Origin of the sequence: Barrientosiimonas endolithica (assembly GCF_030296655.1) — a bacterium.
GTDB lineage: Bacteria > Actinomycetota > Actinomycetes > Actinomycetales > Dermatophilaceae > Barrientosiimonas > Barrientosiimonas humi.
On the sequence record NZ_AP027735.1, the window covers coordinates 3,617,266 to 3,672,365 of the forward strand.

General features: G+C 72.9%; 56 protein-coding genes and 5 pseudogenes (2 of these 61 only partly in view). 28 read left to right on the forward strand and 33 right to left on the reverse strand.

The annotated features are described in order from the left end of the window. Positions 1-322: the 3' portion of a nucleobase:cation symporter-2 family protein gene (locus tag QUE40_RS18295; RefSeq protein WP_142007308.1), read on the forward strand. It extends 1,160 nt beyond the left edge of the window; only the last 322 of its 1,482 coding nucleotides appear in the window; its start codon lies beyond the left edge, outside the window; its stop codon occupies positions 320-322. Positions 323-763: 441 nt separating this feature from the next. Here the strand turns inward: QUE40_RS18295 and thiE are convergent, their stop codons facing one another. Beyond that, positions 764-1,408 (reverse strand): thiamine phosphate synthase, encoded by a 645-nt coding sequence (gene thiE / locus QUE40_RS18300; protein ID WP_289231888.1) that lies wholly within the window; start codon positions 1,406-1,408, stop codon positions 764-766. A 78-nt stretch (positions 1,409-1,486) separates the two neighbouring features. On the opposite strand from thiE, the pseudogene QUE40_RS18305 reads away from it, so the two are divergent. The 5 genes and pseudogenes from QUE40_RS18305 to QUE40_RS18325 all read left to right on the forward strand — a co-directional run bounded on the left by QUE40_RS18305 (position 1,487) and on the right by QUE40_RS18325 (position 4,672). Further along, positions 1,487-2,517, forward strand: a pseudogene (locus QUE40_RS18305) (FAD-dependent oxidoreductase). A 23-nt stretch (positions 2,518-2,540) separates the two neighbouring features. After that, positions 2,541-2,780, forward strand: a complete 240-nt coding sequence (gene thiS, locus QUE40_RS18310) for a sulfur carrier protein ThiS (protein WP_289231889.1) — start codon at positions 2,541-2,543, stop codon at positions 2,778-2,780. 52 nt (positions 2,781-2,832) lie between these two features. Beyond that, entirely contained in the window at positions 2,833-3,552 is a 720-nt protein-coding gene (locus tag QUE40_RS18315; protein ID WP_236022414.1) for a thiazole synthase, read from the forward strand. Further along, positions 3,549-4,562: a HesA/MoeB/ThiF family protein gene (locus QUE40_RS18320; RefSeq protein WP_289231890.1), complete on the forward strand. Its 1,014-nt coding sequence runs from the start codon at positions 3,549-3,551 to the stop codon at positions 4,560-4,562. The genes QUE40_RS18315 and QUE40_RS18320 overlap by 4 nt, the downstream gene beginning before the upstream one ends. Next, complete coding sequence (locus QUE40_RS18325) at positions 4,475-4,672, forward strand: rhodanese-like domain-containing protein (protein WP_289233127.1); 198 nt, start codon at positions 4,475-4,477, stop codon at positions 4,670-4,672. Before QUE40_RS18320 ends, QUE40_RS18325 begins: the two co-directional genes overlap by 88 nt. Before the next feature lie 292 nt (positions 4,673-4,964). Here the strand turns inward: QUE40_RS18325 and QUE40_RS18330 are convergent. The 3 genes and pseudogenes from QUE40_RS18330 to QUE40_RS18340 form a co-directional block, all read right to left on the reverse strand. After that, a pseudogene (locus tag QUE40_RS18330) lies at positions 4,965-5,368 on the reverse strand (RidA family protein). Between the two features lie 64 nt (positions 5,369-5,432). After that, complete coding sequence (locus QUE40_RS18335) at positions 5,433-6,185, reverse strand: IclR family transcriptional regulator (RefSeq protein WP_289231891.1); 753 nt, start codon at positions 6,183-6,185, stop codon at positions 5,433-5,435. A 13-nt stretch (positions 6,186-6,198) separates the two neighbouring features. After that, positions 6,199-7,209 (reverse strand): sugar kinase, encoded by a 1,011-nt coding sequence (locus tag QUE40_RS18340; protein WP_289231892.1) that lies wholly within the window; start codon positions 7,207-7,209, stop codon positions 6,199-6,201. A gap of 173 nt (positions 7,210-7,382) precedes the next feature. Between QUE40_RS18340 and QUE40_RS18345 the strand changes: the two genes are divergently transcribed. The 5 genes and pseudogenes from QUE40_RS18345 to QUE40_RS18365 all read left to right on the forward strand — a co-directional run bounded on the left by QUE40_RS18345 (position 7,383) and on the right by QUE40_RS18365 (position 12,369). Further along, entirely contained in the window at positions 7,383-8,660 is a 1,278-nt protein-coding gene (locus QUE40_RS18345) for a type III PLP-dependent enzyme domain-containing protein (RefSeq protein WP_289231893.1), read from the forward strand. A gap of 10 nt (positions 8,661-8,670) precedes the next feature. Continuing rightward, a complete protein-coding gene (locus tag QUE40_RS18350) occupies positions 8,671-10,293 on the forward strand; it encodes an N-acyl-D-amino-acid deacylase family protein (RefSeq protein ID WP_289231894.1) in 1,623 nt (540 codons plus the stop codon). Then, positions 10,293-10,433, forward strand: a complete 141-nt coding sequence (locus tag QUE40_RS18355; RefSeq protein ID WP_289231895.1) for a hypothetical protein — start codon at positions 10,293-10,295, stop codon at positions 10,431-10,433. The genes QUE40_RS18350 and QUE40_RS18355 overlap by 1 nt, the downstream gene beginning before the upstream one ends. Further along, positions 10,424-10,930: a bifunctional 4-hydroxy-2-oxoglutarate aldolase/2-dehydro-3-deoxy-phosphogluconate aldolase gene (locus QUE40_RS18360; RefSeq protein ID WP_289231896.1), complete on the forward strand. Its 507-nt coding sequence runs from the start codon at positions 10,424-10,426 to the stop codon at positions 10,928-10,930. Before QUE40_RS18355 ends, QUE40_RS18360 begins: the two co-directional genes overlap by 10 nt. Before the next feature lie 133 nt (positions 10,931-11,063). Continuing rightward, positions 11,064-12,369, forward strand: a pseudogene (locus tag QUE40_RS18365) (GntP family permease). A 217-nt stretch (positions 12,370-12,586) separates the two neighbouring features. On the opposite strand, the gene QUE40_RS18370 reads toward QUE40_RS18365, so the two are convergent. The 7 genes from QUE40_RS18370 to QUE40_RS18400 all read right to left on the reverse strand — a co-directional run bounded on the left by QUE40_RS18370 (position 12,587) and on the right by QUE40_RS18400 (position 17,308). Beyond that, on the reverse strand, positions 12,587-13,030 hold the full coding sequence (locus tag QUE40_RS18370; RefSeq protein ID WP_289231897.1) for a DUF6801 domain-containing protein: 444 nt from the start codon (positions 13,028-13,030) through the stop codon (positions 12,587-12,589). Positions 13,031-13,307: 277 nt separating this feature from the next. Beyond that, positions 13,308-13,916, reverse strand: a complete 609-nt coding sequence (locus QUE40_RS18375; RefSeq protein ID WP_289231898.1) for a hypothetical protein — start codon at positions 13,914-13,916, stop codon at positions 13,308-13,310. 92 nt (positions 13,917-14,008) lie between these two features. Continuing rightward, positions 14,009-15,064, reverse strand: a complete 1,056-nt coding sequence (locus QUE40_RS18380) for a DUF6801 domain-containing protein (RefSeq protein ID WP_289231899.1) — start codon at positions 15,062-15,064, stop codon at positions 14,009-14,011. 186 nt (positions 15,065-15,250) lie between these two features. Further along, positions 15,251-15,436, reverse strand: coding sequence for a hypothetical protein (locus tag QUE40_RS18385; RefSeq protein WP_289231900.1), 186 nt, complete (start codon positions 15,434-15,436; stop codon positions 15,251-15,253). A gap of 299 nt (positions 15,437-15,735) precedes the next feature. Continuing rightward, positions 15,736-16,200: an SRPBCC family protein gene (locus tag QUE40_RS18390; RefSeq protein ID WP_289231901.1), complete on the reverse strand. Its 465-nt coding sequence runs from the start codon at positions 16,198-16,200 to the stop codon at positions 15,736-15,738. Beyond that, entirely contained in the window at positions 16,197-17,111 is a 915-nt protein-coding gene (locus QUE40_RS18395; RefSeq protein WP_289231902.1) for a diacylglycerol/lipid kinase family protein, read from the reverse strand. The genes QUE40_RS18390 and QUE40_RS18395 overlap by 4 nt, the downstream gene beginning before the upstream one ends. Before the next feature lie 11 nt (positions 17,112-17,122). Further along, positions 17,123-17,308 (reverse strand): hypothetical protein, encoded by a 186-nt coding sequence (locus tag QUE40_RS18400; protein WP_142007648.1) that lies wholly within the window; start codon positions 17,306-17,308, stop codon positions 17,123-17,125. A gap of 71 nt (positions 17,309-17,379) precedes the next feature. Here QUE40_RS18400 and serS point away from each other — a divergent pair, with 71 nt between their 5' ends. The 6 genes from serS to QUE40_RS18425 all read left to right on the forward strand — a co-directional run bounded on the left by serS (position 17,380) and on the right by QUE40_RS18425 (position 22,206). Beyond that, the gene (gene serS / locus QUE40_RS18405; RefSeq protein WP_289231903.1) at positions 17,380-18,687 is read left to right on the forward strand and encodes a serine--tRNA ligase; all 1,308 of its coding nucleotides are present in this window, start codon (positions 17,380-17,382) and stop codon (positions 18,685-18,687) included. A 362-nt stretch (positions 18,688-19,049) separates the two neighbouring features. Further along, complete coding sequence (locus QUE40_RS18410) at positions 19,050-19,844, forward strand: hypothetical protein (protein ID WP_289231904.1); 795 nt, start codon at positions 19,050-19,052, stop codon at positions 19,842-19,844. 24 nt (positions 19,845-19,868) lie between these two features. After that, positions 19,869-20,312 carry an HAD family hydrolase gene (locus tag QUE40_RS19565; protein WP_350227013.1) on the forward strand — a complete coding sequence of 148 codons (444 nt, stop codon included), beginning with the start codon at positions 19,869-19,871 and terminating at the stop codon, positions 20,310-20,312. Then, positions 20,252-20,674 (forward strand): HAD family hydrolase, encoded by a 423-nt coding sequence (locus QUE40_RS19570; RefSeq protein ID WP_350227181.1) that lies wholly within the window; start codon positions 20,252-20,254, stop codon positions 20,672-20,674. The genes QUE40_RS19565 and QUE40_RS19570 overlap by 61 nt, the downstream gene beginning before the upstream one ends. Next, complete coding sequence (locus QUE40_RS18420) at positions 20,671-21,507, forward strand: TrmH family RNA methyltransferase (protein ID WP_289231905.1); 837 nt, start codon at positions 20,671-20,673, stop codon at positions 21,505-21,507. Before QUE40_RS19570 ends, QUE40_RS18420 begins: the two co-directional genes overlap by 4 nt. A gap of 42 nt (positions 21,508-21,549) precedes the next feature. Beyond that, positions 21,550-22,206 (forward strand): VOC family protein, encoded by a 657-nt coding sequence (locus tag QUE40_RS18425; RefSeq protein ID WP_289231906.1) that lies wholly within the window; start codon positions 21,550-21,552, stop codon positions 22,204-22,206. A gap of 155 nt (positions 22,207-22,361) precedes the next feature. Here QUE40_RS18425 and QUE40_RS18430 read toward each other — a convergent pair whose 3' ends face one another. Next, positions 22,362-22,580 carry a heavy-metal-associated domain-containing protein gene (locus QUE40_RS18430; protein WP_289231907.1) on the reverse strand — a complete coding sequence of 73 codons (219 nt, stop codon included), beginning with the start codon at positions 22,578-22,580 and terminating at the stop codon, positions 22,362-22,364. 203 nt (positions 22,581-22,783) lie between these two features. Between QUE40_RS18430 and QUE40_RS18435 the strand changes: the two genes are divergently transcribed. Then, a complete protein-coding gene (locus QUE40_RS18435; protein WP_289231908.1) occupies positions 22,784-24,235 on the forward strand; it encodes a SigE family RNA polymerase sigma factor in 1,452 nt (483 codons plus the stop codon). Here the strand turns inward: QUE40_RS18435 and purB are convergent, their stop codons facing one another. Further along, positions 24,236-25,675 carry an adenylosuccinate lyase gene (gene purB, locus QUE40_RS18440; protein WP_142007655.1) on the reverse strand — a complete coding sequence of 480 codons (1,440 nt, stop codon included), beginning with the start codon at positions 25,673-25,675 and terminating at the stop codon, positions 24,236-24,238. Between the two features lie 42 nt (positions 25,676-25,717). Next, positions 25,718-26,494, reverse strand: a complete 777-nt coding sequence (locus QUE40_RS18445; protein ID WP_289231909.1) for a VOC family protein — start codon at positions 26,492-26,494, stop codon at positions 25,718-25,720. Positions 26,495-26,613: 119 nt separating this feature from the next. On the opposite strand from QUE40_RS18445, the gene QUE40_RS18450 reads away from it, so the two are divergent. Beyond that, a complete protein-coding gene (locus tag QUE40_RS18450) occupies positions 26,614-26,910 on the forward strand; it encodes a hypothetical protein (protein ID WP_289231910.1) in 297 nt (98 codons plus the stop codon). Further along, on the forward strand, positions 26,856-27,131 hold the full coding sequence (locus tag QUE40_RS18455; protein ID WP_289231911.1) for a hypothetical protein: 276 nt from the start codon (positions 26,856-26,858) through the stop codon (positions 27,129-27,131). The genes QUE40_RS18450 and QUE40_RS18455 overlap by 55 nt, the downstream gene beginning before the upstream one ends. Here the strand turns inward: QUE40_RS18455 and QUE40_RS18460 are convergent. The 12 genes from QUE40_RS18460 to QUE40_RS18515 form a co-directional block, all read right to left on the reverse strand. Beyond that, entirely contained in the window at positions 27,124-27,621 is a 498-nt protein-coding gene (locus tag QUE40_RS18460) for an arsenate-mycothiol transferase ArsC (RefSeq protein WP_170206948.1), read from the reverse strand. The two genes, QUE40_RS18455 and QUE40_RS18460, sit on opposite strands and share 8 nt — an antisense overlap. Positions 27,622-27,706: 85 nt before the next feature. Next, positions 27,707-28,375: a DUF4282 domain-containing protein gene (locus QUE40_RS18465; RefSeq protein WP_289231912.1), complete on the reverse strand. Its 669-nt coding sequence runs from the start codon at positions 28,373-28,375 to the stop codon at positions 27,707-27,709. Between the two features lie 47 nt (positions 28,376-28,422). Further along, positions 28,423-29,247, reverse strand: coding sequence for a M56 family metallopeptidase (locus QUE40_RS18470; RefSeq protein ID WP_289231913.1), 825 nt, complete (start codon positions 29,245-29,247; stop codon positions 28,423-28,425). Positions 29,248-29,840: 593 nt separating this feature from the next. Further along, entirely contained in the window at positions 29,841-30,449 is a 609-nt protein-coding gene (locus tag QUE40_RS18475; RefSeq protein ID WP_289231914.1) for a response regulator transcription factor, read from the reverse strand. Positions 30,450-30,459: 10 nt separating this feature from the next. Continuing rightward, positions 30,460-31,563: a sensor histidine kinase gene (locus tag QUE40_RS18480; RefSeq protein WP_289231915.1), complete on the reverse strand. Its 1,104-nt coding sequence runs from the start codon at positions 31,561-31,563 to the stop codon at positions 30,460-30,462. 59 nt (positions 31,564-31,622) lie between these two features. After that, positions 31,623-32,387 (reverse strand): ABC transporter permease, encoded by a 765-nt coding sequence (locus QUE40_RS18485; protein ID WP_289231916.1) that lies wholly within the window; start codon positions 32,385-32,387, stop codon positions 31,623-31,625. Next, positions 32,384-33,385, reverse strand: coding sequence for an ABC transporter ATP-binding protein (locus QUE40_RS18490; protein ID WP_289231917.1), 1,002 nt, complete (start codon positions 33,383-33,385; stop codon positions 32,384-32,386). The genes QUE40_RS18485 and QUE40_RS18490 overlap by 4 nt, the downstream gene beginning before the upstream one ends. Before the next feature lie 204 nt (positions 33,386-33,589). After that, positions 33,590-33,961: a BlaI/MecI/CopY family transcriptional regulator gene (locus tag QUE40_RS18495; RefSeq protein ID WP_142007664.1), complete on the reverse strand. Its 372-nt coding sequence runs from the start codon at positions 33,959-33,961 to the stop codon at positions 33,590-33,592. Beyond that, complete coding sequence (cydC, locus tag QUE40_RS18500) at positions 33,958-35,592, reverse strand: thiol reductant ABC exporter subunit CydC (protein ID WP_289231918.1); 1,635 nt, start codon at positions 35,590-35,592, stop codon at positions 33,958-33,960. Before cydC ends, QUE40_RS18495 begins: the two co-directional genes overlap by 4 nt. Beyond that, positions 35,517-37,571 (reverse strand): ABC transporter ATP-binding protein/permease, encoded by a 2,055-nt coding sequence (locus tag QUE40_RS18505; protein ID WP_289231919.1) that lies wholly within the window; start codon positions 37,569-37,571, stop codon positions 35,517-35,519. Before QUE40_RS18505 ends, cydC begins: the two co-directional genes overlap by 76 nt. Then, entirely contained in the window at positions 37,571-38,620 is a 1,050-nt protein-coding gene (cydB, locus tag QUE40_RS18510) for a cytochrome d ubiquinol oxidase subunit II (RefSeq protein WP_289231920.1), read from the reverse strand. Before cydB ends, QUE40_RS18505 begins: the two co-directional genes overlap by 1 nt. Before the next feature lie 23 nt (positions 38,621-38,643). After that, entirely contained in the window at positions 38,644-40,083 is a 1,440-nt protein-coding gene (locus tag QUE40_RS18515) for a cytochrome ubiquinol oxidase subunit I (RefSeq protein ID WP_289231921.1), read from the reverse strand. Positions 40,084-40,287: 204 nt separating this feature from the next. On the opposite strand from QUE40_RS18515, the gene argS reads away from it, so the two are divergent. The 3 genes and pseudogenes from argS to QUE40_RS18530 all read left to right on the forward strand — a co-directional run bounded on the left by argS (position 40,288) and on the right by QUE40_RS18530 (position 42,988). After that, complete coding sequence (gene argS, locus QUE40_RS18520) at positions 40,288-42,081, forward strand: arginine--tRNA ligase (RefSeq protein WP_289231922.1); 1,794 nt, start codon at positions 40,288-40,290, stop codon at positions 42,079-42,081. Between the two features lie 626 nt (positions 42,082-42,707). Beyond that, positions 42,708-42,764: pseudogene (locus QUE40_RS18525) on the forward strand (GIY-YIG nuclease family protein); the annotation flags it as partial. 65 nt (positions 42,765-42,829) lie between these two features. Then, positions 42,830-42,988: a hypothetical protein gene (locus tag QUE40_RS18530; protein ID WP_289233141.1), complete on the forward strand. Its 159-nt coding sequence runs from the start codon at positions 42,830-42,832 to the stop codon at positions 42,986-42,988. A 135-nt stretch (positions 42,989-43,123) separates the two neighbouring features. Here the strand turns inward: QUE40_RS18530 and galE are convergent, their stop codons facing one another. Continuing rightward, positions 43,124-44,146, reverse strand: coding sequence for a UDP-glucose 4-epimerase GalE (gene galE, locus QUE40_RS18535; protein ID WP_142007669.1), 1,023 nt, complete (start codon positions 44,144-44,146; stop codon positions 43,124-43,126). 121 nt (positions 44,147-44,267) lie between these two features. Between galE and QUE40_RS18540 the strand changes: the two genes are divergently transcribed. Beyond that, on the forward strand, positions 44,268-44,852 hold the full coding sequence (locus QUE40_RS18540) for a hypothetical protein (RefSeq protein ID WP_289231923.1): 585 nt from the start codon (positions 44,268-44,270) through the stop codon (positions 44,850-44,852). A gap of 42 nt (positions 44,853-44,894) precedes the next feature. Further along, the gene (locus QUE40_RS18545; RefSeq protein WP_170206949.1) at positions 44,895-45,440 is read left to right on the forward strand and encodes a DivIVA domain-containing protein; all 546 of its coding nucleotides are present in this window, start codon (positions 44,895-44,897) and stop codon (positions 45,438-45,440) included. Here QUE40_RS18545 and QUE40_RS18550 read toward each other — a convergent pair. The 5 genes from QUE40_RS18550 to QUE40_RS18570 all read right to left on the reverse strand — a co-directional run bounded on the left by QUE40_RS18550 (position 45,419) and on the right by QUE40_RS18570 (position 52,080). Then, positions 45,419-46,987, reverse strand: coding sequence for a hypothetical protein (locus QUE40_RS18550; RefSeq protein ID WP_289231924.1), 1,569 nt, complete (start codon positions 46,985-46,987; stop codon positions 45,419-45,421). The two genes, QUE40_RS18545 and QUE40_RS18550, sit on opposite strands and share 22 nt — an antisense overlap. A gap of 179 nt (positions 46,988-47,166) precedes the next feature. After that, positions 47,167-48,915: an alpha/beta hydrolase gene (locus QUE40_RS18555; protein ID WP_289231925.1), complete on the reverse strand. Its 1,749-nt coding sequence runs from the start codon at positions 48,913-48,915 to the stop codon at positions 47,167-47,169. 140 nt (positions 48,916-49,055) lie between these two features. Next, positions 49,056-50,372, reverse strand: coding sequence for a phenylacetate--CoA ligase PaaK (gene paaK, locus QUE40_RS18560; protein WP_289231926.1), 1,317 nt, complete (start codon positions 50,370-50,372; stop codon positions 49,056-49,058). Positions 50,373-50,374: 2 nt separating this feature from the next. Next, positions 50,375-50,803 carry a hotdog fold thioesterase gene (locus tag QUE40_RS18565; RefSeq protein ID WP_289231927.1) on the reverse strand — a complete coding sequence of 143 codons (429 nt, stop codon included), beginning with the start codon at positions 50,801-50,803 and terminating at the stop codon, positions 50,375-50,377. Continuing rightward, the gene (locus tag QUE40_RS18570) at positions 50,800-52,080 is read right to left on the reverse strand and encodes a 3-hydroxyacyl-CoA dehydrogenase NAD-binding domain-containing protein (RefSeq protein ID WP_289231928.1); all 1,281 of its coding nucleotides are present in this window, start codon (positions 52,078-52,080) and stop codon (positions 50,800-50,802) included. The genes QUE40_RS18565 and QUE40_RS18570 overlap by 4 nt, the downstream gene beginning before the upstream one ends. A 225-nt stretch (positions 52,081-52,305) precedes the next feature. On the opposite strand from QUE40_RS18570, the pseudogene QUE40_RS18575 reads away from it, so the two are divergent. Together QUE40_RS18575 and QUE40_RS18580 are read left to right on the forward strand one after the other, a co-directional pair. Further along, positions 52,306-52,506 (forward strand): annotated as a pseudogene (locus tag QUE40_RS18575) (orotate phosphoribosyltransferase); the annotation flags it as partial. A 172-nt stretch (positions 52,507-52,678) separates the two neighbouring features. After that, positions 52,679-53,326, forward strand: a complete 648-nt coding sequence (locus tag QUE40_RS18580) for an HAD family hydrolase (RefSeq protein WP_289231929.1) — start codon at positions 52,679-52,681, stop codon at positions 53,324-53,326. Positions 53,327-53,457: 131 nt separating this feature from the next. Here QUE40_RS18580 and QUE40_RS18585 read toward each other — a convergent pair whose 3' ends face one another. Next, on the reverse strand, positions 53,458-54,231 hold the full coding sequence (locus QUE40_RS18585; RefSeq protein ID WP_142007679.1) for an SDR family oxidoreductase: 774 nt from the start codon (positions 54,229-54,231) through the stop codon (positions 53,458-53,460). 121 nt (positions 54,232-54,352) lie between these two features. Between QUE40_RS18585 and QUE40_RS18590 the strand changes: the two genes are divergently transcribed. Continuing rightward, a protein-coding gene (locus tag QUE40_RS18590) for an NUDIX hydrolase (RefSeq protein WP_289231930.1) crosses the window boundary here: on the forward strand, positions 54,353-55,100 show its 5' portion. It continues 302 nt past the right edge of the window; only the first 748 of its 1,050 coding nucleotides appear in the window; it begins with the start codon at positions 54,353-54,355; its stop codon lies off the right edge, out of view.

Below are 55,100 nucleotides of genomic sequence, written 5' to 3' on the forward strand. Positions count from 1 at the left end.
CATCGTCATCGTCGCCACCTCGATCGCCTTCGGCATGGCGCCGATCGTGCAGCCGGAGGTGTGGGAGCACTTCCCGGCCTGGTGGCAGACGATCTTCGACTCCGGCATCACCTCGGCCGCGATCATGGCGGTGCTGCTGAACATCGTGTTCAACATCATCGGCCGCGAGACCGACGAGGGTCCGGTGTTCTCCCACGGTGGCGCCCCCGGCGCGATCAGCGACGAGGACGAAGAGCGCCTCGACCCGCGCGGCGAGCGCCGCGACCGCGGCCAGGCCGACCGCAGCGACCTGCCGAGCGGCCGGCGCCGCCGGGAGGACTAGCCCGGCGAAGGCGTACGTCGTCGGGGCGGGGCGACGACGGCGGCCCACAAAGTACGACGGCGGCACAGATCTTTTCTGTGCCGCCGTCCTGGTTACTGTGCCGCCCTCGACGATGCCGGGCGGGTGAGCCTGCGAGCCCGGCCGGAGGAGGAGAGGCGGCCGAACGGTATTCCTGTGCCGCCCTCGACGATGCCGGGCGAGTGAGCCTGCGAGCCCGGCCGGAGGAGGAGAGGCGGCCAACGGGCGTTCCTGTGCCGCCGTCGACGATGGCTCCTGGGGGTGGGCCGGGCAGCCGGGCGCGGGCGTACGATCGGTCGCACCACACGGGAGCCCGAGCACGGGCTGAGATCAGGCTGACGCTGCCGAGACCGTCGAACCTGTCCGGGTCATGCCGGCGTAGGAAGTAGGGGTCCGATGAGCATCGTCCCGGGCGCGCCCGCGTCAGGGCAGAGCGGGCAGCCGGTCGCGCAGCCGGCGCGCCGCCTCGGCCGGGTCGTCGGCCTCGGTGATCGCGCGCACCACGACGACCCGGCTGGCGCCTGCCGCGACGACCGCGTCGACGGTGTCGTGGTCGATCCCGCCGATCGCGAACCACGGGCGGCTCGCCCCACTGACCCGGTCGGCCTCGGCAGCGGCGCGCACGAGCTCCAGGCCGGCGGGCGTACGTCCGGGCTTGGTGGGCGTCGCCCACACCGGTCCCACGCAGAAGTAGCCCAGACCGGCCTCGGCGCGGGCGGCGGCCAGCTGCGCCGGGTCGTGGGTGGACAGGCCGAGCGCGACGGCGTCACCGACGATGCGGCGCGCCTGCGGGCGCGGGAGGTCACCCTGGCCGAGGTGCAGCACGGGCGCGGCGGAGACCGCGGCGACGTCGGCCCGGTCGTTGACCGCCCACAGCCGGCCGTGCCGCTCGGCGGCCGCGCGCAGGGTGGCGAGCAGCTCGAGCTCCTCGGCCGCCTCGATGGTCTTGTCGCGCAGCTGGACGATGTCGACCCCGCCGGCGTAGGCCGCGTCGACGAAGGCGGCGAAGTCCCCGCGGTCGCGGCGGGCGTCGGTGCAGACGTACAGCTGGGCGCGGGAGAGGTGCACCCGGCGAGCGTAGGCGCGCGGTGCGACGTGGTCGTCGTCGGCGGGGGCGTGGTCGGGCTCGCGATCGCGTGGGAGCTGGTGCGTTCGGGTCGGGACGTGCGCCTGGTCGACCCCGAGCCGGCGTCCGGGGCGACCCACGCCGCGGCCGGGATGATCGCGCCGATCAGTGAGCAGCGGCTCACCGAGCCGGCGCTGCACGCGGCGGCCGAGGCGTCGGCGGCGGCCTACCCCGCCTTCCTCGGCGCGGTGCCGGGTGGCGGTGGGTGCGGGTTCGAGAGCGTCGACACGTTGCTCCTCGCGGTCGACGACGCCGACCGGCGAGCGCTCGACGACATCGCCGCCCGGCACCCGGGGAGGTGGAGCAGGTGAGCCTGCGCGAGGCGCGCCGGCTCGAACCGCTGCTCGGTCCGCGGGTGGTCGCCGCGAGGCGCGTGCAGGAGCACCGGGTCGACCCGCGGGCGCTCGCGGCCGCGCTGCAGGGCGCGCTCGCGGATCGCGTGGTCCGGGCCCGGGTGGTCGGTCTGCTGCCCGCTGACGCTGACGCCGACGCCGTCACCGGGGTGCGGCTCGCGGACGGCACGACGATCTGCGCAGACGAGGTCGTGGTCGCGAGCGGTCTCGGGGCGGCCGACCTGCCGGGGATGCCGTTCGCCCCGCCACTGCGGCCCGTGCACGGCGACATCCTGCGACTCGAGGCACCCGCCGGGCTCCGGCCGTTCCTGACCCGCACCGTGCGCGCGCACGTGCGCGGCTCCAGGGTCTACCTCGTGCCGCGCCTCGACGGCACGGTCGTGATCGGCGCGACGCAGCGCGAGCACGGCGGCGCCGGGGTGTCGGCGGGCGGGGTCTACGAGCTGCTGCGCGACGCCGTGGCCGTGATCCCTGCCGTGGCCGAGCTGACCCTGCTCGAGACCACGGCCCGCCCGCGCCCGGTCACCCCGGACAACGCCCCGCTGCTCGGCCGCGCGGCGCCCGGACTGCTCGTCGCGACCGGCTTCGGCCGGCACGGCGTGATGCTCGCACCGCTGGCCGCCCAGGCGGTCGCCCAGCTGGCCGAGGGCCGTACGCCATCCCTCGCCGACCCGTTCCGTCCCGATCGCTTCTCCTGAAGACCCCGCCCCTTGGAGGTTCCATGATCGACATCCAGCTCAACGGCGCCCCGACGCGCGTGGAGGAGGGCGCGGCCGTCGTCGACCTGGTGGCCGACCTCACCGGTCGCGACATCCGGCCCGACGGCACCGCGGCCGACGGTGTCGCCCTCGGCCTCGCGGTCGCCGTGAACACCGCGGTCGTCCCGCGCAGTCGCTGGAGCGAGGCGCGGCTGGCCGCGGGCGACGAGGTCGAGGTGCTCACGGCGGTGCAGGGTGGCTGAGCAGCTCGACCCGTTCGAGGTCGCCGGGGCCACCTTCTCCTCCCGGCTCATCATGGGCACCGGCGGGGCGGAGAGCCTCGCCGACCTGGACGCCGCGCTCGCGGCCTCCGGCACCGAGCTCACCACGGTGGCCGTACGCCGGTTCGCGCCCGGCGACGGAGCGGGGCTCTATCCGTTGATCGCCGGGCGCGGCATCCGGCTGCTGCCCAACACGGCCGGCTGCTTCACCGCGCGGGAGGCGGTGCTCACCGCCGAGCTCGCCCGCGAGGCGTTCGAGACCGACTGGGTCAAGCTCGAGGTGATCGCCGACGAGGACACCCTGCTGCCCGACGGCGCCGAGCTGATGGACGCGACCGAGCAGCTGGTGCAGCGTGGGTTCTCGGTGTTCGCGTACACCAACGACGATCCTGCGCTCGCGCTGCGGCTGGAGCACCTGGGGGCGGCGGCGGTCATGCCGCTCGGGGCGCCGATCGGCACCGGCCTCGGCATCCTCAACCCGCACAACATCGAGCTGATCGTCGCCCGCGCGTCGGTGCCGGTCGTGCTCGACGCGGGCATCGGCACGGCGTCGGACGCCGCGCTCGCGATGGAGCTCGGCTGCGACGCGGTGCTGCTGGCCACGGCGATCACCCGCGCCGACGACCCGGCCGGGATGGCCGCGGCGTTCCGGCACGCCGTGATCGGCGGACGCCTCGCTGCGCGCTCGGGCCGGATCCCGCGGCGCGAGCACGCCCTCGCCTCCTCGCCGATGACCGGAAGGCCGGACCTGTGAGCGCCCCACTCGTCGAACCGACCGGCCTGCTGGACGACGCCGCCCGCGACCGCTACGCCCGCCAGCTCGCCCTGCCCGGCATCGGCGAGACGGGGCAGCGCCGGCTCGCCGCGGCGCGGGTGCTCGTGGTCGGCGCCGGCGGGCTCGGTACGCCTGCCCTGGCCGCCCTCGCCGCGGCCGGGGTCGGCACGATCGGCGTCGTCGACGACGACGTGGTCGAGACGACGAACCTGCACCGCCAGCTGCTGCACGGCACGTCCGACGTCGGTCGCCCGAAGACGACGTCAGCGCGCGAGGCGATGCTGGAGATCAACCCGACCGTCACGGTGCGCGAGCACCGCGAGCGGCTGACGAGCGCGAACGCGGACCGGGTGCTCGCGGACTACGACGTGGTGGTCGACGGCTCCGACAACTTCGCGACCCGGTACCTCGTCGCCGACGCCGCCGAGCGTCGCGGCATCCCGACCGTCTGGGGTGCGGTGCTCGGCTTCACCGGCCAGGTGAGCGTGTTCTGGCCGCCGCACGGACCGGCCTATCGCGACCTGCACCCCGACGTCCCCGAGGGTGCGGCGACCTGCCAGACCGGTGGCGTGCTCGGGATGGTGTGCCACGCCGTCGGCGCGGTGCTGGCGGCGGAGACGGTCAAGCTCGTCACCGGCGCCGGCACCCTCTGCTCGGACGGCTGCTGCTGTTCGACGCGCTCGCGGCCACCTGGCGCACGCTCACCATCACGGCGGACCCCGGGCGCCAGTCGTCCGCGGCGGTCCCGGTGCGCGCAGCGGGCGACCGGACCAGCAACCGCGGCAGTACGCCCGCCTCGCCCCGCCCGGGCGTCGTCACCCCGGGCGCGCTCGGCAGGGAGCTCGCCGCAGGCCGTGGCCCGGTCGTCATCGACGTGCGCGAGCCGGACGAGACCGACGGCATCGTCCCCGGCTCGCTGCGGATCCCTCAGGGGCGCATCGCCTCCGCGGCGCAGATCGACGCGCTCGACGTCGCCGAACCGGTGGTGACCGTCTGCGCGTCGGGTGCGCGCGCGGCCCAGGTCGCGGCGCTGCTCGCCGATCGCGGCTTCCGCGACGTGCGCTCGCTCGCGGGCGCGGTCACCGCGGTCCGCCCCTGACCAGGGGCAGCCGTCGGGAGAGCTGGCGAGGGCGTACGGCACCCGGCGGAGCCGACGACGGCGGCCCACAAACCACGACGGCGGCACAGATCTTTTCTGTGCCGCCGTCGTGGTTACTGTGCCGCCCTCGACGATGCCGGGCGGGTGAGCCTGCGAGCCCGGCCGGAGGAGGAGAGGCGGCCGAAGGATGCTCCCTTGCCGCCGTCGACGATGCCGGGGCCGGGGCCTGCGTAAGGACCGCCCCTGGTCAGAAGGGGAGGGGGACCAGGGGCGGGGCACGGGGGTCAGGGCTTCAGTCGGTGGCGGCCAGGGCGTCGATCTCGACGAGCATGACCTCGTGCGGGAGGCCGACGAAAACCGTGGTGCGGCACGGGAGCGTGGCGCCGCTGGGCACGTGCTGCTCGATGAACTCGCCGTAGGCCTCGTTCATCGCGGCGAAGTCCTCGCGCTTGGTGAGGTAGACCCGGAACATCAGCACGTCGGCGACGGACGCTCCGCCCGCCTCCAGGATCGCCTGCACGTTCTGCAGGGTGCGCAGCGTCTGCGCGCGCACGTCACCCTCGGCGATGTAGGTGTTGGTGGCCGGGTCCATCGGGCCCTGGCCGGAGACCTGCAGCAGGTTGCCGCGCCGCACCCCTGGCTGAACGTGTGGGCGGGGGCGGGGGCGGCGTCGGTCTGCACGCGGGTGGCGGTCATCGGTGGTCGGCTCCTTCGCTGTCGTGGCCGGACGGTCCGGCCTGGTCGGGGTGGGTCGGTTGGTTCAGGACTCGGGTGGTCGGTATCCGCAGTCGACCGAGATCGCGGTGCAGGTCGCGCGCAGCGGGTCGAGCAGCCCGAGCAGCTCCTCGTACGGCAGCACCACGTCGGGCACCGACACCGAGACCGCGCCGAGCACCCGCCCGGACTGGCCGCGCACCGGCATCGCGATGCAGTTGATCGAGGGCTCGTTCTCCTCGCGGTCGGTCGCCCAACCGCGCTCGCGCACCTCGCGCACCTCGCGGAGGAAAACCCCGGGGTCGGTGATGGTGTTGGGCGTCCGGCGTACGAAATCGATCCGGTCGACCTCGCGCTCCAGCTGGTCGTCGGGCAGGTCGGCCAGGATCACCTTGGCGACTCCGGTGGAGTTCAGGTTGGCCGCCGTGCCCACCCGGGAGAACATCCGGATCTGGTCGCGCGACTCCAGCTTCTCGATGTAGACGACGTTGGAGCCCTCGCGCTCGGCGAGGTGGGTGGTGCGACCGTACTCCCGGTTGAACGAGGTCAGGTGCGGCGAGGCGATGACGCGCAGCGTGCGCTGGTCGGCGGCCGCCGCAGCGAGCTCGAGCAGCCGCGCGCCGAGGTGGTAGCGGTGCTGCTCGTCGCGATAGGTGAAGTGCTCCTCGGTCAGCGGCCGCAGCAGCCGCAGCACGGTCGTCTTGTGCACGCCCAGCTGCCCGGCGAGGTCGTCGAGGCTGGCCGGCTCGTCACCGAGCAGGGTGAGGATGTGCAGCGCACGCTGCAGGCTCTGGCTCATCGCACGCTCCTTGTCAGCCGACCGGCTCGAGCACGTCGGCGCCGGTGAAACGTATCCCGGCCCACTGCTCGCGGTCGGCGCCCAGCAACCGGCGTACGACGTCGTCGCGGGCGCGGGCGAAGTCGCCGTGCACGGTGAGGGTCGCGGCGGCGCCGATGTGCCCGCGGCGCAGGCAGGTCTGCAGGTGTTCGCCCGCGAGCCAGCCGTGGAGGAAGCCGGCGGCGAACGAGTCACCGGCGCCCACCGCCTCCACCACCTCGACGCGCAGCGCGGGCACCTCGGTCTGCGTCCCGTCGCGGCCGACGGCGACGGCGCGGCGGTCGGCGTCCTTGATCACGAGCAGCTCCGGCTCGGGCAGCAGCGCCCGCAGCCGCGCCGGGTCGCTCTCGCCGAGCACCCGCTCGGCCTCGTCGGCGCCGACGAGCACCAGGTCGGCCAGACCCGCTAGCCGTACGACCTCGGACGGGTCGCCGCTCGGCCACAGCTTCTCGCGCCAGTTGACGTCGAAGCTCACCTGCCCCGCGACGCCGCGGCGCTCGCCGACGAGCGCGTCCATCAGCGCGGCGCACTGCGGGGACAGGGCCGGGGTGATGCCGGAGCAGTGCACGAGGCGGGCGCCGCCGAGGAGGTCGCGCACGGCGGGGTCGACGAGCAGCTCCGGGCCGGCGGCGGAGAAGGCGGAGCCGGCCCGGCGGTAGTCGGCCACGGTGGACGGCTCCCCCGACGCGTCCGGGGTGACGACCTTGGTGAAGCGGCCCGTGGGTCGCTGCGGGTCGACACCCAACGCCGAGACATCGACCCCGGCCTGATCCAGCGCGGTCACGACGTCGCGGCCGGCCGCGTCTGCGCCGACCCGACCGATGTAGCCCACTGGAACTCCCGACCCGGCGAGCCCCACGGCGACATTGGCCTCGGCCCCGCTCAGGCCGGCCTCACCGGGGGCGGGCACGAGGTCGAGGCGCTCGGGCGCGACCAGGGCCAACGGCTCGCCGAGGCAGGCGACGGTGGGCTGGGCAGCGCGCATGCGCGGGCTCCTTCCGGGTCATCGGGTGGGTGATCCGAGCGGGATGTGTGCGTTGCCACACCGCCGCGACGATGCTAACGTCAGCGCTGCTCAATACGCAACATGCGTTGCATATTACGCAACACAACCGTAGAACCCCCAGATCGACCGGCATCCGAGAAGGACGTGATCGCGTGCCGCACCAGCTCACCGGCCGCCCCGAGGGCCCGCTCTCCGCGACGGACAAGGCCCTCCCGCCGCAGGCCGACGGACTCACCGCCGAGCAGTTCCTGGCCACCGCGCCACGCCTGTCCTCGCTCGCGACCCCGCTGCTCACGCTGTCCGAGCCGGCGATCGCCGCCAATGTCGAGACCCTTGCCGCCTGGTCGAGCGACCACGGCATCGCGCTCTCCCCGCACGGGAAGACCACGATGTCTCCGGTCCTGTGGCGCCGGCAGCTGGAGGCGGGCGCGCACTCGATCACCGTGGCCAACTACCCCCAGCTGCGGGTCGCGGTCGCGGCCGGGGTGCGCCGCATCCAGGTCGCCAACGACCTCGTCGACCCCGCCGCCCTGCGCTGGCTCACCGAGGCTGTCGACACCGACCCCGAGCTGGAGGTCATGGTCTGGGCGGACAGCCTCGAGTCGGTCGCGGTGCTGCGCGACCACTTCACCGGCAGCCGTCCGCTCACCGTGCTGGCCGAGCTCGGCGGGGCGCACGGCCGAACCGGGGCGCGCAGCGTCGAGGTCGCCGTCGCCATCGGTCGCGCCCTCGCCGAGGCCGGCAATCTGCGACTCGGCGGGGTCGCCGGCTACGAGGGCGCCCTCGCCCACGACCCGACGCCCGAGGCGGTCGCCGCGGTCGACGCCTTCCTGCGCAGGATGGCGGCGACGCACCAGGCGCTGCTCGACGCGGGGAGTTACCCCGCCGACGGGGAGATCGTGCTCACCGCCGGCGGCAGCGCCTACTTCGACCGGGTCGCCGCAGTGCTCGCGCCCCTGGCGTTCGACCGGGTCCGCGTCGTCATCCGCTCGGGGGCGTACGTCATCCACGACTCCGGCTTCTACACGGCCATGACGCCTTTCGCCCGCACCGACGACGGCGCGACCTATCACCTCACTCCCGCGATGACGGCGTGGGCGCGGGTGGTCTCGCGGCCCGAGCCGGGGCTGGCGCTGCTCGACGTGGGCAAGCGCGACGTGTCCTTCGACGAGGGGATGCCCACGGTGCTCGGCGTCGCCGCGCAGCTCGGCGCGCCCCGCCGGGAGCTCGAGGGCGCACAGGTCACCGCGGTCAACGACCAGCACGCGTTCGTGCAGCTGCCGGCGGAGGCCGACCTCGCCGTGGGGGAGGTCGCCGCGCTGGGCCTGTCGCACCCGTGCACCGCACTCGACAAGTGGCGCACCATCCCGGTGCTCGCCGACGACAGCGACGACCCGGTGGTCGCCGACCTCCTCACGACCTACTTCTGAGGGCAGCACGATGAGCAACGACCTGCGCGCCCCGCGCCTGCTGATCACCGGCGCCACCGTCGTCGACGGCACCGAGACCCCCAGCTTCACCGCCGACGTGCTTGTCGACGGCGACCGCGTCGCAGCCGTCGGGGGTGACCTCGGAGCGCGCGACGCCGACCGGGTGATCGATGCTGCCGGTCTGGTGCTCGCGCCCGGCTTCATCGACATGCACGCCCACTCCGACCTGCAGGTCTTCCTCAACCCCGAGCACCCCTCGCGGCTGACCCAGGGCGTGACGACCGAGGTGATCGGCCAGGACGGCCTGTCCTACGCCCCGGTCACCGACGAGACACTGTCGGTGCTCCGGCGCAAGATCGCCGGCTGGAACACCGACCCCGACGACTTCGACTTCCCGTGGCGCTCGGTTGCCGACTATCTCGACGTCATCGACCGCGGCGTCGCGACCAACCTCGCCTACCTCGCTCCGCACGGCACGATCCGCGCGCTGGCCCGCGGCTGGAACACCGGCGTCGCGACCGACGACGAGATCGACCAGATGGCCCGGATCCTCGACCGCGCGCTCGAGGAGGGGGCGGTGGGCCTGTCGACCGGCCTGACGTACACGCCGGCCATGTACGCCGAACGCGGCGAGCTCGTACGCCTGTGCCAGGTCGTGGCGCGCCGCGGCGGCTTCTTCTCGCCGCACCACCGCAGCTACGGTGCGGGCGCCCTGGACGCCTACCGCGAGATGGTCGAGGTGACGTCGGCGGCCGGCTGCGCGCTGCACCTGTCGCACGCCGCGATGAACTTCCGGCCCAACGCCGGCAAGGGTCAGGAGCTGCTCGCGCTGCTCGCCGAGGCCGCCGCCGGCGGGGCTGACATCAGCCTCGACACCTATCCCTACCTGCCCGGCGCGACCACGCTCTCGGCGATCCTGCCCAGCTGGGCCGGTGCTGGCGACACCGACGAGATCATCGCGCGGCTGCGCGACCCCGACGCGCTGGCACGCATACACGAGCACCTGGAGGTCACCGGGTCCGACGGCTGCCACGGGGTCGTCGCCGAGTGGGACACCATCGAGATCAGCAGTGTGGGCAACCCCGCGCTCGCCGACCGCGTCGGCCGGACGATCGCGCAGGTCGCCACCGAGACCGGGCGCGAGCCGTTCGACGTGTGCATCCAGCAGCTCGTCGACGACCGGCTCGCGACGGGCATCCTGCAGCACGTCGGGCACGAGGGCAACGTGCGGGCGATCATGACCCACCCGTGGCACACCGGCGGCAGCGACGGTCTGCTCATCGGCGCCAAGCCGCACCCGCGCGGCTTCGGGACGTTCGCCCGATACCTCGGCCGATACTGCCGCGAGCTCGGCATCTTCTCCCTCGAGGAGTGCGTGGGACACCTCACCGGGCGCGCCGCCCGCCGGCTGCGGCTCGTCGACCGCGGCTTGGTCCGCGAGGGCTACGGGGCCGACCTGGTGCTGTTCGACCCCGACACCGTCGCCGACCGCGCGACGTTCGACGCCCCGCGGCAGCCTGCCGCCGGCTTCCACCACGTCCTCGTGCGCGGGCAGCTCGCGCTCGACGACGGCCATCTCACCGGCGCGCGCTCCGGACGGGCCCTGCGCCGCACCGACGAAGGAGTCCGTTGATGACCGCGCCCTCACCGCAGCAGGTGCTCGCAGACCTCACCGCCGACCGGGTGCTGGCCATCGTCCGCGCCCCCGGCATCGCCGACGCCGCCGCCCTGCGCGACGCGCTGGCCGCCGGGGGATCCGGTGCATGGAGCTGACGTTCACGATCCCCGACGTGCTGCGTCACCTCGAGCGAGCGGCGAGCGCCGCCGGCGGTGACGTGCTGCTCGGCGCCGGCACCGTGCGTACGGCGGGGGAGGCGCGCGACGCCGTCTCGGCGGGCGCCACGTTCCTCGTCGCGCCTGACGTGAACGAGCAGGTCGCCGAGGCCGCCCGCGACCTCGGCGTGGCCTACTTCCCGGGCGCGATGACCCCGACCGAGGTCGCGCGGGCCGAGACGCTCGGGGCCACCGCGGTCAAGGTCTTCCCGGCCGCGACGCTGGGCGCCCGGTTCCTGCGCGACCTGGCCGGGCCGTTCCCGCAGGTCCCGCTGCTGCCCTCCGGCGGGATCACCGAGCAGAACGCCGCCGACTTCCTGTCCGCCGGCGCGGTCGCCGTCGCCGCGGGCACCGGCGTGGTCCCGCCCGACGCCGTCGCCGGCGGCGACTGGGCCGACATCACGGCTCGCGCGCGCAGCTTCCGCTCCCACCTCTGAGCCCCTCAGCCGGGCTCCACCCGCGAGCCCCGCCCCACCCGGGAGAGTCATGACGTCCTTCATCGACTGGTTGCAGACCAGCACCGGTGGCCTGCTGCTGCTCGCGGCGCTGTCCATCGCGGGGCTGCTCGCGATGATCATCAAGGCCAAGATCGAGCCGTTCATCGCGCTCATCGTGGTCTCTCTCGCGCTCGCGCTCGTCGCGGGCGTACCGGTCGAGGAGCTGGTCGGGACCCCACGAGCGGCCGGCGAGTCGATCCTGGAGACCGGGTTCGGCGGGATCCTCGGCCACATCGCGCCGATCATCGGCCTCGGCACGATCCTCGGCGCTGCTCGAACGCTCCGGCGGCGCCGACGTGCTTACCGAGCGGCTCATCCGGCTGTTCGGCGAGCGTGGTGCCCCGCTCGCGATGGGCGTCTCCGGCCTGATCCTCGGCATCCCCGTGTTCTTCGACATCGGCGTGTTCATCCTCGCGCCGCTGGTGTACGTCACCGCGCGCCGTGGCGGGAAGTCGCTCGTGCTCTACGCGATGCCGATGCTCGCCGGACTGTCCATGACGCACGCGTTCCTGCCGCCGCACCCGGGCCCCGTCGCGGCCGCGGGCGTGCTGGAGGTCTCGCTCGGCTGGATCATCGTGATGGGCCTCGCGTGCGGCATCCCCGCGTGGTTCGTCGCCGGCATCCTGTGGGGTTCGTGGATCGGCAAGCGGGTGCAGGTCGAGGTGCCCGAGGACCTCGTGCCCGAGGAGCGCAACGCCTCGGCCCAGCCGCCCGGCATCGGCACGATCGCGTTCATCATCGCGGTGCCCATGCTGTTGATCCTCGGCGCGACGTTCGGCGACGTGCTGCTCACCCCGGGCACCACGCTGCACGGCGTGCTGATCTTCCTCGGCACCCCTGCGGTCGCGCTGACCATCGCCGTGCTCATCGCGCTGTACCTCCTCGCGCTGCGGCGGGGCACCTCCGCCAAGGAGGTTGCCGAGATGACCTCGAACGCGCTGAAGCCGATCGGCATGATCCTGCTGGTCGTCGGCGCCGGAGCGTTCTTCGGCGCGGTGCTCAAGGCGACCGGGGTCGGGCAGGCCATCGCCGACTCGATGTCCGACCTCGGCCTGCCGGTGATCGTGTCGGCCTACATCATCAGCTCGGCCCTGCGCATCGCCCAGGGCTCGGCGACGGTGGCGATCGTGACCACCGCGGGCATCGTCGCCCCGACCGTCACCGCCGGCGGGTTCAGCTCGGCGCAGGTCGCCCTGATCGCGATCGCCATCGCGGCCGGCTCGATCATCCTCAGCCACGTCAACGACGGCGGCTTCTGGATCGTCTCGCGCTACTTCAACATGTCGGTCAAGCAGACCCTGCTGACCTGGACCGTCCTCGAGACGGTGCTCTCGCTCGTCGGCTTCGGCGTCGCGATGGTGATCTGGGCCTTCGTGTAGCTCGCAGGACGAACCCGGCACGGAAGGCTCCGGACGTACGCCTCGCCCGGCGAGGGCGTACGGCACCCGGCGGAGCCGACGACGGCGGCCCACAAACCACGACGGCGGCACAGATCTTTTCTGTGCCGCCGTCGTGGTTCCTGTGCCGCCGTCGACGATGGGCGGCCCCGTCCCTGACGGAGGTCCAAGGACGGGGCCGCCGGTGCTGCAGCGGGGATCAGGAGACGCTGATCGTGTCGATCACCCGGTTGCCCGACTTGTAGGTGCAGCTGGACTGGATGACCGGCTGGGGTTCGCCTGCGGCGTCGTACGGCGTGATGTCCATGGTCACCGTGGTCGGGGCGAGCAGCGTCCAGTCGCCGGCGACGTCGGCGACCGGGGTGGTGCCGGCGGCGCCCGTGGCGTTGAGCGTGGTGCCCGAGCCGTTCAGCTTCACCTTCGGGGCGTCGAGCGAGGAGTCCATCGTGGCGCGGGTGGTGCCGGTCGGGTCGACGACCTGCACGCTCGTGCCGGCGACGCCGGAGATGCTGTCGTAACCGAGGAACATCAGGCCCGTCGACAGGGAGCTCGGCAGGGTCGCGACGACGGTGCCGGTGCCTCCGGAGAACGACTCCCCCATGGGCAGGGTGGCCGGCGCGTTGGTGTCGATGGTGGTCGACACGTCGGCCGGCCCGACCGGGCTGGTGCAGCTGTAGACCAGCGTGGTCGCGGCCGACGCCGAGGGGAGCCCGCGGCGACCCCCGCCCCGGCGAGGAGCAGGCCGGTGGCGGCGACGCCGAGGGCGCGGGTGGTGCGGTGTGCAGACATGGTGCTGTCCTTTCGAGAGGGGGCGGACACGTGCGGTGGTGCAACCCGCCGACGGCGGGGCGTTGGGGGCGCTCGGTCAGGGCCGGCGCGGTGCGGCCCGGCGCGGTGCGGACCGGCGCGGGCCGGCCTGGTCAGGTCCCGGCAGGCGACAGGTCGACGGTCACCGTGTTGCCCGGGCCGGAGACCGCAGCGGTGACCAGCAGGTCGCGGCCGAAGCCGCAGCCGGAGAAGCTCGGGATCGTCAGGTCGCCGGTCAGCGTCGCCGGCTCGGTGATGCCGGTGAAGTCGCCGCTCAGCGCCACCGACCCCGCCGACGTCGTCTTGCACGTGGGCTTGACCAGGTTGATGCCGGGCGCGATGACCGGCCTGATCGACTCGATCTCGACGTTCAGCCGCTGGGTGGTCCTGATCCAGCCCTCGGTCGGGCTCATCGACCCGACGGCCGGTCCGTCGGGGACGATCCGCAGTCGTACGTCCGCGAGCGGCAGACCCGCCAGCGCCAGTCGGGTGGTCGTGGTCTGAGCGGGCATCGTGCTGGTCATCGACCCGTCGTCGGTGTCGATGGTGCTGGTCATCGTGGTGGCCGGGAAGGTCACCGTGCTGCCGAGCTTGGCGAGCCGGGTCGAGGTCGTGGCCTGCTGGGTCGTGGTCAGCTCGACCGCCGACGCGGACGGGGCGGCAGCCAGCAGGAACGCGACGGGCAACGTGGTGAGCGCGGCGGAGCGGGCGATGGTGGGCATGACGAGATCACCTCTGGTGCGAAGTCGGGCGAAGGCGGGGTGGAACGAAGTGCGGGGCAGGCACCGCTGCGGGTGCCTGCCCCGTTCGTGGGCTACTGCCGGGTGAGGCGGCGGCGCGCGGCGAACCCGCTCGCGCCGGCGGCCGCGCCGAGTGCGCCGAGCGTCATCAGCGTGGCGGTGTTGCTGCCGCTGCCGACGACTCCGGTCTGCACGGGCGGGCCGCTCACCGACGGCTCGCCGCTGCCGGCGTCACCGGCTCCCGGGTCGGACGGGGCGGTGGTGCCCGGCGCGGTCCCGGTCGGTTCCGACGTCGGCTCGGTCGTGGGTTCCGAGGTCGGCTCGGACGTGGGCTCGCTGGTGGGCTCAGAGGTCGGCTCGCTCGTGGGCTCAGAGGTCGGCTCGGAGGTCGGCTCGCTGGTCGGCTCGCTGGTCGGCTCCGAGGTCGGCTCAGACGTCGGCTCCGGGCTCGGCTCGCTCACGGCCGGCGCGACCGTCAGGTTGCCGACCACGTCGTCACCCTGCGGCGTGCAGCTCATGAACACGTCGACCGTGGTGCCGTCGGCCTTGGTGACGACCGTGTTGGCCGTGAAGTCCGACACCCGGATCACCAGGTCGCCGGCCTCGGCGGCGGTCAGCCCGGTGGCCGAGCCGGTCCCGGTGGCGGTCATCGTCGACCCGGCCTCCTGCGGCACGTCGGACTCGGGGATCGTGATGTCGCCGCTGATCGTCTGCTCGGAGGCGCTGTCGTCGTTCAGCGTCGTGGTGATCGTGGTGCTTCCCGTGCCGCCGAGCGTCTGGCCCTGCAGGATGCCGCGGGTCGCGTCCATCAGGCCGGCGGGGATCGTCATCGCCGCGGTGATGTCGGTGTCGTACGACTCGCCCGCCACGGGCTCGTCGGGCGCCGTCGCGGAGATGGAGACCGGGAACGGGTCCTGGTTGGCGTCGGTCGCCTCGGGGTCGCCGGGCAGGTACCAGAGCTTGAACGGGCCGGTGTCGTCGGTGCCGAGGTAGACCTCGCAGCCGAAGGTGAGGTCCTTGGAGATCGTTGCGGCCTGCGCCTGGCCGGGGGCGACGGCCATGAGTCCGAGGGCGAAGGCGCCGGCCACGCTCACGCGGGCGGCGGTGGTGAGGGGGTTGCGAGGGGTCACGTGCGGCTCCCTGTCCGAATGGGTGAAGTGGGCACCCCTACGAAACCGTAGCCCGCAACTGTGGGCAAGGTCACAGATGCTGTGAAGTCCTGTGAATCCGGTCGCGGTCCGGACACGACCAGGTGAACGACAGATCCGGCGGATCCTCAACGGGGAGAACGCGTTTCGCGTGCGAGTTCGCCGTGCTCAGCCGCGCAGACCGTTGACCGCGTCGACCAGCAGCAGCAGCCCGACGGCCACCGCGACGAGCCCGCCGACCGCGCGCACGACCGGGTTGAAGTCGACGAACATCGAGCGCGACAGGCGCGGGCTGACCAGCACCGTGATGGCGTCGCCGACCGCGGGCGGCAGGTCCGAGTGCCACCGGGCCACCCCTCGCGCGAGCGGCCGGACCGGTCCTGGAAGGCGTACCGGATCTTCCACCGCACGTCGCCGACGTCGTCGACCCAGACGCTGCTCAGGTCACCGGTGTCTCCCCACGGCATCCGCATCACCCGGCTCGCGCCGATCTCGGTGACCGTGGCCGGGGTCGGCGCCCAGGTGCGGCTGCGCACGGAGTGCAGCACGACCGGCACGATCAGCCACAGCCCGAAGATCGCGAGCGCGGGCCCCAGAACCACCAGTGCCTGGTTGGCCAGTGTGGTGCCGCTGTCCATCGTCGTCCCCCTGCGTCAGTTCTGCGCGGCCGGCTCCTCGCGCGCTCGCACGGCGAGCCGGCGCATCCCGGTTCGCATCATGGCGCTGTGGTTGAGCTGGAGCAACGGACGCGCCGCGAGCGCCACCCGCCGGACCCGCGCGTGGGCCAGGTCGCACTCCTGGTCGTACGTCACCCGCGCCCGGTCGGGCGCGTCACCCTCGGCGACGCGGAACTCGATCCAGCCGACCAGGTCGCGTGCGAGGTCGGCGCGCAGCACCCCGCGGTCGGGGTCGTCGACGGTGCTGGTGAGCTCGATGCGCAGCGAGAACGGCAGCACGCTGCGGGCGGTGACCAGCCCGCGGCGCTCGTCGTAGCGCTCGACGCTGCGGATCTGCGGCCACCACTGCGGCCAGCGCTCGGCGTCGCGCAGCACCGCGATCACCTGCTCCGGCGGGGCGGCCAGCGGGAAGCTGCCGGCGAACCGGAACGGCCGGCTCACGGCACGCGCAGCACGAGCGAGCGGGGCTCGACGGTCACCCGCATCGCGCGGCCCTCGCCGATCAGGTCGCCGTCGACCTGGACCGTGCGGGGCGCCACCGCGGTGACGTCGAACTCCCGACCCGGGCGATGGCGTACCTGACTGCCGCCCTCGCCGCCGCGCAGCACCTGGACCACGAGCCGGCCCCACTGCGGCAGCGACCCCGCGGACAGCACGACCGCGTCGAGCAGACCGTCGTCGGGCAGCGCCCGGGGCATCAGGCGCACGCCGCCGGTGAGCCGGCCGCAGTTGCCGATGAGCACGGTGGTGGTGGGGGCGGGGTCGGCGCCCTCCCCGTCGGTGTAGAGCTGCATCTCGACCGTCGGCCGACGCAGGTGCCGCGCGCCGGAGAGCACGTAGGCGACCCAGCCCAGCCGGGCCTTGAGCGACTCGGGGGTGCCGCCGAGCATCTCGGCCTCCAGGCCCATGCCGCACATGACGAGGAAGACGTGCTCCTCGATCGTGCGCCCGTCGCCGGTGCGGTCCAGCTGCAGCACCCCGACGTCGATGCGCCGGTCGGTGCCGTGGATCGCGCGGCGCACGGCGTCGGCATAGCGCCGGTTGACCGGCAGCCCGAGGTTGCGGGCGAGCAGGTTGCCGGTGCCGGCGGGCACGAGTCCCATAGGGGTGGTGCTGGAGCGTACGGCCGTGGCCACCTGGCGCACGGTGCCGTCGCCGCCGAGCGGGCAGATCAGGTCAACGCCCTCGTCGAGGGCCGCGCGCGCCTGCCCCTGGCCGGGGTCCTCGATGGTGGTCTCGAGCCAGAGCGGTGGGGCCCAGCCGTTGCTGCGGAAGACGGCGTCGACGTCGGTGCGCAGCCGCCGCAGGTCGTGGAACTTGGCAGGGTTGACGACCAGGCCCGCGCGGCGCATGCCGGAGGCGGTCAGTGCCTGGCGGAGTCGGCGTCGGCAGACGACTCGAGCTCGGCGACCGGGTCGGGGTCGTAGTCCGACGGCGCCGGGACCGAGCTCGACTTGCCGAACATCAGGCCAGAGGCCCAGGCGGGCACCACGATGAGCGCGATGATGAACGCCAACGTGACCACGATTTCGGCGAAGAGGTCGACCACGAGACCCATGCTAGCGGGGCGGGGGAGAACTCGGTCGGCGCCCGGGTGCTGCGCTCGTTAGCCTGACCTCCGTGATCGACATCAAGCAGCTGCGCGACAACCCCGACCTGGTGCGCGCGAGCCAGCGCGCTCGCGGCGAGGACGAGAGCCTCGTCGACCAGGCGCTGGCCGCCGACGAGCGCCGGCGCTCCAGCCTGCAGGAGTTCGAGTCGCGGCGCAGCGAGCAGAAGTCGGTCAGCAAGGGCATCGGCGCGGCCATGGGCCGGCTGGGCGCCGCCAAGAAGGCCGGCGAGCCGACCGAGGAGCTCGAGCGCGAGGCCCAGCAGGCCCGCGACGACGCCGCGAGCCTCAGCGAGGACGTCAAGCGGCTGGAGGCCGAGGCGACCGAGGCGCAGGAGCTCTACGACCGCACCCTGCGCAGCATCGGCAACGTCATCATCGACGGCGTCCCGGCCGGCGGCGAGGACAACTTCGTGACGCTCGAGACCGTCGGTGAGACCCCGACGTTCGACTTCGAGCCGCTGGACCACCTGGCCCTCGGCGAGAAGCTCGGCGCTATCGACATGGCGCGCGGCGCGAAGGTGTCGGGGTCGCGGTTCTACTTCCTCACCGGCGTGGGCGCCCGGCTCTCGCAGGCGCTGATGTCGTACGCCCAGCAGGTCGCCTACGAGGAGGGCTTCAGCCCGCTCGGCGTGCCGACGATGGTCAGCGCCGCCACGATGAGCGGCACGGGATATCTCGACGCGCACGACGACGTCTACCGCGTCGCCGACGTCGACCTCTACCTCACCGGCACCAGCGAGGTCGCGCTCGCCGGCTTCCACAGCGACGAGATCCTCGACCTGTCCGACGGGCCGCTGCGCTACACCGCGACCTCGACGTGCTACCGGCGCGAGGCCGGGTCGTACGGCAAGGACACCCGCGGGATCTTCCGGGTGCACCAGTTCACCAAGACCGAGATGTTCGTCTACTGCAAGCCCGAGGACGCCGTCGCCGAGCACGACAACCTGCTGCGCATCGAGCGGCGGCTGCTCGACGGTCTCGAGCTGCCCTACCGCGTCATCGACGTCGCGGCCGGCGACCTCGGCGGCTCCGCCGCGCGCAAGTACGACATCGAGGCCTGGGTGCCGACGCAGGGCAAGTACCGCGAGCTCACCTCGACCTCGAACACCACGTCGTTCCAGGCGCGCCGGCTCGGCATCCGTTACCGCACCGACACCGGCCGCACCGACTTCGTCGCGACCCTGAACGGCACGATGCTCACCGACACCCGGCCGATCGTCGCGCTGCTGGAGAACAACCAGCAGGCCGACGGCTCGGTGCGGGTCCCCGCGGTGCTGCAGCCGTTCCTCGGCACCGACGTGCTGCGCCCGGTCTGACCCGACCCGCGCGACCGGCTCCACGGGGAGCCGCGCCTCGCGCCAGCCGCCCGACGCCACCGGCCCGAAGCCCTGCTCCGGGCCGGTGCGCGCTGCTACCTTGACTGCGAATCTGCACGGTGGATGGGGAGTTCAGCGATGAGTCAGTACCCAGGCCAGCCCGGGCCGCACGGCGGCGGGCAGGGGCACGGCGGTCAGCACGGCGGCGGTCAGCAGGGCGGCCCGTACCCCGGCGGTCAGCCGCCGCAGCAGGGCGGCCGGTCCATGGGCCAGCAGTACGGCGGTGGCCAGGGAGCGCCGCAGCAGGACCAGTCCTACGGCGGGCCGGGGGCCAGCCGGGCGGGCACCAGGGCGGTCCGTCGATGGGCCAGCAGTACGGCGGTGGCCAGGGCGCACCGCAGCAGTCCTACGGCGGGCAGCAGGGCTACCCGGGCCAGGGCCCGCAGGGCGGGGCCGGTCACGGCCAGCCGCAGCAGGCGTACGGCGGGCAGGGGCAGCAGGGCTACGGCCAGCAGCCGACGTACGGCCAGCAGTACGCCGGGCAGCAGACCGCGCAGCGGCCCGCCTCGGGCATGGGCAAGATGCTCGGCTGGGTGCTCGCGGCCGTCGCGGCGCTCGCGCTGCTCGGCAGCTTCGGCACGTGGATGAGCTTCTCGTTCGAGGCGCCGGGCGTGCCGGGCAGCGGGGGCAGCATGTCGGGCATCGGCTCGTTGTCCGCCGACGATCCGCGAGCCCAGCAGCAGCTCGACCAGGACAGCTCCAGCGGCGACAGCGAGCAGACCTTCGGCCTGATCAGCAAGAGCAACGGCGCCACGCTCGACGGGTGGATCGTCATCGCGCTCGCGCTGGGCGCCATCGCGGTCGGCGTGCTGATGGGGCTCGGCCGGCGCGGAAAGCTCTTCCCCGCCGTCGGTCTCGGGCTCGGGCTGGTCGCGCTGCTCGTCGGGCTGCTCAACTTCTTCGACGTGCGCGACGCCGCCGGCCAGCTGGAGAGCCAGATGAACCAGCTGGAGCAGCAGCAGAACAACAGCGGCATCCCGATGCCGATGCCCGACATCAACGTGGAGATGGGCGCCGGCTGGGGGCTGTGGCTCGTGCTGCTGAGCGCGCTCGCGATGATCGCGGTCGGCGCCGCCGGGTTGGTCAAGTCCCGCTGACCCCGGGGCAAGTAGGGTGCTCGGGTGCCCTGGCTGATCGCGCTCGACATCGACGGCACCACCATCGACCACGACGGCCACCTCGCCGATCGCGTGCGCCGCGCGGTGCGTGCCGTGGTCGACGCCGGTCACCACGTGGTCCTGTCCACCGGCCGCACGGTCATGGGCACGTTGCCCATCGCTGAACAGCTCGGTCTGACAACGGGATTCGCGATCTGCTCCAACGGGGCGGTGACGATCACGCTCGACCCCGACGCGCCCGAGGGATACCGCCTGCTGCGCGCCGTGACGTTCGACCCGGCGCCGGTGCTGGAGCGGCTGCGGGGGTCGTGCCCGACGGGGTGGTCGCCGTCGAGCAGATCGGCGTCGGGCACAAGGTCAACGCCCCCTTCCCCGACGGGGAGCTCATGGGCGACCAGCAGGTCGTCGACTGGGCCGAGCTCGCGGCCGACCCGGTCACCCGCGTGACGTTCCGGTCGCCGGGCAGCAGCGCCGAGGAGTTCGTCGAGCTGGTCGAGCGGCTGGGGCTGCACGGCGTGAACTACGCCGTCGGCTACACCGCCTGGCTCGACATCAACCCCGAGGGCGTCTCGAAGGGCACCGCGCTGGAGCAGGTGCGCGAGGAGCTCGAGGTCGACCCGCAGCGCACCCTCGCCGTCGGCGACCAGCGCAACGACCTCGAGATGCTGCGCTGGGCCGCGCGCGGTGTCGCGATGGGGCAGGCGCCCGACGAGGTCGTCGCCGCCGCCGACGAGGTGACCGCGCCGGTCGAGCAGGACGGTCTCGCCCTGGTGCTGGAAGGTTTGGTCGGCGAGGCCGCGAGCGCATGAGCGACCTCGTGATCACCTCACCTGCGAACGCGCGGGTCAAGGCGCTGAGCGCGCTGCGCCGACGCCGGGTGCGCGAGGCCGAGGGCGTCACCCTGGTCGAGGGCTACGACGAGCTGCGGCTCGCGGTCGAGGCGGGCGTGCGCCCGCGCCAGCTGTTCACCTGTCCCGAGCTGATGCACGACCCCGACGCCCAGCGCGGGCTGGTCGACGAGGTGGTCGCGCTCGGCGCGGAGAGCCTACGTCTGTCGCGGCCGGTCTTCGAGAAGGTCGCCTACCGCGAGGGCCCCGACGGTTTCCTGGCCGTCGTGCCCGGCGTCGACCGCGAGCTGGCGGCGCTTGAGCTGCCCGCGCGACCGCTGCTGCTGCTCGCCGAGGGCGTCGAGAAGCCCGGCAACCTCGGGGCGATGCTGCGCACGGCCGAGGCCGCCGGGGCCGACGCGGTGATCGCGGTCGACCCACAGACCGACTGGGGCAACCCCAACGTGGTGCGCGCGAGCAAGGGCACGGTGTTCGCGGTGCCGGTCGCGAGCGCGACGCTCGCCGACACCCTCGCGTGGCTGGCCGAGCACGAGGTGCAGCTGGTCGCGACCACCCCCGACACCACCACCGCGCACACCGCCGTCGACCTCACCGGCGGCGTCGGCATCGCCGTCGGCACCGAGAAGCACGGACTCACCTCCGGGCTGCTCGAGGCGGCCGACGCGCGGGTGCGCATCCCGATGCACGGCAAGGTGAACTCGCTCAACGTCGCCACGTCGGCGGCGATCGTGCTCTACGAGGCCGAGCGACAGCGTACGTCCGAGGGTGGATCACGCACCCCCGCTGCCGATTGACCCGATTCCGGGATGCCTGCGCCCCCGTGGCACGATGCAGACATGCGCATCGACCATGTGGTGTACGCCGCAGAGCCCGACGGTCTGGTGGCCACGGCCAAGCGGCTGGGTGACCGGCTCGGCGTCGAGTCGCTCGACGGCGGACTGCACCCGCGCTTCGGCACCCGCAACTCGATCATCCCGCTGCGCACCCACCGGTTCGTCGAGATCGTCGAGCCGCTCGACCACCCCGCGTCCGACAAGGCGCCGTTCGGTCAGGCCGTGCGCGCGCGCTGCGAGGCCGGCGGCGGCTGGCTCGGCTGGGTCGTCGAGGTCTCCGACATGAGCGGCGCCGAGGAGCTCGTCGGTCGCGAGGCCGTGCCCGGCAACCGGCACCGCCCCGACGGCACCGAGATCACCTGGCGCCAGCTCGGCGTCAAGGGCCTGATGGCCGACCCGCAGGTGCCGTTCTTCATCACCTGGGACGACCCCGACCAGCACCCCTCCGCCGAGGGCGAGGCGGGCGCGGAGCTGACCGGTCTGCAGATCGCCGGCAGCCCCGACCGGGTGCGCGAGTGGCTCGGCCTCACCGGTGAGCCCGGCGTCGACCGCAACGACTGGGAGCCCGGCGTCGACTTCGACTTCGCCGCCCCGCACGGCACCCCCGGCCTGCTCTCGGTCACCTTCCGCACCGACGGCGGCGACGCCGTCACCGTCTGACCCGATCTTTCTGGCCGCGTCTCCTCCTCCGGGCGGGCTCGCAGGCTCCCCGCCCGGCATCGTCGACGGCGGCACAGATATCACGACGGCGGCACAGATAACTTCTGTGCCGCCGTCGCGGTATGTGGGCCGCCGTCGTCGGGCGGGGGCGTACGTCAGGAGCCGGTGACCTGGTAGCCCGCCTCCTCGACCGCGCCCCGCACGGCCGCAGGGTCGAGGTCACCCTCGCTGGTGATGGTCACCGGGGAGTCGCCGCCGGCGACGAGGTCGACCTGCACGTCCTGCACGCCGTCGACCTCCTGCAGCTCCTCGGTCACCGACGCCACGCAGTGCTGGCAGGTCATCCCGGACACGGTCACCGTCGTCGTGGTCATCGTTGCTTCCTTCCGTGCGGACGTTCTCGGATACCCCACCAGGGTATCTCATGGTGTTCCGGAACCGCTTGCCCCCGGCGTCACCCGCGCCCATGCTTGCCCCAGGACCACAGGGCCCACCCGTCTCACCGACGGCGCCGACGGCACGAGCCGCGACCCGCCGGCGCTGAAGGCGGTGGGACGGAAGGGTGGGCGAGGGTGCGATGACGCGATCCCGGGAGGAGTTCACGCACTTCGCCGAGACCGTGACCGGCTCGTCAGCCCGGCTGGCGTGGCTGCTGACCGGCGACGCGACCCGTGCGAAGGGGCTGGTGCGCGGGGCGCTGGCGCGGACGTACGTCGACTGGCCGCACCTGCACGACGACTTCGCCCGGGGCCAGCGCACGCGAGAAGTATTGCTGCGCAACGCGATCCACGACCCTGAGCCGTTCGTCCCGCTCGCCACCGACCGGCTCGCGCGGCTCGGGCAGCTGAGCCCGCGGGATCGGGCGATCGCGGTGCTGCGGCACGGGTTCGAGCTGCCCGAGGCCGCCGTGGCTGAGCTCGTCGGGTGCTCGCGCGGCGCGGTGCGCACGGTCGCCCACGACACCCACGACCTGCGCGGCGGGCTGCGCGACGCTGACGCCCCGCCCGAGCTGGGGCGGCTCGACCCGGCCGAGGCCGTCGCCGAGGGCGAACGGCTGCGCACCACCTCGAGCCGCCGCGACCGGCGCCTGGTGCTCGGCGGGCTGGCCGCGGTCGCGCTGCTGGCCGCGGTGGTCGTGCCGCAGGTCGCCGGCCCGCCGGAGGTGCGCACCGAGTCGCTGATCCTCGACGCGCGCCTCGCCGAGACGGGGCGCCCGCTGCAGGGCACGTTCGGCCTCGGGCGGGTCACCGACGGCGACGGCCAGGCCGCCTCGCTGGTCGCGACCGTGGTCGGCAGCGGGCCCGGGCGGCAGCTGGTGCTCGCGCTGGACTACGTCGACGGCGCGGCGCGCATCGGCTCCACCGTGCTCGACCTGCCCACGCAGCAGGGGCGCGTCAGCCAGGGGATGATCGGCCGGATGCCGGTGTACGTCGTCCGCGGCCGGGTCGCGCAGGCGATGGTCAGCTTCGGCCCCACCGTCGGCGACGCGAGCCGCCGGTCGGTCGAGGCGCTGCCGCTCAGCGAGTGGACCGTGCTGTGGCCCTGGCAGCCGGGCCTGTCGCGCACGAGCCGGCAGCCGGTCGGCCTGCTGTGGAACGACGGCGACCAGGGCTACTACGCCGCCGCCGTCGCGGGCAGCTACCCGGCGGCGCAGCGGATGCGGGTGCTCGCCCCCAACGGTCGCCAGGGCCTGCTCACCTCCGACGGCACCAGCCTGCTGTTCGAGACCTGGTCGGGCGAGAGCCGGCTGGCGCTCGACAACGGGCCGAGCCTGGTCGCCGTCGACCGCGTCGGGATCGGCTACGGCATGCCGTTCACCGCCGTCGGGTCGGGGCCGGCCACTCGGGGCGAGGTGCTCGGCGTGGCCGGCGCACGCGTACGGCTCCAGCGCGCCACCCCGCCCACCGACGTCTACGCGGTGACGGTCGAGGGCCCGGGCGGCACCCAGCTCGCGGAGTCGGTGCTGGTGCAGGTGTTCGACGGTGCGAAGCCGGTCGCGCGGGTCCAGGTCGGCCCGGCGACCCGCTGATCAGCCGGCGTCAGGGGCGTCGACCGGGTCGACGTCGAGGTGGTCGACCAGCTGCGGCGCCAGCCCGACGTACGTCTGTGGCGTCAGCGCGACGAGCCTCGCCTCCACGTCGGCCGGCAGCCCGAGCCCGCGCACGAACTCGCGCAGGTCGTCGCCGGTGATCCGGCGACCGCGGGTGAGCTCCTTGAGCCGCTCGTACGGCTGGTCCATGCCGGGCACGCCCTGCGCGGCGAGCGCCCGCATGGCCGACTGGACCGGCTCGCCGAGCACCTCCCAGTTGGCCTCGAGGTCGGCGGCCATCGCCGCGGGCACGGCGTCGAGGCCGTCGAGCCCGCGCGAGACGTTGTCGATCGCGAGCAGCGAGTGGCCGAAGGCGGTGCCGATGTTGCGCTGCATCGAGGAGTCGGTGAGGTCGCGCTGCAGCCGCGAGGTGACCAGCGTCGAGGCGAGCACGTCGAGCAGCGCGTTGCTGACCTCGAGGTTGGCCTCGGCGTTCTCGAAGCGGATCGGGTTGACCTTGTGCGGCATGGTCGAGGAGCCGACCGTGCCCTGGCCGCGCACCTGCGCGAAGTAGCCCATCGAGATGTAGGACCACACGTCGGTGCACAGGTTGTGCAGGATCCGGTTGAACCGGGCGACGTCGGCGTACAGCTCGGCCTGCCAGTCGTGGCTCTCGATCTGCGTGGTCAGCGGGTTCCAGGTGAGGCCGAGGCGCTCCTCGACGAACGCCCGCGCGATGCCCGGCCAGTCGGCGTCGGGCAGGGCCGCGACGTGCGCGCCGTAGGTGCCGGTGGCGCCCGACATCTTCGCGAGGTAGTCCTGCCGGGCGACGCGGCGCAGCTGGCGGGTGAGCCGGTGGGCGTGCACCGCGAGCTCCTTGCCGAGCGTCGACGGCGTGGCCGGCTGGCCGTGCGTGTGCGACAGCAGCGGCACGTCGCGCAGCTCGCGCGCCATGGTCGCCAGCTGCTCGACGAGGGCCCGGGCGCGCGGCAGCCAGACCTGCTCGACCGCGCCGCGCACCATGAGCGCGTAGGAGGTGTTGTTGATGTCCTCGCTGGTGGCGCCGAAGTGCACCAGCTCGCCGAGGCCGGCCGCGTCGTCGCCGACGATCGCCGGCAGCCGCCGCTTGAGGTAGTACTCCACCGCCTTGACGTCGTGCACCGTCTCGCGCTCGATCGCGCCGAGCTCGGCGATGTCGTCGGTGCCGAAGTCGGTGACCACCGCGCGCAGCTGCGCCTGCTCGTCGGGGGTGAGCCGGCGTACGTCGGGGACGAGCTGGGCGTCGGTCAGGTGGATCAGCCACTCGATCTCGACGTTGACCCGCTGACGGTTCAGCGCGGCTTCGGACAGGTGGTCGACCAGGGGCGCGACGGCCGGGCGGTATCGGCCGTCGAGCGCACCCAGCGCGATCGGGGGTTGCGCGTCGGCGAGGGAGGGCATGCGTCGATTATCGCCGGGCACGCACGCGTGCCGTCGCCCGCCTCACCCCTCGGGCGGGGTGTCGGGCAGCTCGGTCACGTTGAAGACCTCGCCCTCGGGCCCGCGGATGACGGCCTCGGGCCCGGCGGGGGAGTCGAACGACATGAGGATGTCGGTGTCGTCCTCCATCTCGGCCATCGCGACCGTGGCGTCGCGGCTGGCGACGGCGAAGTGGACGTTCCAGGCGGCGTCGACGCCGTCGGGCAGCTGGTCGGCCTGGTGCATCGCGCCGGCGGGTTGCCCGTCGACGAGGAACGTGACGAGCCCGCCCTGCTCCTCGCCGAAGGTGTAGCCGAAGACCTGCTCGTAGAACGCGCGCGAGGCCTGCAGGTCGCGGGTGAGCAGTACGCAGGCCGCGACCGTGCCCGGCTCGCCGAACACCTGGAAGCCGGTGTGCGCGCCCGCGCCCCAGAGCGCGAGCACCCCGCCGCTCGCGTCGCGCACGACGGCCAGGCGCCCGGCGCCGCGGCCGACGTCCTTGGGCTCCTCGATCACGGCACCGCCGGCCTCGACGACGCGCTGGGTGGTGGCGTCGACGTCGCTGGTGGCGAGGTAGGTCAGCCACGCGCTCGGCTCCTCGGCCGAGGTGCGCTCCATGATCCCGGCGGCGGCGCGGCCGTTCTTCAGGCAGGTGACGTAGCCCTCGTCGCCACCGGGGGAGTCGTCGGTGTCCCAGCCGAACAGGTGGCCGTAGCGGCGCTTGGCGCTGCCCAGGTCCTCGACGCTGAGGTCGACCCAGCACGGGCTGCCGTCGGGCCAGGCGGTGTCACGGGTGGGCATGCGATCTCCTCGTGCGGTGGTCCAGGGCGTGCGGGACCAGCCAACCACGACCGACCGCACTGTGAACGCAGGTGTCGCGGACGGCACGCGCCCTGCCCGGCGGCCCTACAGTGCTGCGGGTGACGTGCACAGAGGGTCGCGAGCCGATCGATCGTCGGCTCGCGGATCTGCTGGCCTCACCCGCGTTCGCCGGGTGCCGCCGCGAGGCCGTGGCGATCTCGACCGACCCGGGCCGGCTGCGCGAGCTGATGCGCCAGGTCGAGCAGAAGCAGTTCGCCGGCTGGGACGTCAGCGACTCCTTCGGCCGGGTCAACGTCGACATCGCCTGCGCCGTGCTCGACGCCCGCATCGAGGAGCTGGAGTGCGGCGCCCCCGCACCGAGACCGGTCTGCTGGAGCAGCGCCGCGACGGGATGATCGGCGGGGCGCGCGCCGACGCCTCGGTCGGCACCAGCCGACTCGACGCGGCGGCGATCATCGCCGGGGCCCGGCTGCAGCTGTTCGTCGCGGTGCTCTACTACTTCGCCAAGTCCGACGACACCGTGCCCGACCACACGCTGCCCGGCCACCTCGACGACCTCACGCTGCTGCGCTGGGTGATCGACGTGGCGCGCCGCGAGCTGCCGGCGCTCAGCTGACCTCGGCGAGCCGCTCGATCTCGGTGATCACCCGCGGCGCCGCCGCGCGGATGTCCTTCAGGCACTGGCGGTACGCCTGCGCACCCCTGCCGTAGGGATCGGCCAGGTCGGTCTCGCGCAGCGCGGAGGCGACGGGGTCGAACGAGCGGATCAGGCGTACGCGCTCCTGCCAGCCGCGCGGCGGCCAGGCCGACGCGACGAGGCCGACGTGCCGCTCCTCGGCGAACACGACGAGGTCGAGCTCGGGGAAGTCGTCGATCTCGAACTGCGTTGCGCGGTGGGCGGATCCGTCGAGCCCGACCGCGGCGAGGGCGGTGAGCGCCTCGGGGTCGGCGGGGGCGCCGGGCTGGTGCACGAGCAGCCCGGCGGAGGTGATCTCGGTGGCCGCGGCCGCGGGCGACCGGGAGAGCAGGTCGCGCAGCACGACCTCGGCCATCGCCGAGCGGCCGGTGTTGCCGTCGCAGACCACCTGCACGCGCACGGGTCGCATGGACGTTCCTCTCATGCGGCGACGGCCGCGCCGGTGAGGTCACCGGGCGCGGCCGTCGTCACGGTCGTGATCGAGCTGGCCTCGGTCAGCTCTTGCCCCGCGCCAGGCGCGCGACGTTGACGAACAGCTCGAGGGCGAGCCGGGCGGCGATGATCGCGAAGATCATCCAGGCCAGGCCGCCGAGGGTGGTCATCATCGCCTCGAAGCCGCCCATGTTGCGGACCTGGAACTCGCCGTTGCCCTGCGAGCCCCACGCGTTGGCGAGCACCCGGATGAAGTTGAGCACCTGCCACACCACGGCCACCAGGAACGCGATGGAGGCGAGCTGCTCGGTGAGGCTCTTGCGGAAGCCGAAGTCGCTGAACAGGTCACCGAGGCCGCCCCCGGAGCTGCTGGTCGTGATCGGGCCGCTGCTGCCCGGGCCGCCGGGAGCGCCGAAGCCCTGCTGCCCGTGCTGCTGACCCTGCTGGCCGAAGCCCGAGTCGGAGCGGCCGTGCTGCTGACCGAAGCCGGAGTCGGACTGGCCCGGCTGGCCCTGCTGGCCGAAGCCGGAGTCGGACTGGCCCTGCTGGCCGAAGCCCTGTTCGGCGGGGTAGCCGCTGCCGCTCTGGCCGAATCCCTGGCCGAGGCTCTGCTGGCCGAAGCCACCCTGCTGCTGCCCACCCCCTGGGGGCGCCGTACTGCGGCCCGTCGTTCCACGAGCCGTTGGAAGGCGTAGACATCGTGATCTCCTCCTGGTCCGGTGTCGGTCCACACCCTAGGCCAGGGCAGCCACCACGAGGACGATCGGGCAGGCGAGGATCAGCGCGGCCGCGAGCAGCGCCACGGCGGCGATCCCGCGGTGCGGGCCCGGGTCGCGCAGCTGCCGCAGACGTACGCCCGCCATCCCGGTGCCACCCCCGCGCCCAGACCTGCCTCGGGGTGGTTGCTGCCGGCCAGGGTGACCAGCGCCGAGCCGAGGTCGCGGGGCCGGTGGTCGGCGACGGCGTGCTGGTCGGCGTGCAATTCGAGCAGCAGCCGCACCTCGTGCATGCCGGCGTTGCTGCGCACCCGCTCGGGCACCGCCGTGTGCAGGACGGTGAAGAACTCCAGCACCAGGTCGTGCCGGAAGCGCAGGTGGGTGCGCTCGTGGGCCAGCACCGCGCCGAGCTCGGTGGGGGACAGCCGCTGCAGGGTGCCCGCGCTCAGCACCACGCGGCTGCGGCGGCCGGGCAGGCAGTACGCCGTCGCCGTCGGGTGCTCCAGCACGCGCAGCGCCCGCCCGCCGTCGCTGCCGGGCAGACCGATGAGGTCGACCAGCTCGCGGTGCTCGCGGCGCGCGCGGCGCAGGGCGGTGCCGGTGCGGTGGCCGGTGAGCAGCAGCCGCGCCGCGAGGAACCCGGTCACCACGAACCCCGCCACCAGCATGATCGGGTTGAGCGCGAGCGCCGGCCCCTCACCGGTGACGGCCTGCTGCACCGCCACGGGCGCCGCCGCCAGCCCCGCGATCAGCGCCGCCAGGGAGATCGACTGCCACAGCACGAGCGCCGCCGCCGGCGCCTTGCGCAGCACCGTCAGCCGCGCGAGCAGCCGCGGCGCCGGCCCGGCCAGTGCCACGGACAGCAGCACGAGCGCGGCGGAGTACATGCCGGCCATTGTCGCTGGGCCGCCTGCTCGACGCTGGTCGAGTCGCCTCCCACGGTGGTCGAGCAGGCCGGAGCGAAGCGGAGGCCGTATCGAGACCAGGTCACCTGCTCGTGCGGTCACCGAAGGGCGCCGGGAGGCGTGAGTACGCGTGTGGTGACGTCGAACTCGCGAGTCGCCGAGGGCGTACGGCGCCAGAGTGGTCACGAACTAACAAAGTGGTCGGTTGCAAGTGACCAGTCTGTTAGTTCGTGACCAGTCTGAGCGGGGCCGGTCCTGACCCGACCCCGCGTAGTCGACACGACCCCACGTTGTTGACACGAAGGGCTGCTACAGCACGCATTCCTGTCAACAACGCCTGTCCGTGTCAACAACGTCCGGCTCTGTCAGAAACGTCACCACGGTGAGCCGCCAGATCCGGCCGACCACGCCCCGGCTCCCGCTTCCAGGCGCGTTTCCGGTGACCGAGGACCGTGGTGACGGGTCTCGATACGGCCTCCGCTGCCCTCCGGCCTACCCTTCGATACGCGCTCGTCCCTCGCGCTACTCAGGGCGTCGCTCGACCAGCGTGGGGAGCCGCTCGACCACCTTGTCCCTCACAGCCACCCGTTCTCCTGGGCGGTGCGGGCGGCCTCGACGCGAGTGGCGGTGTCGGTCTTGCGGATCGCGGAGCTCAGGTAGTTGCGCACCGTCCCGGGGGACAGGTGCACCTGGGTCGAGATCGTGGCGACCGGGGCGCCCGACAGCGCCGCCCGGAGCACGTCGCGCTCGCGCTCGGTGAGCGGGTTGGGGCCGCCGAGCAGCGAGGCGGTCGCGAGGGTGGGGTCGACGACACGCAGGCCCTGGTGCACCCGGCGTACGGCCTCGGCGAGCTCGCGCGCGGGCGTGTCCTTGACCACGAAACCGGTGGCGCCGGCGTCGATGGCCGCGCGCAGGTATCCCGGCCGCCCGAACGTCGTGACGATGATGCTGCGCACACCGGGCAGCTGCTCGCTCACCTCGCGGGCGGCGTCGATGCCGGAGCGGCCCGGCATCTCGATGTCGAGCAGGCAGACCTGCGCCTCGTGGGTGCGCGCGGCCTCGACCACCTCGTCGCCGCGCCCCACCTCGGCGACCACCTGCATGTCGCGCTCGAGGTCGAGCAGCGCGGCCAGCGCGCCGCGCACGAGGGCCTGGTCGTCGGCCAGCAGCAGTCGGATGCTCACGCGTCCACCCTCACAGCCGCACCGTCACGCTGGTGCCTCGCCCGTCGGGTCCGGGCACGATCTCCAGGCTCCCGCCGGCAGCGGCGACCCGCTCGCGCAGGCCGCGAATCCCGTTGCCCTCCTTGAGGTCTCGCGGACCGACCCCGTCGTCGACCACGGTGAGCCAGGTGTCGCCCCAGGTGACCTGGCAGGAGGCGGCCCGGCTGTGGCGTACGACGTTGGTCACCGTCTCGCGCAGCGCCCAGGCGAGCGTGATGCGGTGCCGCGGGTCGACCTCGTCGGGGTCGGTGGGCAGGTCGGCGGCGATGCCGGCCGCGGCGAGCGCCTCGGCGGCGTTACGGGTCTCCTCGTCGAGGCGGGTGACGCGCAGGCCGGCGACGGTCGCGCGGATCTCGGCGAGCGCCTGACGCGACAGCGACCGGATCTCGGCGATCTCGGCCTTGGCCCGCTCGGGGTCGAGGTCGACCAGCCGCTCGGCGAGCTCGGACTTCACGGTGACGACGGTGAGGGAGTGGCCGAGCACGTCGTGCACGTCGCGGGCGACCTGCTCGCGCTGGGCGGTGAGGGCGCGCTCCTCGGCGAGCGCGCGGTGCTCCTCGGCGCGGTGGTCGACCAGCCGCACGGTGAACACGACGACCGAGACCATCAGCACGATGATCGAGAAGACGATCGCGGCGGCGGGTTCGCCGGTGAGCACCGGCACGACGATGCAGCTGATCAGGGCGGCGATCGCCAGCGCCAACCCCTGCAGCAGCGGCAGCGACAGCACCCCGAGCGACACGACGAACGGCAGCATGCCGAGCGCTTCTTCGCGCACCAGCAGACCGAGGGTCACGGTGAGCGCCAGCAGCACCGCGAGGTGGCGCACCCCGAACCGTTGCTGCGCGGCCTCGTCGGCCTGCGCGTCGAGCCGGATCAGGCCGTGCAGGTAGACCGCGGCGAAGACGAGGATGAGCCCCACGCCCCCGACGCGCAGCCCCCACGGGTGGTCGCTGGTGACGACCGACTGGATCGGGAAGACCAGGAAGATCAGCCAGATCGCGCCCATGATCCAGCCGAAACGTTCCCACGGCTCGCGCGGCTCCGGCGTCGACGCGTCAGCCGACCGGCCCACGCACCGGTCCACCGCCGGCGGCGCGGTGCGGTCGGCGGTGGCGGGGTCGGACGCTCGCCTCACTGGCGGCCCCGGCCGCGGCGCACCAGCCACGTCGCGAGCAGCGCGAAGATCAGGCCCCACACCGTGAGGTTGAGCAGGGGGACCCACAGCGGCTCGTACACCGGCTCGGCGGGGGCGGAGGTGTCGATCATGCGTCCCTCGGTCAACGGGTATCGCGCCAGGCTCACGTAGCCGTAGAGCGGGGTGAACTTCGCGATCGTCAGCATCGTGCCAGAGAGCGGGAAGAAGATGTTGCCGAGGAAGGCCATGATGACGAGCATCCCGGCGGCCACCGAGACGGCCGTCTCGCTGCGGAACGCCTGGGCCATCGCGAGCCCGTAGAGCGCGAACACCCCGGCGCCGGCCACCACCACGAGCGCGCTGAGCAGCCAGGCGCGCGTGGTGCCCTCGGCCCCGGTCAGCATGCCGATGCCGTAGATCAGGGCGATCGGGACGAGCGCCACCAGCACCGCGAGCACGCTCTTGACCAGCACGAACTGCCCGTCGCGCATGGGGGTCAGCCCGAGCTGGCGACCCCAGCCCTGCAGCCGCTCGACCGCGGCGGTGCCGCCGACCCCGGTGGTGGCGGTGACCGCGCCGTACGCCGCCATCGAGATGACGATGAACAGCGCCACGTTGCCGTTGCCGGCGTTCGCGGACTTGTACGACTGCGCGGCGCCGAAGATGACGTACATGAAGGCCGGGAGGCCGGCGGTGAAGAACAGGCCGGCGGGGTCGCGCACGATGCGCTTGAGCTCCATCCCGAGATAGGTGCGGTTCATGCCACGGGCTCCTTCGCGCTGTCGTGGGGCAGGTCCGCGGCGGCCGGGGCGCCGCCGGTGATGGTGAGGAACGCGGCCTCGAGCGACCCGCTGGAGATCTCCAGGTTGCGGGCGCCGAGGTCGCTCAGCAGCAGCCACGCGATCGCGTCGGAGTCGCCGGCGGCGACGGTCACCCGGTCGCCCTGCACCTGCACGTCGGCGACGTCGTCGATCGCCCGCAACCGGCGTACGACATCGGCCGGGTCTCCCGGCAGGTCGGCCGAGACCGTGCGGCCGCTCGCGCGGGAGCGGATCTGCTCGGCGGAGCCGTCGGCGACGACCCGGCCCCCGGCCACCATGACGATCCGCTCGGCGAAGGCGTCGGCCTCCTCGAGGTAGTGCGTCGCGAAGATGACCGTGCGGCCGGCGTCGGCGTCGGCGTGCATGGTCGCCCAGAACGCGCGACGGGCGGCGACGTCCATGCCGGCGGTGGGTTCGTCGAGCACGAGCAGGTCGGGGTCGGGCAGCAGGGCGAGCGCGAAGCGCAGCCGCTGCTGCTCGCCGCCCGAGCACTTGCCGACCTTGCGGCCGGCCAGGTCGCTCAGCCCGGCCTGCTCGATGACCTCGTCGACCGGTCGCGGCCGCTCGAACGTCGAGGCGATGACCTGCACCGTCTCGCGCACCGACAGGTCGCGCAGCAGCCCGCCGCTCTGCAGCACCGCCGACACCCGGCCGGCGTCGACCGCGGCGCGCGGCCGCTGGCCGAGCACGCGGGCGCTCCCGCCGGTCGGCTCGGTCAGCCCGAGCACGACGTCCAGCGTGGTGGTCTTGCCCGCGCCGTTGGGGCCGAGCAGCGCCACGACCTGGCCCTGCGGCACGGTCAGGTCGATGCCGCGCACGGCCTGCACGGGCGGCTGGCCGGCGCGGCGGAACGTCTTGGTCAGCCCGCGCAGCTCGACGGCGGGCGGCTCGTCGGCGGCACCGGGCCGGGCCGGTGCGGCGGCAGTGGTGAGGTCCATGCCCACCAGGCTCGGGCGTACGGCGGGCGGGCGGTAACGCGTTGCGTCACCGACTGCGCATGACAGGTGTCACGGCGAAGCCGGTCGAGCAGTCCGTGCCCAAGCCGGTCGAGTAGGCGAGGCGCTAGCCGAGCCGTATCGAGACCCGACTGCCCAAGCCGGTCGAGTAGGCGAGGCGCTAGCCGAGCCGTATCGAGACCCGCCTCAGTCCAGCTGCTCCAGCGCCGCCCGCAGCTCGGCGATCTCCTCGGGCGTGGCCTCGTCGAGGAAGTGCATGAGCGTGGCCTGCCGCTGGGTGTCGGGCAGGTCCTCGAGCGAGGAGCGCATGCTGCGGGCGGTGAGCTCCTCGCGGGTGGCGGCGGGGGCGTATCGCCAGGCGCGGCCGTCGCGCTCGCGGCTGACCATCTCCTTCTTCGCCAACCGGTCGAGCACCGTCATCACGGTGGTGTAGGCCGGGTCGCGGTCGGTCAGCCGGTCGACCACCTCGCGCACGGTCAGCGCGCCGTCGGCCGACCACAGCACGGTCATCACCGCGGTCTCGAGCTCGCCCATGGCGGCACGGGGCGCCTTGCTCATGTCGTGGTCCTCTCCGTGCGCGCGGCGACGGTCCAGCGTAGGTGGCGGTCGCAGCCGTCCAGACCCAGGGCCTGGTGGGTGACCAGGGCGACCGTGCGGCCGCGGGTGGCGGTGTGCAGGTCGGTGAGCACGCGGCGCGCGGTGGGCTGGTCGAGGTGCGCCACCGGCTCGTCGAGCAGCAGCACCGGACGGTCCGACAGCAGCGCCCGCGCGATCGCGAACCGGCTGCGCTCGCCGCCGGACATCCCGCGACCGCCGGCGCCGAGATCGGTGTCGAGACCGTCGGGCAGGCCCGCGAGCCACGACCCGAGACCGGCCCGGGTGAGTGCCTCGCGCACCGCGTCGTCGTCGGCACCGGGGCGTGCCAGCAGCAGGTTGGCCCGCACCGTGCCGGTGAACAGGTGCGGCTCGTCGTCGACGACGGCGACCTGCGCCCGGGCGCTGGCCAACGAGACGTCCTGCGCGTCGCGGCCGTCGATCGTGCTCCGGCCGCTGACCGGGTCGAGGTGCCGCGCGAGCACCGACAGCATGGTCGACTTGCCGCACCCGTTCGGACCCGTGATCGCCAGGTGCTCACCTGGGCGGACCACTCTGTCGGGCAACGTGATTCGCGCAGAGTCGGGGTGCCACGCGGCGACGACTCCGTCGGTGCCCAGCGTGCGGCTGGTGGCCGGCGCGAGGTCGGGCAGGCCGGGGGTGTCGGCGACGGCCGGCTCCTGGTCGAGCAGGTCGGCGACCCGGTCGCGGGCGGCGCGCGAGCGGGCCCAGGCGCCCATCGCGTCGGGCAGCGTGCCGAGCACGTCGCCCAGCGCGAGCGGCATGAGCAGCAGCAGCGCGGCGATCGGTGCGATGACCTGGCCGTCGGCGAGGGCGCCCGCGACGACGTACGCCATCGCGGCCGTCGCCAGGCCGGTCACCACGGGTGTCGCGGTGGCGCCGAGGGCTCGTCCGCGCGCCTGGCGCAGAGCGGCGCGCTCGGCCTGCGCCTGGGCCTCGTCGAGCTGGTCGAGCGCCCAGCCGGTCGCCGAGATCGCTTGCAGCTCAGTGGTCTTCGTGGTCGCGACGTGCGCGGCGCGGGCGATGCCGGCGCGCGCGGCCACGCTGTCGCGCTGCCCGGCGAGCTCGCCCGCGAGGTCGAGCCCGGCGACGACTGCGGCCGCGACCAGTGCAGCCGCGATGACGAGCGCGGCGGGCGGGAGGAGGCTGCCCGCGACCACCGCGGCCCCGACGCCGGCGAGCGTCGCGGCGACGAGCGGCACGACCACGCGCACCTGCGCGTCGACCTCGTCGTCGAGGTCGTGCACGAAGCCGGTGAGCAGGTCGGCGCGGCGGCGGCGTCCGAGGCGGGCGGGGGTGAGCGGGATCAGCGCGCGATAGGCGCTGGTGCGCCGGTCGCTCAGCTCGGCCAGGGCCGCGTCGTGCGAGCGCACCCGCTCGGCGTAGCGGAAGACCGGACGCGCGATGCCGAAGGTGCGCACCAGCACGATCGCAACGATCAGCGTGAGGATCACCGGCTGCTCTGCTGCGCGCACGATCAGCCAACCGCTGGTGGCGGTCAACGCCACCGAGCTCGCGGCGGCCAGGCCGCCGAGCGCCCCGGCGACGAGCGTGCCGCGCGTCGGTCGCAGCAACGGCCGCCGCGGGTGGCGCGCAGCGGTGGAGCGGGCCGGAGCGCCCACGCTGGTCGAGGAGGCCGGAGCGCCCACGCTGGTCGGGGAGGCCGGAGCGCCCACGCTGGTCGAGTAGGCCGGAGCGCCCACGCTGGTCGAGGAGGCCGGAGCGCCCACGCTGGTCGAGGAGGCCGGAGCGCCCACGCTGGTCGAGTAGGCCGGAGCGCTAGCGGAGGCCGTATCGAGACCCGTGGAGCTGGTCTCGATACGGCTCGCCCTGGGGGCTCGCCTACTCGACCGCCGTGGGGGCGGGCTCGCCTGCTCGAATGCCGTGGGGGTGGGCTCGCCTGCTCGACCACCGTGGGGGTGGGCTCGCCTGCTCGACCACCGGCGGGAGAAGGCTCGTCGGCCGCACCGGCGGGCGGGGCCTGGAGCTCGACCACCTGGTCGGCCAGGGCGAGAAGCTCGGGGTCGTGGGTGACGGCGATGACGACGCGGTTGCGGCCGAGGGTGACGAGCTCGTCGCGCAGGGCCGCGGCGGCGCCCTCGTCGAGGTGGGCCGTGGGCTCGTCGACGAGCAGCACGGCCGCGTCGCTGAGCCGGGCGCGCTCCAGCGCGAGCCGGGCGCGCTGCCCGGCCGAGAGGCCGAACCCGTCGTCGCCCAGCACGGCTCCGCTCGGCACGCCCGGAAGCAGGCTGACCTGGTCGGCGGCGGCGCGGGTGCCGAGGGCGAGGTTCTCGCTGGTCGTCATGGGTGCGACGAACGGCTGCTGGGTCACCAGGTGCACGGCAGGGCGCTCGACGGTGCCGGTGCTGGCTGTGCGCACGCCCGCGACGACCTCGAGCAGCGTGCTCTTGCCCGCGCCGGAGGGTCCGCTGACGACGGTCAGCCCGCGCCCCGCGGTGAACGAGACCGGTTGCAGCGCAACGGTCTTCGCCCCGGGGTGGCGGTAGGAGACGTCGCGCACGACGACCTGCTGCGGCGCACTGCCCGGACCGCCGGTCGACGCGCTGGTCGCGGCGGTCGTCGCCACGCTCGCGTCGCCGGCCACGTCGCCGCTCGCGTCACCGGGCTCGTCGGCGAGCAGCCGGTCGAGCGCCTCGGCGCCGTCGGCGGCGGCGTGGAACTCCTGCCCCACGCGCCGGACGGGCCAGTACGCCTCGGGCGCCAGCAGGATCGCCGTCAGCCCGACGCCGAGCGCCATGCTGCCGTGGGCGAGCCGCAGCCCGACCGCGACGGCCACGATCGCCACCGAGATGGTGGCCAGCAGCTCGAGCGCGGCGGAGGACAGGAACGCGGTGCGCAGCGTGCGCAGCGTGGCCCGGCGGTGCCGGTCGCCGACGTGGTCGACCTGGTCCAGCTGGGCGTCGGCCCGGCCGAAGCTGACCAGGGTCGGCAGCCCGCGCACGACGTCGAGGAAATGCCCTGCGAGCGTGACGGACTCGCGCCACCGGGCCTGCGTCTCGTCGCGCGTGTGCTGCCCGATCAGCGCCGCGAAGACAGGGAGCAGCGGCAGGGTCAGCAGCACGATCAGCGCGCTGAGCCAGTCGACCCAGGCGAGGGCGATCAGCGTCGCTGCCGGCACCACGGCCGCGGCGACGAGCGTGGGGAGGTAGCGGGCGACGTACGGCTCGATGGCGGCGGCACCGTCGGTGCTGTCGGTGAGCGCGGCGGCAGCGTCAGCGCGCTGCTCCGCCGGGCGGCGCAGCCACGCGCCGAGCCGGCGCCGGCGTACGGCCGAGGCCACGACGCTCCCGGCGCGGGCCGCCGCCAGCTCCTGCCCGCCCGCGACCAGACCTCGCGCGGCCAGCAGCACGACCAGGGCGACGGCGGGGGTGGCGAGCGAGCGCTGCTCGACGAGGGCGACCACGAGCGCCGCGAGCGCGAACGCCTGGCCGACCGCGAGCAGGCCGCCGACGACCCCGAGCGCCCCGAGAACCGCCAGGGGAGAACGGGTCTCGGGGAACGCTCGCAGCAGGCGCGGGTCGAACGGACGCATCAGCTCTCGGCTCGTTCGATCTGCGGCGCCGACTCCTCGGACAGCATCTGGATGCTGACCCGCTTGCGGAACACCCAGTAGTTGTAGGCGCTGTAGGCGAGCACGATCGGCAGGAAGATCACCGCGGCCCAGGTCATGATGGTCAGCGTGAGGTGGCTGCTCGCCGCGTTGGTGGTGGTGAGCGACCAGGCCTCGTTGGTCGAGGACGGCATGACGTCGGGGAACAGCAGCAGGAAGTACGTCGCGACGGTCATGCCGATCGTCACGAAGGTGCCGGCGAACGCCGCGCCCTCGGCCCCGCGCCGGTTGAACGCGAGGGCGGCGACCAGCGCCACGACGGCCACCGCGGAGGTCGCCCAGGTGAGGGCGGTGCCGTCGGAGGCGACGCCCAGCCACAGCAGCAGCGCCGCGACGAGCACGCCGGCGACGACCCCGACGCGGGCGCCGAGACCACGCGCCAGCTCACGCACGTCGCCCTTGGTCTTCAGCGCGACGAAGAACGCGCCGTGGGCCAGCGACACCACCACGTAGGTGACACCGCCGAGCAGGCTGAGCGGGTTCAGCAGGCTGAGCAGGCTGCCGGTGAACTCCATGTTCTGGTCGATCGGCAGACCGCGCACGGTGTTGGTGAGGGCGACGCCCAGCAGCAGCGGCGGGAGCACCGAGCCGAACACGATCATCAGGTCCCAGCGCCGGCGCCAGGTCATGTCGTTGCGCTTGGGGCGGTACTCCAGGCCGACGTTGCGCACGATGAGCGCCACCAGCACGAGCAGCAGCGGGAGGTAGAAACCGCTGAACATCGTGGCGTACCAGTGCGGGAACGCCGCGAACATCGCGCCGCCCGCGGTGATCAGCCAGACCTCGTTGCCGTCCCAGAACGGGCCGATGGTGGTGAGGACGAGCCGCCGGCGCTTCTCGGTCTCCGCGGCGTTCTTGCCCTTGCCGACGATCGGCAGCATCATCCCGACGCCGAAGTCGAAGCCCTCGAGGATGAAGTATCCCGTCCAGAGCACGGCGATGAGGATGAACCAGACAGTGGTGAGTTCCATGGGGTGTCAGTCCTTTTCGCGTGTCAGTAGGAGAACGAGAGCTGGTCTTCGCCCTCGTGCTGCGTGACGGGCTCGTACGGTTCGGCGCCCTTGCGGACGTACCTCATGAACAGGCGGACCTCGACGACGGCGAGTGCGGCGTACAGCAGGGTGTACACGGTCATCGAGATGATGATGTCGCTGGACGTGACGCTCGGAGAGACGCCCTGCGCGGTGGTGTAGACGCCGAACACCACCCACGGCTGCCGGCCCATCTCGGTGAAGATCCAGCCGAAGCTGTTGCCGAACACCGCGGCCAGCGGCGCGATGACCAGCAGCGGGCCCCACCAGCGCTGCATGGGCACCCGGTTCTTGCGGATCGAGAACAGCGCGAGCGCGGCGATGGCGGCGGCGGCGACGCCGGCCCCGATCATGAACCGGAAGTTCCAGTACGACACCGGGATGTTCGGGACGTAGCTCGCCGAGTAGGTGACCGGGTTGGCCTTGTACTTCTCCTGGTAGGCCGCCTCCAGGTCGCGGATGCCCTCGACCTTGCCGTCGAACGAGCCGGTGCCGAGGAAGCTCAGCAGGCACGGGACCTCGACGATCTCCTTGGCCTCGGAGCCGTCGAGCGTGCCGATGCTCAGCACCGAGAAGTTGGCGCACTGCCCGTCGGGCGGGGTGTCGTACAGCGCCTCGGCGGCGGCCATCTTCATCGGCTGCACCTCGGTCATGACCTTGCCCTGCAGGTCGCCGGTGATGGCGACGCCGATGCCGGCGATCAGGGTGACGACGGCGCCGGCCTTCACGGCCTTGCGGTACATCGGGATGTCCTCGGTGCGCTCCTCGGAGCGACGGTGCCGGCGCATCATGAACAGGGCGACCGACATGACGATCGCGCCGCCGACCATGAAGCACGCGGTGACGACGTGCGGGAAGGCGACCAGCTGCACCTTGTTGAGCAGCACCGCCACGAAGTCGGTCAGCTCGGCGCGGTTGGTCTCGGGGTTGAACCGCCAGCCGACCGGGTTCTGCATGAACGAGTTGGCGGCCAGGATGAAGTAGGCCGACAGCAGCGTGCCGATGTGCACGATCCAGATGCACGCGTTGTGCAGCTTCTCGGGGATGCGGCCCCAGCCGAACAGCCACAACCCGAGGAACGTCGACTCCAGGAAGAACGCCAGGAGGGCCTCGAGCGCGAGCGGGGCGCCGAAGATGTCACCCACGAAGCGGGAGTAGTTCGACCAGTTCATCCCGAACTGGAACTCCTGCACGATGCCGGTCACCAGCCCGAGGGCGAAGTTGATGGTGAACAGCTTCCCGTAGAACTTCGACAGCCGCATGTACTCCGGCTTGCGGGTGCGCAGGTACGCCGTGTGGAACGCCGCGACGAACGCCGACATCCCGATCGTGATGGGTACGAACAGGAAGTGATAGACGGTCGTGATGGCGAACTGCCACCGCGCCAGATCGAGGTTTCCCACCGGGCTGCTCCTGGGACGAGCGGTTGCTACTACATGACGTAGTGGACGGTACTCCTACGTCGTGTAGGAGACAACTCGTTCGCGGAAACCGCCCGTAGAGCTGGTCGAGTAGCCGGCGAGGGACGAGCGGAGTAGAGCTGGTCGAGTAGCCGGCGAGGGACGAGCCGGCGTATCGAGACCACGCCGTCCTTCTACCCTTGGCGCATGACCGATCCCGCGTCCGCCCTCGCCCCTCGTGTCCAGGCCGCCATCGTCGCCGCCCTGGGCGATGAGTTCGAAGGGGCCGACCCGGTGATCCGTCCGTTCACGCTCAAGCCCAAGAAGGGCCAGCAGGCCGTGCCCGCCCCGGCCGCCGACCTCCAGATCAACGCCGCGATGGCCCTGGCCAAGCGGGCCGGCAGGCCGCCGCGCGAGGTCGCCCAGGCGATCGTGGACGCGCTGCGCGAGCAGGGCATCGACGACCTCGCGACCGACCTCGAGGTGGCCGGCCCGGGCTTCGTCAACGTCACCCTCGCCGACAGCTGGGTCGCGGACGCCGCCCAGGACCTGCTCGCCGACGACCGCGTGGGCGTACCCACCCCGCCGGCGCAGGTCATCCCGCTGGACTACTCCTCGCCCAACGTGGCGAAGGAGATGCACGTCGGCCACCTGCGCACGACCGTGGTCGGCGACTCGCTCGCGCGCACCCTCGAGCGGCTCGGCCACCGGGTCGTCCGGCAGAACCACATCGGCGACTGGGGCACGCCGTTCGGGATGCTCGTGGAGCACCTGCTCGAGGTCGGCGAGGCCTCCGAGGAGGCGGCGCTGCTGGAGACCGACCCCAACGAGTTCTACAAGGCTGCGAACGCGAAGTACAAGGCCAGCAAAGACGATTCGGCGCCCGACTCGTTCGCGGCGCGCGCCCGCAAGCGGGTCACCCTGCTGCAGAGCGGCGACCCCGACACGCTCCGCATCTGGGAGCGGTTGCTCGACCGGTCGAAGGCGTACTTCAACCGGGTCTACACCGAGCTCGGCGTCACGCTGACCGACGCCGACCTCGACGGGGAGTCGCGCTACAACGACGAGCTGGGGCCGATCTGCGAGGACCTCGAGCGCACCGGCGTCGCCGAGATCAGCGACGGTGCGCTGTGCGTCTTCCTCGACGGGTTCACCGGGCGCGACGGGCAGCCGTTGCCGGTGATCGTGCGCAAGTCCGACGGCGGCTACGGCTACGCCACGACCGACATCGCGGCGCTGCGGCACCGCTCGCTCGACCTCGACGCCGACCGGGTGATCTACGTCGTCGGCGCCCCGCAGAACCTGCACTTCCGCATGGTGTGGGCCGCGACGCGCAAGGCCGGCTGGCTGCGCGACAAGACCGAGCCGCTGCACGTGCAGATCGGCAACGTGCTCGGCACCGACGGCAAGATCCTGCGCACCCGCTCCGGTGACCTGGTCTCGCTGCAGTCGCTGGTCGACGCAGCCATCGAGAAGGCCGGCACGGTCGTCGCCGAGTCACGGCCCGACCTCGACGAGCAGCAGCGCGCGAGCATCGCCGAGGCCGTGGGCGTGGGCGCGATCAAGTACGCCGACCTGTCCGTCTCGCACGACAGCGAGTACGTCTTCGACCTGGACCGGATGGTCGCGCTCACCGGCAACACCGGCCCCTACCTGCAGTACGCCGCCGCCCGGATCCGCTCGATCCTGCGCCGCGCCGACGCGGCCGAGACCCCCGGCCCGATCGTGCTCACCGAGCCGGCCGAGCGCACCCTGGCCCTGCGCCTGCTCGACTACGGCAAGGTCGTCGCGGAGGTCGGCGAGTCCCTCGAGCCGCACCGGCTCGCGGCCTACCTGTTCGACCTGGCCCAGGCGTTCACCGGGTTCTACGAGCAGTGCCCGGTGCTCAAGGCCGAGCCGGCCGAGGTCAAGGCCAGCCGCCTCGCCCTGTGCGCCCTCACCCTGCGCGTGCTGGTCGACGGCTTGTCGCTCCTCGGGATCAGCGCACCCGAGGAGATGTGACCGGTCGGCCGAGGTGGTTGGTCTCGCGGGCTTCCCAAGGCCCGTCGCCTCGGTCTTGGGTCACCGAAAGGCGCCGGGAGGCGGGAGTCGGCCCGTGGTCGGGTCGGTCTGGCGGCGCACGGTGGTGACGTTGCTGACAGAGCCCGACGTTGTTGACACGGACCGGCGTTGTTGACAGACGTGCGTGCTGTAGCAGCCGTTTGTGTCAACAACGTGCGGTCGTGTCGAGATCGTGGGGTCGGGTCAGGACCGACCCCGCCCAGACTGGCCAGAATCTCTCAGACTGGTCGCGAACTAACAGACTGGTCACTTGCAACCGACCCGTTGTTAGTTGGTGACCACTCTGGCGATGTACGCCATCGGCGACTCGCGAGTCCGACGTCACCACAGGCGTACTCACGCCTCCCGGTGCTTCTCGGTCACCGCACACAAGAGGCGACCCGGTCGCCCAAGGTGGTCGGTCTGGCAGGCTCCCCAAGGTGGTCGAGTAGGCCGAGCCGCTAGGCGAGGCCGTATCGAGACCGCAAACGTTGCAGCTATCCACACCGCTGCCGAAGACCCAAGCTTGATCCACAGCGATGCGCGCACGGCTGGTCCTCCACGACGGGGCGGCGAACATTCTGACCATGGCGTGGGTCTACATCCTCTTGTGCGGCGACGGTTCGTTCTACGTCGGAAGCACCCGCAACCTCGACCTGCGAATGCGCCAGCACGCGACGGGAAAGGAAGCGCTTACACCGCCAAGCGGATGCCCGTGGAGCTTGTGTGGGCGCACGAGTTCGACAACGTCGCGGAGGCGTACGCCATGGAGAAGAAGGTCCAAGGGTGGAGCAAGGCCAAGCGGCGAGCTCTTGTCGAGGGGCGCTTCGACGATCTGCCAGCCTTGTCGCGCAAGCGGTTTCGGTGATTGTGACCGGGTCTCGATACGGCCTCGCCTAGCGGCTCGGCCTACTCGACCGGCTTGATTGCGGCTCGGCCTACTCGACCGGCTTGATTGCGGCTCGGCCTACTCGACCGGCTTGATTACGGCCCAGCTTGATCGTCAGGCGTCGGGGTAGCCGTGGGGGTTGGCGGACTGCCAGCGCCAGGTGTCGACGCACATGTCGTCGATGGTCTTGGTGGCCTTCCAGCCGAGCTCGCGCTCGGCGCGCGTGGGGTCGGCGTACGTCGCCGGCAGGTCTCCCGCCCGGCGCGGCGCGATCTCGTGCGGCAGGTCGTGGCCGACCGCCCGCTCGAAGGCGCGGAGCACCTCCATCACCGAGGTGCCCTGGCCGGTCCCGAGGTTGTAGGCACGGGCCGAGTCCTCTTGTCGCGCAAGGTGTTCCAGCGCGGCAAGGTGACCGGCGGCGAGGTCCTCGACGTGGATGTAGTCGCGCAGGCAGGTGCCGTCGGGGGTGTCGTAGTCGTCGCCGTAGACCTTCAGCAGGTCGCGCCGCCCCACCGCGACCTGTGCGATGTAGGGCACCAGGTTGTTCGGGATGCCGCTGGGGTCCTCGCCGATCTGGCCCGAGGGGTGCGCACCGATCGGGTTGAAGTAGCGCAGCAGCGCCACCTTCATGCCGGGCGTCGTCGCCGCGACGTCGCGCAGCACCTGCTCGTTGAAGACCTTGGTCCAGCCGTAGGGGTTGCTCGACTCCAGCGGCCACCACTCCTCGCTGTAGGGCAGCGGCGCGTTGGGGCCGTACACCGTCGCCGAGGAGGAGAAGACCAGGTTGCCCACCCCGTGCCGCCGCATCGCGCGCACGAGGGAGAAGGTCGAGTCGAGGTTGTTCTCGTAGTACTCCAGCGGCTTCTCGACGCTCTCGCCGACGGCCTTGAGCCCGGCGAAGTGCACGACCGCGTCGACCTCGGTCTCGGAGAAGATCTGGTCGGTCTTGTCGCGGTCGGTGAGGTCGATGCCGTGCAGCGGAATGTGCTTGCCGGACAACGACTCCAGCCGGTTGACGACCGTCGGCTTGCTGTTGGAGAAGTCGTCGACCACGACGACGTCGTGCCCCGCGCCGAGCAGCGCCAGGACGGTGTGGGAACCGATGTAACCGGCTCCGCCGGAGACGAGAACGCGCATGCGCACACCCTAGAGGTGGGGCTGTGTGTCCCTCGTCGCACTCTCGGCAGATCCGGAATGCCGCTCGGCAGCGGTCTCGTTGCGTCCACGGAGCCGTACGCCGTCAGGAAGTTGATCACGCATGTCCACCCCCTCCCGCGCCACCGTCGTGAAGGGCGCCGCCTGGGCGATCCCCACGATCGCGCTGGCGTCGGCCGCCCCCGCCACGGCTGCCTCGCCCCTCCCGTGCCCCACCGTGCCGGGCGGCAGCGACTGGTCGCTGACGTACAGCGGCACTCTCGGCCCGGCCTCGACGGGCGCCTACTCCTGGAACTCGACCGGCACCCAGTGGACGGTCTACCGCGACAACGGATCCAGCTCATCGACGCTGACCTTCACGACGACCACGACGATCTCGAACCTCATCGTCGAGCGGTCGTACTCGATGCGCATCCCGATCAGCTGGGGCTACGGCAACGGCGTCGCCAGCCAGAGCACCGGCGCCACCGCGCGGGTGATCGTGGACGGCACGACGGTGCTCAGTCGCGCGACCCGTTCGAGCACCGGCCTCGGCACCTCGCCCGGCGGCGCGACCTACACCGCGACGTCGTTCACGGCCACGTCGACGTCGATGCAGCTGCAGTACCAGGTCATCATCAGCGCCAAGACCTCCCAGGCGAACGACGACATCATCATGTCGGTCCCGACGTTCGCCAACTGCGTCTGACCGGCTGACCCGCGTCCGGCGCCCGCTGTCATGCTGGGCGCCGTGGAGTGGACGACCCATCACCTCGACCGGCTGGCCAACCTGCGCTTTCGCACCGAGCGCGGTGGGCACGTCGAGTCCGACGTCGACCTGCTGATCGGCAACGTCGTCGCCTGCATGCGGGCGGGCCGGCAGATCCCCGACGCCACCCAGTTCGCCCTCCCCACGCGCACGATCGGTCAGGGGTACGCCCGCGCGGACGTGCGCGAGCTGGTCACCCTGCTCCAGGGCTGGCGGGCCGACTGGACGGGCGCTCCCGCGCCCGCCCCCGAGCCGCGGGCGGCGCGCGGGCCGACGCCGCTGCGCTGGACGCAGGCGCAGATGGACTGGGTGCGCGAGAAGCGGTTCCGCACCAAGCGTGGTGGCTACGGCGTCGACGAGGTCGACGACCTGCTCGACTCGGTGCTCGTCGCGATGGCGCACGGCCAGCGCCTGCCCGACATCCAGGGTGCGGTGTTCAGCTCCACGAGCTTGCGCCCCGGCTACGACATGGTCGAGGTCGACGGCTTCCTGGACGAGCTGATGACTCAGCGCCCCGAGGACGCCTGACCCGCGGCGTAGACCTGCACGTAGATGTCGCCCAGCGTGGGTGAGGTGTGGAGGAAGACAGGGCGGCCGACGGGTCGCATCCCCACCGCCAGGCGGTCCAGCACCGCCTGGTCGGCCGCGGTCCAGTCGGGGTCCGCAGCCGCCCGGGCGGCCAGGATGCAGGTCGGGCGCCGCGCCAGCTGACGCTCGACGGGGATGGACTGGACCGCGTCGTTGCCCAGCCACGAGCCCATCGCGGCGCTGCGGGCCGGCAGCCACAGGTATCCACCCGGAGCGCCGACCACGAGGGCGCGCGCCTCGGCCGGGCAGCGGTCGGCCAGCGTCTCGACCGCCCGGATCCGGGTGACGGAGCTGTCCGACACCCACAGCCCGGCAGCCGGGCCGCTCGTGACCAGGTTGCGCTGCTGGAACGTCGTTCCCTCGTTGAAGACGACGGCCGTCAGGCACGCACCCGTGATGAGCGCGGGAGCCAGCAGACCCACCTGCCAACCGCGGCCGAGGTCCGGACGGCTCAGGAACTGCGCGAACGCGACGAAGACCGCGAGCGCGAACGGTGCCCCGCCCGCCACGATCGCGCCGAAGGTGAACCCGGAAGCCGTCATGGCCTGCACCCCGAGCAGGCTCGGCAGCGTCACCGCGCTGAGCAGGAGCAGCTGTCGGGTTGCGGCATCGCGCCACGCGCAGCGCACTGCGATCGGCAGCAGTACCACCGACGCCAGCACCCCCATCGCCCCGGGGTAGGTGCCGTCGTCGATGTCCAGCATGTTGGCGCCGGGCTGGGCGCTCGCGAACCACAGCAGCAGGCCCGCCGCGGCCAGCGCGGCCGCCGCCGCGGCCTGCCGCCAGGGAAGGACGGCGGCGGCGGCCGCAGCAAGCAGGGCCAGCGGTAGCTTGCCCGGCTTGGTGAGGTAGCCCCCGAGCCAGGACGAGAAGAGGTCGAGGACGCTGCCCAGCCCTCCGGTGGCCGGTCGGGCCGTGCGCTGGTCCGCCACCGACTGCTCGACCTGGTCCCACCCTGGTCCGACGGTGAGGAAGACGAGCAGCGCCACGACGACGAGCGCGGCGGGGAGGGCTAGGTTGCGACCGATCTGCGCCCAGCTCGCCCCCTGCCGGCGCAGCACCACGAGAAGCGCGAGCAGCAGGCAGACCGCTCCGGGCGTCACCCCTGGGAAGGCGATCGATGCGACGGGCGCAGCCACCGCCGCGGTCGGCAACCACCCGCGCGGTCGCGCGTGCACTGCCGCAAACCCAGCGCAGGTGGCCAGCAGCAGCCCGAACATCGCGACCGTGTTGTAGGTCGTGCCGATCACGGCGTAGGGCAGGGCAAGCGTCACTCCGCACAGCCCCGCGGCGACCGGGAGCGGCGGCAGCGTCGGCGTCAGCGCCCGCTGGCACACAAGCACGACGACGGCGATCCACGCGACCGTGAACAGGCGGGTGGCCAGGATCAGCCCGGTGCTGCCGAAGGCGGCCTCCCACACCAGCACGAACGGCGCCGCGGGAAGCGAACCGAAGACGTGCAGGCCCTGCTCGTCGGCCAGCGGCATCGCTCCGTGCGCCACCCGCCGCGAGAGCACGAGCGGGTAGCTGCCGTCGGCCAGGTCAACCCCCAGGAACGACCGCAGCGTGAGATAACCGAAGGTGAGTCCGAAGAGCGCCGTGACTGCTGCCTGCCCCCGAGTCCTCCCCGCCGGAGGCGAGTCAGCACGGGTGAACGGTAGACCCTCTATCGCTGCGGGTGGGTGGCTTCGGCCAGGATCCGCAGCAGCAGGTCGATCACCTGCTGCGCCAGGTTCGGCTTCTGCCGGGCGTAGCCGTCGGCGGTCGGCAGCTGCGGGCCCTGCGCCTTCGACCCGACCTCGAAGACCTGGCTGTCGTCGGGCAGCGGCACCGCCGGGCACACCGAGTCCTGGGCGATGAGCTTGCCCTTGGTGAGGAAGTCGTACGCCGCGGTGGTGACGCAGGCGTTCTTGCTGCCGACGACGGCGCCGTGGTCGCCCTGGTTGTCGACCACGAGCATCCGGGTCGAGGGCGACGCGCGGTGCGCGCTCATGGCGTTCTCGTACGACGTCGCCGGGTCGAGCTCGGTCTGCACCATCATCATCGGCGGGGCCTTGCTGACGTCGACCTTGGTCTGCGGGGCGGTGTACGGCCAGTAGGCGCAACGGTTCTCGACGACGTCGTACCCGGTGAGGGGGTACTTCTTGCCGAGGTTGAACGCGTTCGCGGCGTACGTCAGCGGCTGCTTGTTCCACGGGGTGTCGTTGCACGTGACGGCCATGAAGGTCGTGCTCTCGCGGTAGTCGGTGTAGCCGTCGCCGCCGCTGGACATCAGCGACCGCTTGGCCTGGCGCAGCGCGTCCGGGTCGCCGTCGGTCGCCTTGTCCAGCAGGCCCAGCAGCGTCGCCGCCGAGACGAAGCCGGGGTCGCCGTACATCTCCGACGCGAGCACGTTGTCGATCAGGGACGGGGTGAACACGTCGAGGCGGCCCTCACCGGCGGCCTTGCGCACCTTCTCGTAGACGCCGTTGACCGCGCGGTTGTCGGTGCCCAGGCCGTACGTCGCGTCGTGCCGGGCCGCCCACGGCAGGAACTGCTGGTCCCACCGCCGCTGGAAGGCCATCGGCTGGTTGCCGAAGGTCTTCGCGAACGGGGCGGTGAACTCGGTGTTGCTGTCGAGCACGAACCGCCCGACCTGCTTCGGGAACAAGGTGGCGTAACGACTGCCGAGCCAGGTGCCGGCCGAGACGCCGTAGTAGTCGACCGTGCCGGCGCCGAGGATGCGGCGCACCAGGTCGTGGTCACGGGCGGTGTTGTCGGAGGTGAGGAACGGCAGCAGGCCGCCGTGCTTGGCGACGCAGTCGGTGACGCTCTTCTTCACCCGCGACTGCACGGTCGTGACCTGAGCAGGCGTGAGGTTGCGGTTGTCGTCGACGCCGGTGCGCGGCGGGTCGCAGCTGACCGACGTCGAGTCGCCGGTGCCGCGCGGGTCGACGCCGATCACGTCGTGGGTCTGCGCCAGCGGCGACAGCTTGGCGACCACGGCCGAGAAGCGGGCCGCCGGCGCGCCCGGGCCGCCGGGGTTGGTGAACAGCACGCGCGCGTCGGGGTTGTCGCTCTTGGTGCGCGCCACCATCAGCGTGATGTCGCCCTTGCCGGGGTCGAAGTAGTCCTTCGGTGCGGTGATGCGCGCGCAGGTCGTCTTGTCCGAGAGGGCGGTGACGACCCGCATGCTCGAGGGGCAGGTGTCCTCGCTCCAGCTGACCTGCTGCCCGACGTAGCGACTCAGGTCGGCCATCGGCCGCTGCGGCGCCGGGGCCTGCGCACCCGGCGCGGTGCCGGCCGAGCTGGTCGCGCTGGACGACGACGAGCGCGGCACGGTCGGGCCGGAGTCCTCCTGGCAGGCCGACAGCGCGGTCGCGGTCGTGAGGGTCAGCGCCATCACGGTGGCGAAGCGGGCGTGCGAGCGGGTCATCGGTTCCTCCCGGGGGACGCCCGACGGACGGGCGGGTGAAGTCCTGCCTCCGACGCCGGTGCGGCGGCGCCGGTTCCTGCGGCCGAACCCCAGCTGATCGAGTGGGCGGAGCCTGCGGAGCCGTATCGAGACCCCGCCCCTCACCGCTCACGCTGGTCGACGATCCGGCGCGCCTTGCCGACCGAGCGCTCGATGCCGCCCTCGCCGACGACCTCGACGCGGGCGCTGGTGCCGATGCGGGTCTTGATCTGATCGGCCAGCGTGCGGCCCAGCTCGCTGCGCCGCTCGGCGGTGACGTGCGGCTCGGCCTCGGCGCGCACGGTGAGCTCGTCGAGCCGGCCGGGCCGGGTGAGCACGCACTGGAAGTACGCGGTCAGCCCGGGCAGCGCCAGCACCAGCTCCTCGATCTGGGTCGGGAACACGTTGACGCCGCGCACGATCATCAGGTCGTCGGAGCGGCCGGTGACCTTCTCCATCCGCCGCATCGCCGGGCGCGCGGTGCCGGGCAGCAGCCGGGTGAGGTCGCGCGTCCGGTAGCGCACGACCGGCATCGCCTGCTTGGTGAGCGAGGTGAAGACCAGCTCGCCCGGCTCCCCGTCGGGCACCGGGTCGCCGGTCAGCGGGTCGACGATCTCGGGCAGGAAGTGGTCCTCCCAGACGTGCAACCCGTCCTTGGTCTCGACCGCCTCCTGCGCGACCCCCGGCCCCATCACCTCGGACAGCCCGTAGATGTCGGTCGCGTGCATGCCGCCGCGCTGCTCGATCTCCGCCCGCATCGCCGGCGTCCACGGCTCGGCGCCGAAAACCCCTATCTCCAAAGGAGATTCGGCCGGGTCGATGCCCTGTGCCTGCATCTCGTCGAGCAGGGACAGGAAGTACGACGGCGTCACCATGATCGCCCGCGCACCGAAGTCGTGGATCAGCTGGATCTGCCGCTCGGTCTGCCCGCCCGACATCGGGACGGCGGTGCAGCCGAGCCGCTCGACGCCGTAGTGAGCGCCGAGCCCGCCGGTGAACAGGCCGTACCCGTAGGCCACGTGCACCACGTCGCCGGGCCGCACCCCCGCCGCCCGCAGCGACCGTGCCATGAGCCCGGCCCAGGTGTCGATGTCGTCGCGGGTGTAGCCCACCACCGTCGGCTTGCCGGTCGTGCCGCTGGACGCGTGCACCCGCACCACCTGCTCGCGCGGCACCGCGAACATCCCGAACGGGTAGTTGTCGCGCAGGTCGCTCTTCTGCGTGGTCGGCGCGTGCCGCAGGTCGTCGAGCGTCTTGACGTCGCGCGGGTGAAACCCCTTGTCGTCGAACGCCTTTCGATAGTGCGGGACGTTGTCGTACGCATGCTGCAGCGACCACTGCAGCCGCACCAGCTGCTCGGCGCGCAGCTGGTCGAGCGACCAGCGCTCGGCCTCGTCGAGCAGCTCGCTCCCGTCGCTGACGGGCGGCAGACCGGCCATGCTCAGGCGTCCTTCCTCGGGGGCAGGGCGCGCGAGCGCCCGCGGAACTCCGCCACGAGCGCCCCGTCGGCCTCGCGGGTGACGGTGACGTCGGTGACTCCGCTGCGGCCGTAGGTCGCCCGCTCCCGGCCCTCGGCCAGCAGCACGTCGCCGAGCCGGGTCGAGGTGACGAACACGATGTCGGCACCGGCCGCGACGGTCAGCCGGCCGGAGGCGTTGCAGGTGAGCGCGAACGTCGAGTCGGCCAGGGTGAACACGAAGCCGCCGTGGGTGATGTCGTGCCCGTTGACCATCGGCTCGGCGACCGCCATGCGGGTGCGGGCGAACCCGCGCCCGTCGGCGTCGACCCCGACCTCCTCGAGCGTGATGCCGAGCCGGCGCGAGGCATCGTCGGAGGCCCACATCTGCTCCACGTGACCCAGGTCGGTCATGCCGGCTCCTGCGCCGCTTCGTGCTCCTGCGCCGCGCCGTCGCGCTCGTCGGCCCCGTCGAGGCTGCCGTCGGTGAGCGCGGGGCTCGGGCGGTAACGGCCACCCGGGAAGTGCGCGTCGAGCTCGACCAGCTGGGCGTGCACGGTGTCGAACCCGATCTCGCGCCCCCACTCGATCGGGCCGCGGGGGTAGTTCGTGCCGAGCCGCATCGCGGTGTCGACGTCGGCGGCGCTCGCCTCGCCGCGGGCCACGAGGTCGACGGCCTCGTTGACCAGCATCGCCAGCGTGCGCGCGACCGGGTCGGTCTCGACGGGCGCGTCGGGGGCGGTCAGCTCGGCGGCCCGGCGCTCGTCCGGCTCGGCGCCGAGCGGGGAGCCGGCCGGGTCGTACTCGAAGACGCCCCGGCCGGCCTTGCGGCCGAGCCGGCCCTCGGCGACCAGGCCGCGCTGCCACTCGGTCGGTTCGTAGCGCGGGTCGCGCCCGGTCTGCTCCCAGACTGACTCGCCGACCGCGAGGTTGACGTCCTGGCCGATGAGGTCGGTGAGCGCCATCGGGCCGAGCCGGAAGCCCTCGCGGGTCAGGGCGTAGTCGAGGGTGGCGGGGTCGATGGTGCCGTCGGCGACCATCCGCTGGCCCTCGCCGTAGAACGGCCGCGCCACCCGGTTGACGATGAATCCCGGTGTGGCAGAACAGGTCACGGGCGTCTTGCCCCAGGCGCGCATCAGGTCGGTGCACCGCGCCAGCAGCGCCTCGCCGTCAGCCGTCGCGTTGTGCTCGCCGCGCACGACCTCGACCAGCTTCATCAGCGGCGGCGGGTTGAAGAAGTGCAGCCCGACCAGCCGGTGCGGCTGCGGCAGCCCCTCGGCGATGTCGGTGGTGCTGAGGCTGGAGGTGTTGGTCGCGAGCACCGTGTCCGGCGACTGGGTGGCGGCGAGCGTCGCGAACAGCTCGCGCTTGGTCGCGAGGTCCTCGCGGGCCGCCTCGATCACCAGGTCGACCGACGGCAGCTGCTCGACGCCGGCGGCCGTGCGCACGCGGGCGAGGGCGGCGTCGGCCTCGGCGGCGCTCATCCGGCCCTTGTCCACCTGGCGCGCCCACACCGCCCGCAGCGACTCGCGCGCCCGGTCGGCCGCCCCCGGGGCCACGTCGACCAGCGTCACCTCGCAGCCGGTCTGCGCGGCGACCTGGGCGATGCCGGTGCCCATCGCGCCCGCCCCGACCACCGCCACCGCTGGGGTCCAGGCGTCACCGTCGGCCGTCACGTCGCTGTGTGCCATGGGTCACATGGTGGCAGGGGGTCGAGGGCGGCTCGCAGCGACCAGGGAGAATCGGGACCCGTGAGTGAACGTGCAGCGCTGGCCCGCGACGTCGACGCCGCCAGCCGGGTGTCCGGGGAGTTCACGCTGCGGTCCGGCCAGGTCGTCAGCGAGTACTTCGACAAGTACCAGTTCGAGTCCGACCCGGCGCTGCTGCGGCGGGTGGCCGAGCAGCTGCGACCGCTGGTGCCCGAGGGCACCGACCTGCTCGGCGGGCTCGAGCTCGGCGGCATCCCGATCGTCACGGTGCTCAGCAGCCTCACCGGGCTGCCCGCGGTCTTCGTGCGCAAGGAGGCGAAGACGTACGGCACGTGCCGGCTCGCCGAGGGCGCCGACGTCAGCGGGCGGCGGGTGACCCTCGTCGAGGACGTCATCACCACCGGCGGCGCGGTGCGCGACGCGGCCCGCGAGCTGCGCGACCGCGGCGCCACCGTCGAGGTCGTGCTGTGCGCGATCGACCGCAGCCCGGAGCCCGGGCAGGCGCTGCGCGACGTCGGCCTCGAGACGCGGTACGTCTTCGCCCGCTCCGACCTCGACGCGGCCCGGGGGTGGCCGGCTGATGGCCGAGTCGCGTTGGCCCGCAGCGGTTTTCGATCTCGACGGCACGCTCGTCGACACCGTCCCGCTCATCGTCGCGTCCTACCAGCACGCCTTCCGCACCCACCTCGGCCGCGAGGAGGACGAGGCGCTGATCCGCAGCTGGATCGGGCAGCCGCTCATCCGCGCCTTCCGGTCGGTCGACGAGACCAAGGCCGACGCGCTCTACGACACCTACATCGGGTGGAACCAGGACAACACCGAGCGGCTGATCCGCCCGTTCGAGGGCGCCGCCGAGCTGCTGACCGCGCTGCACGACGCCGGCGTGACCGTGGCCGTTGCGACCTCCAAGCGGCGGCCGCAGGCGCAGCGGGCGCTGGAGCTGACCGGGCTGGCCGGGCTCGTCGAGCCGACCGTGACCCTCGAGGACACCGACGCCCACAAGCCCGACCCCGCCCCGATCCTGCTGGCCTGCGAGCGGATCGGCGTCGCGCCCGAGCGGGCGGTCTATGTCGGCGACGCCGCCGTCGACGTGCGCGCCGGGGCGTCGGCCGGGCTCTCGACCATCGCCGTCACGTGGGGCGCCGGCACCGGCACCGACCTCGCCGGCGCCGCACCCACCGAGACCGCGCACAGCTTCGCCGAGCTGCAGTCGCTGCTGCTGCGCTGACGCCGGCACCGTGCGGCGTGCGCCGGTGCGAACCCGGCCACCGCGCCGGTGAGAGTGCGCGACACGCCCACCGATCGCGTACGACATGGGCCACTCGCGCACTCTCACGCCGGCCGGGGGGGCGCCCCAGCTCAGCTGAACAGGATGCCGCCGTCGATCATCACCGACTGCCCGGTCATGTAATCCGAGTCGGGCCCGGCGAGGAAGGAGACGTAGCCCGCGACGTCGGCGCCCGTCGAGACCCGGCCCAGCGTGATCAGCTCGGCCATCGCGGCCATCGACTCGCCCTTGCCGACCTGGTTGATGTCGCCGAGGTCGCGGTCGATCTCCTCCCACATGGTGGTGTCGACGATGCCGGGGCAGTAGGCGTTGACCGTGATGCCGTGCTCGGCCCACTCCTGCGCCGCGGCCTGGGTGAGTCCGCGCACCGCGAACTTGGTGGAGCAGTAGACCCCGAGCAGCGCGAACCCCTTGTGCGCGGCGATCGAGGCGGCGCCGATGATCTTGCCGCCGTTGCCCTGCTCGATCATCTGCCGCGCGGCCTCGGTGTAGCACAGGAAGACGCCGCGCCCGTTGACCGCGTGGACCTGGTCGTACTCCCGCGGCGAGACGTCGAGCAGCGCCTTGGTCTGCGCGATGCCGGCGTTGGCGACCATCACGTCGAGCGACCCGAGCGCCTCGGCCGTGCCCTGCACCAGCCCGCGCACCGACTCCGCGTCGCTGACGTCACCGGTCAGCGCCACCGCCCGCACGCCCAGCCCCTCGAGCTCGGCGCGGGTCTGCTCCAGCGTCTCGGCCATGCTCGGCAGGTCGCTGACGACCAGGTCGTGGCCGTCCTCGGCGAGCCGGGTCGCGATCGCCTTGCCGATGCCGCGCGCCGCTCCGGTGATGTGGACGTTGCTCATGTGCCTCGCTCCTCGGGTGGGTTGCCTGTCGCGGGAGTGTCTGCCGCGGCCGGCCCGGCGCGAAAGGGTTGCAGGGGGTTGCAGGTTCACCCCGGCCGCGCGGCGGGTTAGCGTCGCTCCCGTGACCTCCGAGCCCGTCCCGCCGCAGCCGACCCTCGTCGACGGCGCGGTGACGCTGCGCCCGTGGCGCGCCGACGACGCCGAGGCGGCGCGGCTGCAGCACGACGAGGAGATCGCCCGCTGGTTCCACTTCCCCGGGGTGACCCCGAGTGCCGAGCAGCAGGGCGCCGCGATCGAGCGGTGGCAGCGCGACTACGCCGACGGGCGCCGGGTCGTCTCGTTCGTCGTCGAGGTCGACGGCCGGGTCGCCGGCAGCGTCGAGGTGCGCCGCACTGTCGGCCGCGACGCCACCGGTCACCTGTCGTGGGCGTTGTTCCCCGACTTCCGCGGCCGCGGCCACGCCGTGACCGCCGTGCGGCTGCTCGTGGACTACGCCTTCGGCGACCTCGGGCTCGCCCGCGTCGAGGCGTACGTCGACCCGGACAACCGCAGGTCGGTCCGGCTGGCCACGCGGGCCGGGCTGCGGCGCGAGGGAGAGCTGCGGGGGTATGAGTCGGACCGCGAGGGCGTACGGCGGGATGCGGTGCTGCTGGCCCGGCTCGCCGACGACCCCGAGGTCGGCACCGGCGAGATGTTCCGGGCCGCGCTCAACGCGGGCCTGCCGCGCAAGCGCACGATCAGCCAGGGGCTGGTCCGCAACGAGCGCGGCGAGGTGCTGCTGTGCGAGCTGACCTACAAGCGCTACTGGGACCTGCCCGGCGGCGTGGTCGACCCCGACGAGTCACCGGCGCACGCAGTGCTGCGCGAGG

What these genes read in the sequence shown, in the direction of transcription:
- thiS (WP_289231889.1), top strand. Translation starts at nt 2,541, where the DNA reads ATGATCGACATCCAGCTCAACGGCGCCCCGACGCGCGTGGAGGAGGGC.
- QUE40_RS18315 (WP_236022414.1), top strand. Translation starts at nt 2,833, where the DNA reads ATGGGCACCGGCGGGGCGGAGAGCCTCGCCGACCTGGACGCCGCGCTC.
- QUE40_RS18335 (WP_289231891.1), bottom strand. Translation starts at nt 6,185, where the DNA reads ATGAGCCAGAGCCTGCAGCGTGCGCTGCACATCCTCACCCTGCTCGGT.
- QUE40_RS18340 (WP_289231892.1), bottom strand. Translation starts at nt 7,209, where the DNA reads ATGCGCGCTGCCCAGCCCACCGTCGCCTGCCTCGGCGAGCCGTTGGCC.
- QUE40_RS18350 (WP_289231894.1), top strand. Translation starts at nt 8,671, where the DNA reads ATGAGCAACGACCTGCGCGCCCCGCGCCTGCTGATCACCGGCGCCACC.
- QUE40_RS18355 (WP_289231895.1), top strand. Translation starts at nt 10,293, where the DNA reads ATGACCGCGCCCTCACCGCAGCAGGTGCTCGCAGACCTCACCGCCGAC.
- QUE40_RS18360 (WP_289231896.1), top strand. Translation starts at nt 10,424, where the DNA reads ATGGAGCTGACGTTCACGATCCCCGACGTGCTGCGTCACCTCGAGCGA.
- QUE40_RS18375 (WP_289231898.1), bottom strand. Translation starts at nt 13,916, where the DNA reads ATGCCCACCATCGCCCGCTCCGCCGCGCTCACCACGTTGCCCGTCGCG.
- QUE40_RS18395 (WP_289231902.1), bottom strand. Translation starts at nt 17,111, where the DNA reads ATGCGCCGCGCGGGCCTGGTCGTCAACCCTGCCAAGTTCCACGACCTG.
- QUE40_RS18410 (WP_289231904.1), top strand. Translation starts at nt 19,050, where the DNA reads ATGGGCCAGCAGTACGGCGGTGGCCAGGGCGCACCGCAGCAGTCCTAC.
- QUE40_RS19570 (WP_350227181.1), top strand. Translation starts at nt 20,252, where the DNA reads ATGGGCGACCAGCAGGTCGTCGACTGGGCCGAGCTCGCGGCCGACCCG.
- QUE40_RS18420 (WP_289231905.1), top strand. Translation starts at nt 20,671, where the DNA reads ATGAGCGACCTCGTGATCACCTCACCTGCGAACGCGCGGGTCAAGGCG.
- QUE40_RS18425 (WP_289231906.1), top strand. Translation starts at nt 21,550, where the DNA reads ATGCGCATCGACCATGTGGTGTACGCCGCAGAGCCCGACGGTCTGGTG.
- QUE40_RS18430 (WP_289231907.1), bottom strand. Translation starts at nt 22,580, where the DNA reads ATGACCACGACGACGGTGACCGTGTCCGGGATGACCTGCCAGCACTGC.
- QUE40_RS18435 (WP_289231908.1), top strand. Translation starts at nt 22,784, where the DNA reads ATGACGCGATCCCGGGAGGAGTTCACGCACTTCGCCGAGACCGTGACC.
- purB (WP_142007655.1), bottom strand. Translation starts at nt 25,675, where the DNA reads ATGCCCTCCCTCGCCGACGCGCAACCCCCGATCGCGCTGGGTGCGCTC.
- QUE40_RS18445 (WP_289231909.1), bottom strand. Translation starts at nt 26,494, where the DNA reads ATGCCCACCCGTGACACCGCCTGGCCCGACGGCAGCCCGTGCTGGGTC.
- QUE40_RS18460 (WP_170206948.1), bottom strand. Translation starts at nt 27,621, where the DNA reads ATGCGACCCGTGCGCGTGCAGGTGGTCTGCGACGGCAACACCGGCCGC.
- QUE40_RS18470 (WP_289231913.1), bottom strand. Translation starts at nt 29,247, where the DNA reads ATGTACTCCGCCGCGCTCGTGCTGCTGTCCGTGGCACTGGCCGGGCCG.
- QUE40_RS18485 (WP_289231916.1), bottom strand. Translation starts at nt 32,387, where the DNA reads ATGAACCGCACCTATCTCGGGATGGAGCTCAAGCGCATCGTGCGCGAC.
- QUE40_RS18490 (WP_289231917.1), bottom strand. Translation starts at nt 33,385, where the DNA reads ATGGACCTCACCACTGCCGCCGCACCGGCCCGGCCCGGTGCCGCCGAC.
- QUE40_RS18495 (WP_142007664.1), bottom strand. Translation starts at nt 33,961, where the DNA reads ATGAGCAAGGCGCCCCGTGCCGCCATGGGCGAGCTCGAGACCGCGGTG.
- QUE40_RS18505 (WP_289231919.1), bottom strand. Translation starts at nt 37,571, where the DNA reads ATGCGTCCGTTCGACCCGCGCCTGCTGCGAGCGTTCCCCGAGACCCGT.
- cydB (WP_289231920.1), bottom strand. Translation starts at nt 38,620, where the DNA reads ATGGAACTCACCACTGTCTGGTTCATCCTCATCGCCGTGCTCTGGACG.
- argS (WP_289231922.1), top strand. Translation starts at nt 40,288, where the DNA reads ATGACCGATCCCGCGTCCGCCCTCGCCCCTCGTGTCCAGGCCGCCATC.
- QUE40_RS18530 (WP_289233141.1), top strand. Translation starts at nt 42,830, where the DNA reads ATGCCCGTGGAGCTTGTGTGGGCGCACGAGTTCGACAACGTCGCGGAG.
- galE (WP_142007669.1), bottom strand. Translation starts at nt 44,146, where the DNA reads ATGCGCGTTCTCGTCTCCGGCGGAGCCGGTTACATCGGTTCCCACACC.
- QUE40_RS18540 (WP_289231923.1), top strand. Translation starts at nt 44,268, where the DNA reads ATGTCCACCCCCTCCCGCGCCACCGTCGTGAAGGGCGCCGCCTGGGCG.
- QUE40_RS18550 (WP_289231924.1), bottom strand. Translation starts at nt 46,987, where the DNA reads ATGCCGCTGGCCGACGAGCAGGGCCTGCACGTCTTCGGTTCGCTTCCC.
- QUE40_RS18555 (WP_289231925.1), bottom strand. Translation starts at nt 48,915, where the DNA reads ATGACCCGCTCGCACGCCCGCTTCGCCACCGTGATGGCGCTGACCCTC.
- paaK (WP_289231926.1), bottom strand. Translation starts at nt 50,372, where the DNA reads ATGGCCGGTCTGCCGCCCGTCAGCGACGGGAGCGAGCTGCTCGACGAG.
- QUE40_RS18565 (WP_289231927.1), bottom strand. Translation starts at nt 50,803, where the DNA reads ATGACCGACCTGGGTCACGTGGAGCAGATGTGGGCCTCCGACGATGCC.
- QUE40_RS18570 (WP_289231928.1), bottom strand. Translation starts at nt 52,080, where the DNA reads ATGGCACACAGCGACGTGACGGCCGACGGTGACGCCTGGACCCCAGCG.
- QUE40_RS18580 (WP_289231929.1), top strand. Translation starts at nt 52,679, where the DNA reads ATGGCCGAGTCGCGTTGGCCCGCAGCGGTTTTCGATCTCGACGGCACG.
- QUE40_RS18585 (WP_142007679.1), bottom strand. Translation starts at nt 54,231, where the DNA reads ATGAGCAACGTCCACATCACCGGAGCGGCGCGCGGCATCGGCAAGGCG.